A 53,700-nucleotide genomic window follows, 5' to 3' on the forward strand; every position below is an offset into this window, starting at 1 on the left:
TACGGCGGCGCGGACGGCGGGGGCCACGCCGACGACGGCGGGGCGGCACACGCCGTGACGGACGGCCAGGTCACGGCGGCCCGGGAGCGTGCTCCTCACCGGGTGCTGCGGAGGCACCCACGACAAAAGGCGCGACCATGTACCGACACACCAGCGAGCTGCAGTTCTCGGCGAAGCCGGAGCGGCCCGACGCCCTCTTCGCCGCGAAGCTCCAGGAGCTCGTCGGCGGTCAGTTCGGCGAGATGACCGTGATGATGCAGTACCTCTGGCAGGGCTGGAACTGCCGCATCCCCGGCAAGTACAAGGACATGATCCTCGACATCGGCACCGAGGAGATCGGCCACGTCGAGATGCTCGTGACGATGATGGCCCGCCTGCTCGAGGGCGCCCCGTCCGAGACCCAGGCCCAGGCCGCCGCCGCCAACCCGGCCCTCGCCGCCGTGCTCGGCGGGCAGAACGTGCAGCACGCCATCGTCACCGGCGGGGCCGCGATGCCCACCAACAGCCAGGGCGTGCCGTGGAACGGCGGCTACATCGTCGCCAGCGGCAACCTGCTCGCCGACTTCCGCAGCAACGTGTCGGCCGAGGCGCAGAGCCGGCTCCAGACCGCGCGGGTCTACCAGATGACCGACGACCCCGGTGTCAAGGACATGCTCCAGTTCAACCTCGCGCGCGACACCTTCCACCAGCAGCAGTGGCTGCTCGGCATCGAGCAGCTCATCGAGGACGGCTTCACCGACGGCATCGAGGACTCGTTGGCCGAGGAGGAGAAGGACGAGCCCGGGCGCACGTTCTACAGCTTCCACGAGGGCAGCACCGCCGCCGAGGGCCGCTGGGCCCAGGGCACCACGCTCATCGGCGACAAGGAGATCCAGTTCTCCCCCGGCGTCTCGCTCACCGACGACGTCCAGCAGGTGCCGGCGCCCGACCCGCTGCTCTTCGCGACCTACGACGGCAGCATGGGCCCCGGCAAGCCGGGCAACGCCGCCGGCGCCTACGGCCAGGGCGCGGAGAACCTGCTGAGCAAGGCCAAGGAGAAGCTCACCGGCGAGTGAGCGACGATCCCTGGAGACCGGACCGATGACCGAGCTGCTGCTGCGCCCGCTGGCCGACGCCTTCATGGAGGTCGGCGTGTTCGTCGCCCTCCTGGTGGTGCCCTTCGGCTGGGCGCGCCACCGGTGGGGCCACCGGCTGGACGACGCCCTGGAGCGTCACCGCCGGCTGGGCCCGCTGGTGGCCGCCCTGCTGACGGTCCCGCCGGGCTGCGGCGGCGCGATCATCGTGATGTCGGTCTACGCCAGGGGAGCCGTCAGCTACGGCGCCGCGATCTCCGCGCTCGTCGCCACCATGGGCGACGCGTCGTGGGTGCTGCTCGCGGCCGACCCGGTGCTGACGCTCCAGCTGAAGGTGCTGCTGGTCGCCACGGGCGCGGCGACGGGGTACGTCGTGGACGCTGCGGGCATCGCCCCGCGACGTCGCGTGGACACCGTCGCCCGCCCGGCGGCCCCGGCAGCGGCGACCGGGGCCCCGGTGCCCGTGCCGACACCCGTCGTGGCCGCGGCCGCGCCGGCCCGGCGGCGTACCGTCCTGATGGAGGCCGCCACCCTGCCCGCCCTGATGTGGCTGCTGCTGGGTGCGGGCGCGACGGTCAGCCTGCCGGCGACGTTCGAGCTGGTGGACCCGGCCGAGCTGGGGCACGCGCTGCTCGGAGGCGTCGACCCCTACCTGGCGATCGGGCTGGTCGGCTCGGTGCTGGCGGTCGGCTTCTTCCTGCGCAACGGCTGCAAGCTGGCCGACGACACCGTCGACGGCGAGCCGACGTCGATGCAGCAGGTGCTCGCCGAGGGCGCGGACGAGGTGTCGTTCGTGACCGTCTGGGTCGCCATCGCGTACGTCGCGTGGTCCCTGCTCACCACGCTGACGGGCTTCGACGGCTCGCAGCTGCCGGTGCTCGGCTTCGCCGGCGTCCTCGTCGGCGCGCTGGTCGGGCTGATCCCCGGCTGCGCCGTGCAGATCGTCTTCGCCGGGTTGTTCCTGGCCGGCGGCATGCCGCTGTCGACCCTCGTCGCCAACACCATCAGCCAGGACGGCGACGCGCTCATCCCGCTCCTGGCCCTGGAGCACCGCTCCGCGCTGCTCGCCACCGTGCTCACCACGATCCCGGCGGTCCTCGTCGGGTCGCTCCTGCTCGTGCTCACCTGAACCGACCGGAGGAACACCGATGTCCCACCTCACGCCCGTGCCAGCGACCCGGCCCCGCGCCAGCGTCGTGCCGCTCTCCACGACCCGGCTCCACCTGCTCCTCGCGGCGGTCGCCGCCGTGCTCGGCGCCGCCACCGGCACCCCGGCGGCCCTGGTCGCCGCCGCGGCCGTGCTCGCCGTGGTGGCGCTACGCGCGTGGGTCGTCCACGGAGGTGCTGGGGTCCTCGCCGACCCGCATGACACCCACCCGCTCGACCCGGCCGGCGACCCCGGCCAGGGACTGGCTCAGGCCGCGTAGCCGTCGCGCGGTGGGGGCGGTGGACCGCTCGGCGCCGCGGTCGAGCACGTCGCGGGAGCGGTCGATCACCGTCAGCGGCAGGCCGGCCAGCGCGTTGCCCGGTGGCCGACGCGCGACCGTGGGGTGCGGGCGCGTCGGTGCGGTGCGGCGTACCGCTTCCCACGCGACGCCGAGCGCGCGCAGCTGCGAGGGCGGCACGAGCTCCTGCAGCCGCGGGAGCAGCTCGTCCTCCTCGTCGCGGACGTCCTCGCGCAGCACCTCGATCAGCCGGTCGATGACCGGGCGGCGCTCCTCCTCGCTCAGCTCCTCGGAGTCGAGCTGGACCACCAGGTGGTTGACCTCCTGGTGCTCCTGCTCGACCTGGAGCGTCAGCCGCTCCCCCTCGTCGCCGGGGAGGATCCGGCGCAGCGCCGGCCAGAGCACCGACTCCTCGGCGAACGCATGCGGGAAGACCAGCCGGTTGATCTCGCGGAGCACCGCCCGCTGCTCCTGGCCCTCACTGCCCTCGAGCTGGTGGAGCAGCTCGTCGAGGCGGACGTGGTCGCGGCGCTGACGGTTCAGGATGCTCCACTCGCCCCCGAGCTCGGCCACGGTCTGGTGTGCGATCGACGTCATGCCCTGCGGAGTACCCGCCCCCACCCGGGCCAGTCGCGACCTGCCCGGCGATCGCCTGCCGAGGTGCCAACGGCGACGGACGCGGGGCGCGTGTAACGGACCGTTCACTGCTCTACCAGCACGTTGCAACGTGCTGGTAGAGCGGCGAACAGTCCGTTACATGCCGCGTCGGCCGTCAGCACGGGCGAGCACCCGGCTGGCGAGCCCGGTCAGGCGGGGGTCAGGCGGACGTCACCGAACGACGACGCGGACCCGCTTCGAGCCGAGGACGACCCGGTCGGCGGGGCCGACCACCTTGGTGCGCTCGACGTGCTTGCGACGCTTGTCGAGGGTCAGCTCGACCTCGACCTCGTCGTTGCGGATCATGTTGGCGACGACCTTCTCGGCCTTGGCGACGGAGGTGATGTTGCCGCCGCCGTACATCCAACCGCCGCCCTGCACCGCGAGCCGGCCCTTCATGCCGGCGGCCGAGGCCGGGACCTTCATGGTGAGCGGCACGTACGTCAGGCCCTCGGCGCCGGCGAGGACCGCGCGCAGCACGAGCGTCGAGCCGGCCTTGGCCTCGGCGCGCTCACCCTTGCCGAGGGGGATCCACTTGCCGCCGCGCTTCTGCTGGACGCCGCGCACGCGGTAGGTGGAGCTGTCGTCGCTGACGACCGACTCGCTGGTCACCGAGTCGACGGTGACGCCCGTGATCCGGGTGAGCGCGAAGACGAGGTCGGCGAGCTCGTAGCCGGACTCACCAGAGATGTCGTAGTCCGAGGCGTACCGGTCGTCGAAGGACAGCTCGAAGGCCGACCCGTCGACGTCGGTGCCGCGGATCGTCCAGCTCAGCGTCTCCGAGCCGGGCATCAGAGCGTCGACGACACGGTCGTGGTTGGCGACGATCTGGTAGTACGTCGTGCCCGCCGCCGCGCTGTCGACGGTGTTCTTCGTGGTGCCCGTGCGGGTGCGGCCCTGGTACGTCGTGGTGTTGCTGATCGTGGTCGCGCGCGGCAGGGCGCCGAGGAAGCCGGTGATACCGGTGAGGTGGTCGTCCGAGACGGTGCCGACCGGGGCGCCGAGGTTGGCGACCTTGAAGCCGGGGCCGACCGGGTCCTCCTGGATGTAGATGGCCGACGCGGGGTGCAGGCTCATCGTGGTCTCGCCCTCGAAGGACATCGGGTGGCCGAAGCCGACGACGCGGCCGTTGCACACCGAGGTCGCGGTGCCGACGCCGGCCTGGGTGACGTCGCCGTAGGACAGCGAGGCGGCCATGTTGCCGCCGGCGACCAGGGTCTCGGGCCCGGCGGCCGCGGCCTTGCCGACGCCGGCGGCCTGCGCGCCCCGGGGCAGGTAGGGGCGGTCCTCGGTGGCGGCGAGGCGCTCGGCGCGCACCCCGGACACGGCGACCGGCATCGGCAGCTGGCGGAAGCCCTGGGCGGCCTGCGCCCGGGTGACGCCGGTGGCGCGGGCGATCCGGTCGGCGGCGGCCTTGCCGACGCGGATCCGGGCGGGCGCCTCGGCGAGGTAGTCGTCCATGTCCTCGAACGGCGTGATCCCGGCGACCGGGGACGGACCGAACGACAGCCCGTAGGCGATCGCCCCGATGAGGCGGCCGTCGGCGGCGTACACCGGCGAGCCGGACATGCCCTGCCAGATGCCGGCCTTCTCGACGGCGGGCATGTCGACCTCGACCATGACCATGTCGAGGTCCGGGCCGATGCCGTCCTCCTGGATGCCGAGGACCTCGCCGGTGAACGCCTCGGGGGTGGTGCCGCGGACGACGGTCAGGCCCGTGACGGCGTCGCCCGTCTCGAGCTCGGCGACCGGGAAGGCGGGGGTGCAGTCGCCGGCCGGCTCGGCCGACGTGGCCGGGCCGACGGCGACGGTCGTCCCGAGCAGGAGGCCGGTGGTGGCGGTGGCCGCGGCGGTCAGGGTGACCAGGGCAGGGCCCCGGCGTCGTGTGGTGGTCATGTGGGGCTTCCTCCCGGACGTGGGAGCGTGGATCACGCTCGCTGCAACCTACGACGCCGCGCCGGGCGGTTTGGTTGCCCACACGCAGAAGTGCGTCGCGATCCGGTCACGATCTCCCCGGACCCGGTGACGGTCCGCTCCGTAGGGTGGCGCCGTGAGCACCTACCGGAGCCTGCAGCGGACCGAGGCCGAGGCCCGCGCGGCCCTCCTGACGATCGAGTCGTACGACGTCCGCCTGGACCTGGCCGCGGACGACTCGACCTTCGCGTCGACCACGACGATCCGCTTCGACTCGCTCGGCGGGCCGACGTTCGTCGACCTGAAGCCGGTGCGGGTGCACCGGGTGGTGCTCAACGGCTCCCCGCTCGACCCGGACGCCCTGGACCGCGGGCGGCTCCCGCTGGAGACCGCGTCCGGCCCCAACGAGCTGGTCGTCGAGGCGACCATGCGCTTCCGCAACGACGGCGAGGGGCTGCACCGCAGCGTCGACCCCGCCGACGGGCGGCACTACGTCTACGGCATGTCGTTCATGGACGCCGCCCCGAGCGTCTTCGCCTGCTTCGACCAGCCCGACCTCAAGGCGCCCTACACGGTCACGGTGCTCGCCCCGCACGACTGGACGGTCGTCGGCAACGCGCCCGCCACCAGCCCCGAGCCGGGCCTGTGGCACATCGGGCCGACGCAGCCGCTGTCGACGTACTTCGTCACCCTCGTCGCCGGCCCCTACCACCTCGTCCGCGACGAGCACGACGGCATCGCGCTGGGCCTGAGCGCCCGGCAGAGCCTCGCCGGGGCGCTCGAGGCCGACGCCGACGAGCTGCTGACGATGACGCGGCAGTGCTTCGACGAGTTCCACCGCCTCTTCGGGATCCGCTACCCGTTCGGCGACTACCACCAGGCGTTCGTGCCGGAGTTCAACGCCGGTGCGATGGAGAACCCCGGCTGCGTGACCTTCCGCGACCCGCTGGTCTTCTCCTCCCGCGTCACCCGCGGCGCGCGCATCCGCCGCGCCACGACCGTCGCGCACGAGATGGCGCACCAGTGGTTCGGCAACATCGTCACCCCGCGGTGGTGGGACGACCTGTGGCTCAACGAGTCGTTCGCGGAGTACATGGGCAACCGGGTCACCGCCGACGTCACCGAGTACGCCGACGCCTGGACCCACCACGCCTACGCGCGCCGCCAGTGGGGGCTGGTCGCGGACCAGCGCCCCAGCACCCACCCGGTCGCCGGCAACGGCGCGCTCGACGCGACCGCCGCGTTGCAGGACTTCGACGGCATCTCCTACGCCAAGGGCTCGAGCATCCTCAAGCAGCTCAACGCCACGCTCGGCGACGAGGTGTTCTTCGCCGGCGCGATCGACCACTTCACCCGCCACCGCTTCGGCAACGCCACGATGCACGACCTCTTCCAGAGCTGGGAGGGCGCCGGCGCGGGCGACCTGTCCGCCTTCACCAGCAACTGGCTGCGCACGGCCGGGCCGGACAGCATCGTGCTGGACCGGGCCGCGGGGGTCGTCCGCCGCACCCCGCCGGCCGAGCACCCCGCCGACCGCTCCCACACGTTCCGCGTCGCGACGGCCGCGCCGGGCGCCGGCTGGGAGGTCGCGTCGCTGACGGTGGACAGCCCGGAGACGCCGTACGACGTCGCCGAGGGCACTGCCGTCCTGCTCGACCCCTTCGAGGACACCTTCGCGCTCGTGCAGCCCGACGCGACCACGGTCGCCGCGCTGAAGACCCTGCTGCCGGCCACCGACGACGCCCTCCTCCGGGCCGGGGTGTGGAACAACGTCCGCAGCGCGTTCCACAACGCCGCCGTCTCCCCCGCCGACGTGGTCGACCTGCTCGAGGCGGGCCTCGGCGTCGAGGACAGCGACGACGCGGTGTCGGCCACGCTCCCCTGGGTCCTCGGCAAGGTCGTCCCGCTCGCCGCGGACGGGTCGCTCGAGCGGGTCCACCGCGCGGTGCTGCGCAAGGTCGCCACGACCGACCCCGGCTCGACGTTGCAGCTCTCGGCGTTCCAGGCGGCGATCGCCTCCTCGACCGAGCCCGACGCGCTGCGCCAGTGGCTCCGGGGGGCCGTGCCGGACGGGATCGAGGTCGACCTCGACCTGCGCTGGGCGATCCTGGTCCGGCTCGCCGTGCTGGGCGCGACCGACGCCGAGGAGCTGGAGGCCGCCCTCGACGCCGAGCCGACCGCGACGGCACGGGTGGAGCACACCCGCGCCCGGGCGTCGCTGCCGACGGCCGAGGCGAAGGAGTTCGCCTGGCAGCGCTTCACCGGCGAGGTCGACGTGCCGAACTACGAGCTCACCGCGGCCGGGCACGGGATGTGGCGCTCGGGCCAGGAGCACCTGACCGACGCCTACGTCGACCGGTACGTCGCCGACCTCCCCGCCACCGCCGGAGCCCGGAGCGGCTGGGTGCTGGCAGACGCTGCCGACGCGTTCTTCCCGGGCACGTCGCTGCGCGAGGAGACGCTCGCCTCGGTCCGCAGGCTGCTGGACCTCGCCGGGCTCGACGCCTCGATCCGCCGACGCGTCGTCGACCAGGTCGACGAGCTCGAGCGCCGGTTGGCCGTCCGCAAGGCCTACCCGGCGTGATCGACCGTCCGCGTCGCCCCGGGCCGACGGTCCGGGCGAAGGTGCGCGAGCTGACCGAGGCCGGCGAGCGCCGCCACGACGACCGGCTCGCCACCGAGGAGCCGCTGGAGATCCGGCTCGCCTGGCCCGGCTCGCCCGCGCGGCGGGTCTGGGTCACCATGCGCACGCCGGGCCACGACTTCGAGCTGGCGGCGGGCTGGCTGGTCCACGAGGGTCTCGTGCGCGGGACGGGTCATGTCGCGAGCGTGGCCTACTGCACCGACACCGACCTGTCCCCCGAGCAGGAGTTCAACGTCGTCACCGTCACCCTCGACGCCCCGCCGCTCTCCGACCCGGGTCACCGCCACGACACGCTCGGCTCCGGCTCCTCGGCGTGCGGGGTCTGCGGCAAGGACTCGGTCGCCTCGGCGCTCACCGTGAGCGCGGCGGCGCGCTGGACGGGCGACCTCCCGGAGCCCGACGTCGTACGTGGCCTGCCGGACGTGCTGCGCGAGCAGCAGCGCGTCTTCGACCGCACCGGCGGGGTGCACGCGGCCGGACTGTTCACCGCCTCGGGCGAGCCGCTCGTGGTGCGCGAGGACGTCGGCCGCCACAACGCGGTGGACAAGGTGACCGGTGCCCGCGTCCTGGCCGGGGACCCGCCGGCCGAGGCGGCGATGGTCGTCAGTGGGCGGGCCGGCTTCGAGCTCGTGCAGAAGGCGCTGGCCGCCGGCGTCGGTGCGCTCGCCGCGGTCGGCGCGCCCACGAGCCTGTCGGCGAAGCTGGCCGGCGAGGCCGGCCTGGTGCTCTACGGCTTCACCTCCGCGCGGCGTTGCGTGCGCTACACCTGAGCCAGCCCCGGCGTGGGTCCGAGGGACTGTCGGCGCCGGCTCCTACGGTCCTCGCATGCGCATCCTCCACACCTCCGACTGGCACCTGGGCCGGTCGTTCCACCGTGAGGGGATGCTCACCCACCAGGCCGCCTTCGCCGACCACCTGCTCGGGGTCGTCGAGTCCGAGAAGGTCGACCTCGTCGTCGTCGCCGGCGACGTCTACGACCGCGCGCTGCCGCACGTCGACGCCGTCCGGCTCGCCGACGACGTGCTGGTCCGGCTCGCCGCCTCGCGAGCCCGGGTCGTCATCTCCAGCGGCAACCACGACAGCGCCCAGCGGCTCGGGTTCAGCTCCCGGCTGATCGACGCGGCCGGTGTCTACATCCGCACCGACCCGGCCGGCGTCGGCACGCCGGTGCTGCTCGAGGACGAGCACGGGCCGGTCGCGGTCCACGCGCTCCCCTACCTCGACCCGCACGCGGTCGCCGCCCCCTGGGACCTCCGCTCCCGCTCCCACGAGGCCGCGCTGACCGAGGCGATGGTCCGGGTCCGCGCCGATCTCGCGACCCGACGGGGCACCCGCTCGGTCGTGCTCGCCCACGCCTTCGTCGCCGGCGCCCAGCCGAGCGACTCCGAGCGCGACATCTCGGTCGGCGGCGTCTCGATCGTCCCGACCACGCTCTTCGACGGCATCGACTACGTGGCGCTGGGCCACCTCCACGGCCGGCACACCCTCACGGACCGGGTGCGCTACAGCGGCTCGCCGCTGGCGTACTCCTTCTCCGAGGCCGACCACCACAAGGGCTCCTGGCTCGTCGACCTCGCCGCCGACGGCGCGGTGACGGCGGAGTACGTCGACGCGCCGGTCCCCCGCCCGCTAGCCCGCCTCACCGGCACCCTCGACGAGCTGCTCACCGACGCCCGCCACCAGCGCCACGAGGGCTCGTGGGTCCAGGCCACCCTGACCGACGAGGTGCGGCCGCTCCAGGCGATGGACCGCCTGCGCCGGCGCTTCCCGCACGCGCTCGTGCTCGGCTTCGCGACCCCGCCGCCGGGCATCGGCGTCGCCCCCGCGGCCCGCACCGCCGGCCGCACCGACCACGACATCGCCCACGAGTTCGTCCGCGACCTGCGCGGCGCGCCTCCCACCGACGCCGAGCGGATGCTGCTCGACGCCGCCATCGACGCGTGCTGCGACGACGCCGACCTCGACCGCGCCGTGCTGGGGGTGGCGGCCCCGTGAGGCTCCACTCCCTCGAGGCGACCGCCTTCGGGCCGTTCGCCGACACCGTGCGCGTCGACTTCGACCACCTGTCCGCAGCGGGGCTGTTCCTCCTGTCCGGCCCCACCGGCGCCGGCAAGACCAGCGTGCTCGACGCGGTGTGCTTCGCGCTGTACGGCGACGTCCCCGGCGACCGGTCCAGCGCCAAGCGACTCCGTTGCGACAGCGCCGCGCCCGGTGTCGCGCCCCAGGTCACCCTCGAGGCGACCCTCGGCGGCCGGCGGTTCCGGATCGTCCGGTCGCCCGCCTGGGAGCGCCCGAAGAAGCGCGGCACCGGCACCACCACCCAGCAGGCGTCGGTGACCCTGTCGGAGCTCGTCGCCGCTGACTGGGTGCCGCTCTCCTCGCGGCTCGACGAGACCGGTCACCTGGTCTCGGAGCTGCTGGGCATGAACCTCACCCAGTTCACCCAGGTCGCGATGCTCCCCCAGGGCCGCTTCCAGGCGTTCCTGCGCGCGAGGTCCGAGGAGCGGCACGAGCTGCTCCAGCGCCTCTTCCGCACCGGCCGGTTCGCCGACGTCGAGCGGTGGCTGCGCGACCACCGCCTGGACCTGCGTCGGCGCTCCGAGTCGGCGCACCAGGGCGTCGCCGACCTCGCCAGCCGGGTCAGCGAGGTCGTGGCGACACCGCTCCCCTGGGACGTGCGGGACCTGACCGAGCCGTCCGGTGACGGCACCCTGCTCGCCTGGGCCGGCGACCTCGCCGAGTCCGCCGCCGCCTCGGCGACCGCGGCCGAGGTCGAGGCCGCGGCCGCGGTCTCCGCCGAGGCCGACGCCCGGAAGGCGCTCGAGGCCGGCCGCGCGCTCGCCGAGCGGCAGGCCCGGCTCGCGGACGCCGCCCGCGAGCACCAGGCCCTCCTCGCCGAGGCTGACGCCGTCGAGTCCGACCGGGGCGTCCTGGAGGCGGCGCGGCGCGCGGCAGGCGTGGCACCGGTCCTGCGGCTCGTGCAGCAGGCCCGCACCGCCCGGGCCGCCGCCGCCCGAGCCGTCACGCGTGAGGATCGCGAGGCCCTGGTCGCCGAGGTCGACGTCGCCGTCACCGCCGCAGCCCGGGTCGAGGCGCTCCGCCCACGCGCCGCCCGCCTGGCGACGCTGCACACCGAGTCGGGCCGGCTGGCCACCCGCGCCACCGAGCTCGAACGGCTGACCACCGCCGCCCGCGCCCGCTGCGAGGCCGTCGAGGTGCAGTCCGCCCTCGACACCGTCGTCGAGCGGATCGCTGCGCACGCGACGGTCGCCCGCCTGCGGACCGAGCTGGCCGCGGCCCGGGAGGCGTGGCACGAGTCGCGTGAGGCGACGCTCGCCGCGCGCGAGCACGCCATCGACGTACGCCGCGCGCGGCTGGACAGCATGGCCGCCGAGCTCGCCGGTGCCCTGGCTGTCGGCGCCTGCTGCCCGGTGTGCGGCTCCGACGACCACCCGGCCAAGGCCGTCGCCGGCCCCGACGCCCCGGACGACCACGCCGAGAAGGCCGCCCAGCGCGCCGTCGACGACGCCGCCACCCTCGAGCACCTGCGCGACGGGAAGGTCCGCGACCTGGTCATCCGACTCGAGCACGCCGAGGACGCAGCCGGGCCGGGGGACGTCGACGACCTCGAGGGCGAGCGCGCCGGGCTCGCCACGTCGCTGGAGCGGCTGCTCGCCGCAGCCGGCGGTCGCCCGGCCCCCGACGCCGCCGGGGCCGCCCGAGCCGTCGAGGAGCTCGTGGCCGAGTCCGCTTCCGTCGAGGCCACCCGGCGCTCGCTCGCCGAGGAGGCCGAGGTGCGGGCCGACGAGCTCGAGCAGGCGATGGCCGACGCCGGCGAGTACACGACCGGCGACGCCGCCGCCGACCTCGACCGCCTGCTGCGCCGGCACCGCACCACCGAGCGGGAGTGCCGCGCGGCGCTCGACGCGCTGGACCGCCTCGCCGAGGCCGACCGCGCCGTCGCCGAGGCGGAGGCCGCGCTGGCCGACGCCGTGGCCGCCGCCGGCTTCGACACATCCGACGAGGCGTACGCCGCCCTCCGCGACGCCGCTGCCTGCGCGCGGCTGGAGCAGCGGCTCGCCCGCCACGAGCAGCGCCTCGCGGCGGTGACCGAGGTGCTCCGCGACCCGGGCTCCGAGGAGCTCGCGGCCGCCGCTCCCCCGGACGTCGACGCCCTCGCCGGCGCCCACCGCAGTGCCCTGGGTGCACTGAACGACGCCCGCACAGCCGAGGACCGCTGGACCACCCGCGCCGGCCGCCTCGCATCGCTGCACTCGTCGCTGTCCGAAGCCCTGGACGACTGGGCGCCGCTGCGGGCCGAGCTCGAGCTGGCCACCCGCCTGTGCGCGTTCGTCGAGGGCAAGTCCGCCGACAACCGGCTGCAGATGCGGCTCTCGGCGTACGTCCTGGCCTACCGCCTCTCCCAGGTCGTCGCTGCCGCGAACGAGCGCCTCGCCCGGATGAGCGACAGCCGCTACTCCCTCGAGCACACCGGCCGCCGCGGCGCCGGCGAGACCCGCGGCGGGCTCTCGCTGCTCGTCCGCGACGACTGGTCCGGCGAGACCCGCGACCCCGCGACCCTCTCCGGCGGCGAGACCTTCGTGGTGTCCCTCGCCCTGGCCCTCGGCCTGGCCGACGTCATCACCAACGAGGTCGGCGGCGCCGCCCTCGACACCCTCTTCGTCGACGAGGGCTTCGGCTCGCTCGACGCCGACACCCTCGACGACGTCATGGACACCCTCGACTCCCTCCGCGACGGCGGCCGCGTCGTCGGCGTCGTCAGCCACGTCGCCGAGATGCGCGACCGCATCCCCACTCAGCTGCTCGTCGCGAAGTCCCGCCGCGGGTCGACCGTCTCGCTCACGGGCTGAGTCAGCCGTTCGTCTCTCGGGCACGGGCACACGCTCGGGCCGCTCCGCCGCCTGGATGGGAACGACGAGGTGACGCGGCTCTGACGCGTTTGGCACAGCGAAGTACTCGAAGGCGTCGACACTGACGATCGCGTCGAACTCGTCGTCGTCACCACGTCAGCTTCGCACTCACGCGCCAGGAAGACCGACGTCGCACCCTTGCCGCAAGCGAGGTCCAACACCGTCGCGCCAGGACGGACATCAGGATGCAGGACTGCTGGTGCCCGGCGCACACGGCTCCGTCGTGGCGCTTGCGGGTGCAAGAGCCTGCCCGCACGTCGTCACGCGGTGCAAGTGCTCGGAGCTACACGCACGAACGCCGATGTGAGCCTGCGGTCGGCGAAGGCTCTGCCTCGCGCTCGCCGAGCATCTGGAGAACACCTGCTCCTCGCTTCGGCCCCCGTCCAGAGGGCCCTGCGGCCATCTGAGGCTCGTGCGGGTGGGCGCCCGTCCCGCCGCGACCGTCTCGACACGGGTGGCCGGCCTCGACCCGGCGCGGGCGCCTGGGGGCGAGGTCTCCACTTCATCGACGTGGGAGCCGTCGGCCCGCGTTCCGTCTCAGCGGCGTGGGTCATGCCAGAACGGCAGTCCTGCTCCGGCGTCGACCGCCTCCTGCGAGGTGGTCACATCCACCCTCGGATCGTTGGCGATCGCGAACAGGTCATCGGTCGAGACGGGCATGTCCAGCTCGCGGGGGTCGCCGGTGATGGGCGGTCCGGCGTAGAACAGCAGCGCGGTGGTGTCGCCCTTGTCGACCGACACGTAGACGACGCCTGGATCCGACTCGGGGGCCACGTCCTCCCACATGAGCATGCCCTGGTCGGTCTCCACGCAGCCCGCAAGGTACTCGCTGGTCTCGACACCACAGTCGCTCGGTGTCTTGTCCATGCCCCGGCCTACCGCCACCACGAGCATGTCGCCGTCGTACTTACCATCCGAGCCGTACCGCAGCTCCGTCCCGACCGCGTCCGAGCCCAGCTCCTCGGCCGCGTCGCTCTCCTCGGTCGCCGAGGAAGGTGTCCCGACGTGCTCAGCGGCCACGAAGGCAAGTGCCCGTGCCGTGGTCGGCACGTCACCACCCTTGGGCGACCCCGGTGGGCTCCCCCGCTCAGTCGTGGTCCCACATCCGGTCAACGCGAGCGTGAGCAGCGTGCTGGCCAGGCGGAGGGGAGGCGTCTGCATGTGCTCCTCCTCGGCGCCAACCTGGCGGTTCGTGGCCCCGCGATCGGCTCGCTCGGGCACCCCTGCACGAGCAGCAGGACAAGCGGAGTGTCCGCACCTGCCCCGTCCAACGCTGTACGGGCCAGTGAGTGATTGTGCCCCGGCTGGCGCTGCGGGCGCGCCAGGCCGGGCCGGGCCAGGCCGCGTTATGCGGTGAGGACAGCACAGACCGTGGTGCTGTGGCCTGGTTCGGCCCACCAGCGGTCGCTGATGGTCGCGATGAGGGCGAGGCCGCGTCCGCGCGGCCGGGTCGGGTCGGTTGCTGCTGGCTGGAGGTGTGCGCCGGAGCCTCCGTCGGAGACGCAGATCTCGACGGTCTTGTGGTCGAGGGTCCAGGAGACGGCGACGGTGTGGTCTTCCAGGGGTTGACCGTGCTCGACGCCGTTGGTGATCAGTTCGCTCACCACGAGCGCGGCGTCTTGCTGCAACCTCCGCGGCGCTCCGGCGCGTTCGAGGTCATCGGTGATGAGGTGGCGTGCGGTACCTGCGCTGGCCAGGTCGTACGGGAGCCGAAGCGCTTGCCGACGGGGGTCTGGTGTCCGGTTCGCGTCGGGCGGGTTCGGCACGCGCTTCCTTGGTGTCGGTGGCGTGCAGGGCATGGTGCAGGCCGTGGGGGCTCGGGTACGCGGACTCGGTACCCGCGTTGCGACTTGCTTACGGCCTTCTGAGCGTCAGGAAGTCGCGCGCTGTGCAGCGTCCAGGGTCTGCTGTCCTGCAACGAGGGCTAACACTTCTTCGCGGATGGGCGTACATTCGTGATTACTGAGGGTTTCTCGTGTCACGCCACTTCGGCGTCTCCGTCTTCGGCGAACGATGACGATGGACTGAGCCTCAGATGCCTTTCTTCGATATACGCATGATGCCCATGCTCGATGGGGCCGGTTGCCGACTTGTGGTCGTTGGTGAGATCGATGGCCTCACCGCGTCCGCTTTCGCCTCAGCGCTTGTGGATCTGTTCGAGGCAGGCACCCGTTTCGTGGAGGTCGATCTCAGCGAGGTCACGTTCCTGGGTTGTGCTGGTGTCACCGCCCTGGTCGAGGCGAAGGCCACTGCGTCGACCCGTGGCGTGTTGATGCGCGTGATCGACCCGAGCGAGCCCGCCGGACGGGTCCTGCGGCTGACCGGGGCAGAGGCCCACCTGAGAACGGCCGCGGGTCAGTCAGCCGACTCAGGGGTTTGATCTCCGATCGCCCGGGGTCCTTTGCCGACCCTGGGCTGCGGAGCGTCGCCGCAACCCCACCCGGTCGGCCGTCCTCGTGGGTCTCAGGGCCCGGGTCCTAGCCGCAATCACGCCCATCAGGGTGTGTGTTGCTGGCCCACCTGTTGGATACCGAGAGTATGTCCGGTACGCCGGGCATTCCCCCGACGTGCGTGACGACGGTATCGACATGGGGCCCGTTCGTGCGCACACCCGAAGGAGCATGACCATGGCAGCGACCCACAGCAGCGACCACACCTACACCACCTCCCGACGCATCAGCACCGAGACCAAGGCCTCGATCAAGACCACGGAACTCGTCGCCTACGTCGCAGCCGTCATCGGTGTCCTGATCGCCTCCGCGGTCGTGGACGCATCGGACTTCGGTGCGCAGGAAGCATGGTTCTACGTCACCTTGCTGACCATCGGATACATGGTCAGCCGTGGCCTGGCGAAGTCCGGCAGCCGCGACTTCTACGACGACGACAACCGCGATCGCAGCAACGGCGCGAACCAGCACTGATCGCAGCCTCACAAACGGACCGCCCTTCCGCTCACCCGAGCAGGAGGGCGGTCCCGTCGTTCGGCGCTCTCATGAGGAGCAGTCCGGACACCCGTGCTCGTCGCCCGGGGCCCGTCGGGGGAACCCCGGGCGACGACTCTTGCAAGAAGGATCCGCGTGTTGCTGTTGCACGGCCACACCGGCCAGCGACCGCGGCATGTCGCCGCCTGTCAGGGACAACTGGTCCGCTCGTGCCGGGACGGCCGGACGAGACGTGTCCTCGCCGTCCGTGGGACAACACACCGTGGCTGCCCGGGAGCGCAGCCGCTCAGTCGACGACCGATCGGACGATCTCGGCGATCCGCTTCTCGGTGGCGTTGTCGACCGTCTCGAAGTACCACGCCGCCGGCATCAGCTGCCCGTCCGCGCCGCCCGCTGCGCGAAACGGTGCCTTCTCGGTGATGGCGAGGTTGAGCCGTTCGTCGTTGCGCAGGGTGATGAGCGCGGGCGTGCTCGCGGACATCGCGTAGGCGGGCATGCCGTACCAGATGCGCGGCTTCAGAGTGGGAGCCACGGTCATGATGACGTCGTGCACCCGCTGCATGGTCGACCGCCGCGGTTCGTCCATCTTCGCGATCTGGTCGGTCACCTGCGTCAGGTTCTTCTCGTCCTTCGACGACATGTCATGTCCTTCCGTCGGCCGATGCTGAGGCATCGGTGGAATGAGTCGGCGCACCAGTGCGCCGCACCCCATCCGGACATGTCCTGAGCTGGTCAGGTCTCTCCGCGATGATTCACGTGGATGGCCACGTGGAAGCGCAGTCGGCGGCGTACCGCCAGTGGTGAGGCTAACGGACTCGCCCTCGACGGGTCACCTGGATCAGCGCGGCAGCGGGGCGTCGGTGACGGTCGTGCCGGGATCGGGCGGGTCCGTCAGCGCCGTTGCGAGGGCGGGATCCGTCGGAGCGCCGGCGCGGGCGTCGGCGAGGACGTCGGGCGGGACGTGCTGCTCGAGGTAGCGCCGTCCGGCCCGGGTCGCGGGGTGCATGGCGGCCGCGGCGGCGGCGACGATGGCGGCGATGGTGAGCCAGCCGGAGGCGCCCCACTCCATCGCGAGGAAGCCGTAGACGGCCGGCGCCCAGAACCGGCCGAGGGTGTTGCCGAGCTCGGAGACGCCCTGGTAGTCCCCGCGGCGCCGCGGATCCATCAGCTCGGCCTCGAAGGTCCACCCCGAGGCGGAGAGGTAGAGCTCGGCCCAGGTCAGCACGATGTGGCCGACGAAGAACAGGACGACGGTGATCCAACCGACGGTCTCGTGGGTGGCGAGCGTGACGAGGCACGTGAGGGCGAAGAAGAGTGCGGAGAGGCGCACCGCGCGCAGGGCGGTGTCGATGTCGTGGATGCCGCGCGCGGTCAGACGGGGCAGCACGATGCACATCACCGTGTTGGTGGCGAAGAGCATGGCCACCAGCTCGTGCGGGGCGTCGGTCTCGATGACCAGCCACAGCGGGATCACCGTGTGCAGCAGCACCTGGTTCGACCACAGCACGCCGGTCAGGAAGGTCACCGCGAGCCAGGTGCGGTTGCGGATGGCCGGCGGCCCCTCCGGCTGCCGGCGGGGCTCGCTCGAGCGGACGTCGTGGGTGGCGTTCGGGAGCCGGAGGATCGCGACCGCGTTGACCAGGAAGAGCACCGAGGTGAGGAGCGGGGCCCAACGCAGCACGTCGGCGCCGAACGCGATGGCACCACCGCTCAGGAACGCCCCGAGGCTGAACCCGACGTTGAGCGCGGAGTACATGTAGGCCCGGGACTCCACGCGCTCGGCCGGAGGGAGCACGTCGAGGACGTAGGCGCCGTGGGCCGCGCCGGCAAGGCTGCCCGCGATCTCCATCGCCACCGCGATCGCGACGAACTGCGGGAAGCTGTCGATGAAGGGCCAGGCGAGGAACAGCGCGCCCTGCACCACTGCGCTCAGGGACCACATCCGCTTGGGACCGAACCGGTCGACGAGCTTCCCGGCCGGCACCGCGACGAGGAAGCTGGCGATCGCCGCGACCGTGAGCCCCACGCCGACCTGGCCCAGCGACAACCCGAGGATGACGCCGAAGTAGACGGCCGATCCCGCCAGGAACGCCCCGTCGCCCGTGGCGAAGAGCAGCGACTGGACGGAGAGACGCCCCGCGAGGGTGGACGGGGGCGTGACGTAGGTGCGGAGCGCGGTGAGCATCGCCGCTGATTCTCTCCCGCGCCGGCCGCGGAGGTCGCGCGCTTTTCCCCCGACCGGACGAGCGTCACAGCGCCGGAACGGAGCGCCGCCACCAGACCGGCCGGAGCCGCCGCTAGCGTCCGGGGGTGGCCAGGTCTCGCCGTTCCAGCGCGCCTCGGCGCACCGCGTCACCGCGTCGCAAGGGCACGCGACCGTCGCAGCGACCGCTGCCGACCGCCGGGCCGGGCGAGCGGCTGTGGGTGCTCGACGTGCCCTACGGGACGCAGGTCGACGGCGCGACCTGGCACCCCGCGGTCAGGACCCACCTGTACGTCGGGCGCGCGCTGCCCGAGCACCTCGCGGCGTACTCCCCCGGCCCCCACACCCTCGGCCGGTTCATCGAGAACACCCTCAACCCCGACGACCCCACGCCGGCACCCGAGCCGACCGAGGCGCTCGAGCCGCGGCGGATCCAGTTCGAGGCGGCCGACGCGATCGCGGAGCGGGCGGCGGCGGGCGGGCGGCTGTTCCTGCTGGCCGACGAGCCCGGCGTGGGCAAGACCATCTCGGCGGTCCTCGGTGCGACGGCGGTCGGTGACCTTCGCGGCGCGCGACGGGTGCTCGTCGTGGCCGACCGGCCCGCTGCGATCACCATCGGACACTGGTGTCGCACGATCACCGCGCTCGGCGACGGCGGCCTGGAGTGGGTCGTCGTCACGTGGGACCGGCTGGAGAAGGTCACCGATCACGAGTGGGACGTGATCATCGCCGACGAGGCCCACGCCCTGCGGCGTACGACGACGAAGCGGTGGAAGCTCTGGGCGCGGATCTCGGGGCACGGGCGGCCGCACGACAAGGCACCGTTCGTCATCGCCACGACGGCGACCCCGGGGCACACGCCGCTCGAGCTGCCGTACCTCGCTCCCGCCTACGCCCAGGTGCTCGACGAGCCGATGCGGGAGTGGACCTCGGCCACGCAGCCCGGCACGACGTTCGCCGCCGCGCTCGAGCGGCACGGCGTCGCGGTGGAGCAGGGCCGGTACGGCGCGACCTGGACCACCGATCCCGCGCGACGGGCCGCCGACCTCAAGCTGGTGCGCGGCTGGCTCGCCGAGGAACGGCCGCCGGCGATGCTGCACCGCGCCGCGCCGTGGGGGCCGGTGCCGATCTCCGGCATGCCGGTGGCGCTGACGCCGGCGGAGCGGACGGCGTACGAGGCCGAGTGGGGTGAGTTCTGCCGCGAGATGGACATCGCCCGCCGTGGCCGCAACGTCGCCAAGGGACGGGCCGCCCTGCTGCGGTTCCGGCAGAAGGCCGGCCTGATCCGCGTCGACTCGACCGTCGCGTGGATCGCCCAGCAGGTCGAGGCCGAGCGGCAGGTGGCGTGCTCGGTCGAGTTCGTCGCGACCGCCGCCGACCCCATCGCCGACCGGCTCCGCGATGCCGGCATCGAGGTGGCCACGATCTACGGCCGCGACCGGTTCGACGCCGAGGCCGAGCGGCTGAGGTTCCAGACCGGCGAGGCGCAGGTCTGCGTCTTCACCACCGTCGCCTCGATCAGCCTCCACGCCGGTGAGACCCTCGCCGACGGCCGGCAGGCGAGCACCGAGCCCCGGGTCGGGCTCTTCCACCAGGCCCGCTTCTCCGGCATCGCCGGTCGGCAGGTCACCGGCCGCACCCACCGCGACCACCAGGTCTCGCCGTGGCACATCGCGTACGCCGAGGGCACGGTCGAGGAGCAGGTCGGCAAGGTGATGGTCGAGCGGATCGCCGCCGCGTCCGACACCGTCGGCAGCGACACCACCGGGCTCGCGGACCTCGCCCAGCTGCTCGGCGCCGACTGGCTGCCGCCCGCGAGCCTCACCGAGGACGGCGCCTGAGGGACGGGACGGGCCGGGCCGGTTCAGCCGGTCACCAGAACGTGCTGGCGGGCCCGTCCTCCGGCATCCGGTAGCTCTGGACCCGACCCTCGACCTGCCGGGCGCGCGACTCGTGGTCGCCCCGGAGCTGGTACGCACCGCGCGAGCGGTACCAGGACACGAGCGAGCCGACGATCAGGAAGGTCGCGACGGCGACCCAGAACCACATCGGGGCCTCCTCGGTCGGCGTGCGTCCGATGCTCCCACGGATCGGGGGCTTCCGACAGGGTTGAGGCTCCGGCGACGCGGCCGCAGACGAGCACGGCGTCGCCCGGTCAGGTGCCGGCGTCGGCCCGCGACCTGCTCGCGAAGTACCGCTCCAGCTCGCGGAAGCGCTCCGGCTCCAGCGCGACCTCCGGGTCCGCCACGATGTCGCGCTCGATCCGCTCCCGCGCCGCGGCGTACAACGGCGGGCTCAGGGCGCGCGGCAGGTTCCGGACGTACCACCCGCGGAAGGTGACCGCGCCCCACCGCTGCAGGCTCCGCGCGACGAGCCCCGGACGGCCGCGGCGCACCCAGAAGCCGACCGCCCCGCCGAGCACGAACGCCAGCCCGAGGGCGAGCGCCATGACGAAGAGCGTCCCGACGATCTCGTCGCTGGAGAAGTTGTCGACCACGGCGAGCAGGCCGCCGTAGTAGACCGGGGTGAGCACCTCCACCTGGTCGACGTACGGACCCACCTGGCCCGCGACCGCAGCCAGGTCGGAGATCGCCGCCAGGTTCGGCTTCGCGCCCCACGCGTCGCTGACGTGGCCCCACGCGTCGCGAGGGTTCCAGGGGAGCGCGTCGCGGGCCTCCAGCACCTCGCTGTACGTCGTCTCGATGCCCTCGAGCGTCTCCGCGCTCCGGTCGATCGCGTCCTCGAGCTCCGCCCGCGGAGGCGTCTGCTCGTTGACGTGGTCGAGCGCGACCTGGATCTCCGCACGGTGGTCCACGACGTACTGCGTCGCGCGGTAGCGCTCCTCCAGGCTCGGGACCGCCGCCACCGCGTCCTGCGCCTTGCCGCCCACCGTCTCGGCATCGCTCAGCGCCACGGCCACCGCCGCGCCCGCGCCGTACGCCTTGATCCCCAGCTCCAGGATCGAGCCGAGCAGCAGCCGGCCGGTCTCGAGCCGGCGTCGCAGCGACGGATGTGCAGCGGCAGGGCTCACAGGGTCTCCCGAGGTCGTCGCGGCACGCCGCAGAGGTCTGTCGCCCTCCCCTGTTGCCCGCGGCGGCGATGTCAACTACCCGTCGGCACGGCCAGCCCGTCGCGTCCCGCCCTCCAGCCGGCGCGATGGCTCGTCGCCCGCTGCCTACGCTCTCTGCATGACCCAGGTCGTGCGGCTCATGAGCGACTACAACGCCGACTGGCCGTTGTGGCACCGGGGCGAGACGAGCCGCGAGGACTGGCCGCAGGTCTCGGACGCGCTGGCGAGGGAGCTCGAGCACTGGAACGCGTCGTGGCACCACGACCACCGGCACGGGTGGTCCGACGAGCAGGCTCGTCGGCGGTACGTCGACGCGGCCGGGCCACTCGCGGAGCGGGTCCGAGCCGAGCTGGGTCCGGACTGGGTCGTCGAGGTCGGTCCGCTCGGCTGAGCGCGGCGCGTACCTCCTCGTCAGGCCCAGGGTCGGCCGGTCGGTTCATCAAGGTATGCAGGGAAGTCGACACTCCCCACGGTGAACTCGACGTGGGAACTGCCGGTTCGGCTGCATACCTGGATGAACCGACACCCGGTCGACGGCCCCACCCGAAGGATCCCGGGCTCTACTGCAGGCCGGTCCAGGCGGAGACGTCGAGCCCCCAGTCGTCGGTGAGGCGCCGGGCCTGCGGGCGGTACATCACCTGCAGCGACTCCTTCAGCCCCGGCGTCCAGTCCCACTCGGCCTGGGAGGAGGAGCCGGAGGCGCGCTCGACCTCGGCGAGCGGGACGGGGTCGACGCCGATGAGCCGCCACACCTGGTCGACCGCGGCCTGCGGGTCGCGGCGCACCTCCTCGTAGACCATGACGTGCATCCGCTCGCGCCCGACCGCCGCCGCCCACGCGTCGAGCTGGTCGGCGTAGAAGCCGCTCCAGGTCTGCACCGTGATCGGCACCGGGTAGGGCCACGACTTCCCGCGGGTCGCGGCCAGGCGCATCGCGGAGCGGAACCGCTCCACCGGGTCGCGCAGCAGCACCAGGATCGGCGCGTCCGGCACGAGCCGGGCGGCCGTGGCGGGGGCCGAGGCGTGGCGCAGCGACTGCGGCGTCCACTCGCCACGGTGGACGCCGTCGGCGGGGAAGAGGTCGAGGTACGCCGACGCCTCGGCCCGGCCGTCGCCGACCTTGTGCAGCAGCTGCTGCTCCTTCTTGCCGTTCGTGCCGAGCCCGACGGCGGGGTGCTGCGTCAGCAGGTCGGTGAACCACGTCGTCCCGCTGCGCTGCGCGCCGATCCCCAACCACGCCGGTGAGCTCATGGGCAGCACCCTAACGACGGCGGTACGCCGTCGCGGACGGGCCGGGGGCGGCCGTCGGAAATGCGGTGGCGGCGCGGTCGGCGGTCGGCACTAGGGTCGCGCCATGAGCGAGCCGGGTCTCGATCCCACCTTCACCGCCCTCCCCCACCACGACCTCGGCGAGGTCGCGCTGAGCCGGGCGCGCGAGCTCGGTGCGAGCCACGCGGAGTTCCGCTTCGAGCGCGTGCGCTACCAGCACCTGGGCGTCCGCGACGGCGCGCTCCAGGGTGCGAGCGACGCCGAGGACCTCGGGTTCGCGGTCCGGGTCGTGCACCGCGGCGCGTGGGGGTTCGCGTCCGGGGTCGTGCTCACGCCCGAGGAGGCGGTCCGCGTCGCCGACACGGCCGTCCAGGTCGCGCAGGTCGCCGCCGCCATGACGACCACCCCGGTCGAGCTGGCGCCGGAGCCGACGTACGACGACGTCACCTGGGTCTCCTCCTACGAGATCGACCCGTTCACCGTGCCGGTCGCGGAGAAGGCCGCGCTGCTCATCGGCTGGACCGAGCGGCTGCGCGCCGGCGCGGCCGTGGACCACGCGAGCGCCAGCCTGCAGCAGGTCGACGAGCACAAGTACTACGCCGACCTCGCCGGCACCCGGACCACCCAGCGCCGGATCCGGCTGCAGCCGTCGTTCGAGGCGATGGGCACGGGCGCGGACACGTTCGACTCGATGGCGAGCATCGCGCCGCCGGTCGGGCGCGGTTACGAGTACCTCGTCGGCGGCTCCACCGGCCCGCTGTGGGACTGGGACGCCGAGCTCACCGAGCTGCCCGAGCTGCTCGCGGAGAAGCTCGCGGCGCCGAGCGTCGAGGCCGGCACCTACGACCTGGTCATCCACCCCTCCAACCTGTGGCTGACCATCCACGAGTCCATCGGCCACGCCACCGAGCTGGACCGGGCGCTCGGCTACGAGGCCAACTACGCCGGCACGAGCTTCGCCACCTACGACCAGCTCGGCACGCTGCGGTACGGCAGCCCGGTCATGAACGTCACCGGCGACCGCACCGTCGAGCACGGCCTCGCGACCACCGGGTACGACGACGAGGGCGTCGCCACCCAGCAGTGGGACATCGTGCGCGACGGCGTCCTCGTCGGCTACCAGCTCGACCGGCCGATGGCCGCGATGAAGCCGGAGCTCGCCGGGCCCGACCACCCGCAGGGCCGCTCGAACGGCTGCGCGTACGCCGACTCCCCCGGCCACATCCCCATCCAGCGGATGGCCAACGTCTCGCTCCAGCCGGCGCCGGACGGCCCGAGCACCGAGGAGCTGATCAGCCGGGTCGAGCGCGGCCTCTACGTCGTCGGCGACAAGTCGTGGTCGATCGACATGCAGCGCTACAACTTCCAGTTCACCGGCCAGCGCTTCCACGAGATCCGCGACGGCGAGGTCGTCGGCCAGGTGCGCGACGCGGCGTACCAGTCCACGACCACGGATTTCTGGGGCTCGATGGAGGCCGTCGGCGGCCCGCAGACGTGGGTGCTCGGCGGCGCGTTCAACTGCGGCAAGGCCCAGCCCGGGCAGGTCGCCGCCGTCAGCCACGGCTGCCCCACCGCGCTCTTCCGCGGCGTCCGCATCCTCAACACGACCGACGAGGCAGGCCACTGATGTCCGGCACCACGATCACGGGGGCCACCCCGCAGGACCTGGTCGAGCAGGCGCTCGCCGCGACCACCGCCGACGACTGCGTGGTCGTCGTCCGCGACCGCACCAGCGCGAACCTGCGCTGGGCCGGCAACACGCTCACCACCAACGGCGTCATGCGCGGCGTCGACGTCACGGTCGTCTCGTTCGTCCGCCGTGCCGCCGGGACCTGCTCCGGCTCGGTCTCCGGCAGCGCCACCGACCGGGCCCAGATGTCGGGGCTGGTCGCCGCGGCCGACGCCGCCGCCCGCGCCGCTTCCCCCGCGGAGGACGCCGCCGAGCTGGTCCGCGACCGCACCTCGCCGGACTGGGCGGACGAGCCGGTCCGCACCGGCATCGAGGTGTACGACGCGTTCGCGCCCGCCCTCGGCGAGGCGTTCGGCCGCGCCGGCGCGGCCGGCCGGGTTCTCTACGGCTTCGTCAACCACGAGCTGACCACCACCTACCTCGGCTCGACGACCGGCCTGCGCCTGCGCCACGTGCAGCCGACCGGCCACTACGGCTGCACCGGCAAGACCGCCGACCTCACCTCGAGCGCCTGGGTCGGCGGTGCCACCCGCGACTTCGCCGACGTCGACGCGCTTGTGATGGACGCCGAGCTCGAGCGCCGACTCGGGTGGGGCAGCCGCCGGGTCGACCTCCCCGCCGGCCGCTACGACACCGTCCTGCCCCCGAGCGCGGTGGCCGACCTGATGATCGACGCCTACTGGTACGCCGGCGCGCGAGTCGCCCACGAGGGCCAGTCGGTCTACAGCCGGCGGGGCGGTGGCACCCGCGTCGGCGAACGGATCGCCCGCGAGGGCGTCCACCTGCTCAGCGACCCGTCGTACCCGGGACTTGAGTGCTCGCCCTTCGTCGTCGCCTCCTCCTCGGGCAACGAGTCCTCGGTCTTCGACAACGGCCTGCCGCTCGAGCGCACCGACTGGGTCCGCGACGGCGAGCTGGCCGCGCTGCTGCAGACCCGCCACTCCGCCGCGATGACCGGCCTCCCGGTGACCCCGGCGGTCGACAACCTCGTGCTCGACGTCGACGGCGGGTCGGGCAGCGCCGAGGACCTGGTGGCGGGGGTCGAGCGCGGGCTGCTGCTCACCTGCCTGTGGTACATCCGCGAGGTCGACCCGCAGACGCTCCTGCTCACCGGCCTCACCCGCGACGGCGTCTACCTCGTCGAGGGCGGCGAGATCACCGGCGCGGTCAACAACTTCCGCTGGAACGAGTCCCCGGTCGACCTGCTTCGCCGCTTCACCGCCGCCGGCGAGACCGTGCCCAGCTTCAGCCGAGAGTGGGGCGACGACTACTTCAGCCGCACCGCCACCCCCGCCCTCCGCGTGCCGGACTTCAACATGTCGAGCGTCTCCCAGGCCATGTGAGGGAACCCGCCGGCCGACCCGCTCGTCGCACCCACATGCGCGTCCCGCACCCCGCTCGCCCGGCCTCGGCCACAGCCCTGGCGCTCGGCGCCGCCGCCTCGCTGCTCGCCGGGTGCGCCGGGCCGCGGTCCGACGAGGGCCCGGGGTCGAGCGGCGGCGAGGCAGAGGCGTCGTGCGCCGCGGCCCTCGAGCTCCACGGCCGCACCTACCTCGGGCACGGCGACCTCCGGCGGGATCCCGAGGTCACGGGCCGTCGGCTCGACGTGCTGCTGCCCGGCTGTGCCAACAGCGGTGGCCAGGACGACCCCGTGCCGGAACGGACCGCGGAGGCGGAGGAGCTCGCGGAGGTGCCGGCCGAGGTCGCCGTGCTGCTCCACGACGGCCTGTACGTGCGGGAGGGCGCAGACCTGCCGCGGGCCGCCCGGGCCTGGTTCACCGCACCCAGCTGCGAGCACGGAGGCGAGGTCGACCTCGCCGGCACGTGGCTCGGCGTGACGGGACCGCGCGAGCCGCGGTCCGACGGCGACATCCGGCCGCCGTACCGGATCGACGTCGAGGTGACCGCCGGCCCCGCGGCGTACGCCGGCGCGAGCGTGACCATCCGCGTCACCGGCGACACCGACCCGGTCCTCACCGCGGACGACGTGCGCGACACCCTGTGGGAGGGCGGCCAGGTCCGCGCCCGGGTGGGCTGCGACGGCGAGAAGTTCGTGGCGTCGTCGGTGCGCTCAGCCGGCTAGGCGCACCTCGAGGCGAGCGTGGAGCCGCCCGAGCAGGAACGCGTCACCGGTCGTCCGGGCGGTCCTCGCCAGTGCTCGGACCTCCTGCTGGGCCCGGCTCCGGAGGAGGGCGTCGTCGAGCGCGCCCGCGAGCTCGCCGGCCCGGCGCAGCGCCCGACGGGCGTCCTTCCCGACCACGGCCTCTGCCAGCGCCGCGACGTCCTCGAGGCGCTGCGCGGCCGCGAGGAGTCGAGCGGGGTCGAAGGCGTCTTCGTCGTTCCGCATCTGCGCCGTCATCCTCCGCTCCGCCTTCTCCAGCCGGCGGCGAAGCTGCTTCTTCGTCGCCGGGCCGGCGGGCGGTGGTTCCCGCACCAGGCCGTCGAGCGAGCGCAGCAGCGCCAGGTAGCGGTCCGTGCGCAGCTGCTCGAGCAGCCGCTCCACGCTCGCCCGCTCCCTGTCCTCGAAGCTGGAGCGGACCATCCGGCGCACCGGTGCGACGCCCTCGCGCTCCTCGTCGAGCTCCGCCAGCACGCGGTCGCGCACCGTGCCGACACCCGCGGCCTCGCCCACGCCGTCGGCGAACCAGGCCAGCTCGGCACGCAGCGGGTCGGTCATCGTGCGTCCCCAGGTCGGGCGCTGCACCCAGAGCGCCGACCGGAGCCGGCGCGCGACGACCGCGAGCTCGCCCGCGACGGGTTGGCCCAGCCGGAGCCGACCGTCCAGGCGCTTGAGCTCGTCGACCTGGTCGGCCACGACGCCCAGGAGCGGGTCCTCCGCCGCCGTCCGTCGGGGCCACCGGTCCCCGAGCGTCACGGCGATCTTGCGCGCGAGCGGGACCACCTCGGCACCACGCAGCACGAACAACTCGTCCGCCGCCGCCAGCAGGGCCTCGCCGCCCTCGACGAGCTCCAGCTCCCACTCGCGCCAGGAGACCGGGGCGCCGTCGACCGGAGTGCCGGTCACCTCGTCGTCGGCGAGCTCGGCGAGCACGGAACCGTCCTCGCCGAGCAGCTGTCGGACCGTCCGACGGGTCGTGACGACCGCGATCGGCGCCACGGCCTCGCCACGCGTCCAGGCGAGGACGAGGTCGCGCCACCGCGTCGGCACGGACTCGCCCCGACCGAGACGGTGGTGCAGCTCCTCCCGACCACCCGGTGCCGGCAGCTTGAGATGCCACCCCTCGTCCGGTCCGCCCCTCCGCGCACGCAGGGTGACCCCGCCGGCGGTCAGGTCCAGCCCCGCTGTGTCGTGGTACGTCGCGTGCAGCTCGTGCACGACCGGCTCGCCCACGCGCGCCACGCCGGGCAGCCCCGCCAGCCCGTCGGGACCGGTCAGGTCCGCGACGGCCAGCCCGGCCGGCGGCGCGTAGGTGTGCTCGACCTCGAGGTGCGTGCGCGGCATGGCGGTCCGGTACCCACGACCCGGTCCAGACCAGGCGATCGGCGTGCAACCGGGGTGGATGGGGCGGCGTATCCCCGGTGTCACCCACACACCCACAGGAAGCAGCACCACCATGCGCACCCCCCTCGCCCTCGCCGCCGTCGCCACCGCGATCGTCGGCCTCGGCTCCCCCGCCACCGCCCTCACCGCAGACACGCCGACCTCCGAGACCAGTCGCGAACGCGGCGTCGTCATCGAGTGCGGCGGCACCTACCGCAGCGACGACCTCTACGTCAGCGTCTACGAGAACAACCTCTACGCCAACGTCTTCCAGGTCGTCGTCGGCGACGACGGTCTCGGCAACCTCCGCGAGTCCGCCAAGGGCTTCGTCGAGAAGAAGCAGGTCCGCGCGACGCTGGAGCTCGACGGCCGGAAGGTCCTCGTCAGCGGCACGGCCAAGCCCTACGGCAAGAAGGTCGCCGTCCACGAGGAGCACGACGACGCCGGCCAGCACATCGTGGTCGACGGCGTCCACCGCCAGCTCCGCACCGACCTGACGATGCGGTGGAAGGGGCGGACGGTCGACCTGACCTGCGCCGACGCCTTCCGCTACGACCTGCGGGTCACCAAGACCGACACCACCGGCGACTGACCGCCACCCGACAGCACGGCACGCGCAGCGGCGTATCCGTCAGCGACCCGGATGTCCCCCAGGAGCGGGGGCATCCGGGTCGTACGGCGTCCGGGTGAGCACGAACGTCGCCACCTCCAGGTGGCTCACCGAGCCGTCCGGGCGTCGCACCACGTGCAGCTCCTCGCCGTGGTGGTAGCCCCGCGTCCCCACGATCCGGCCGTCGGCCACCGCGAACCGCCACTTCTCCGCACCACCCGGCCCGGTCGCCACGACCTCACCACCGGGCCCACCCGCGAGAGCCAGCACGAAGGGCGTGTTGCCCCAGTGCCAGACGCCGAGCACGCCGTCGAGCTCGGGCGGCACCGCCGTCGTCGGCACCCACGGTGGCGGCAGCGTCGGCTCGCCCGCCTCGAGCTCCTCCAGCAGCACCCGGGCGAGGTCGCTGGGCGAGAACCCGGTCGTCGCCGGCGCCACCACCACCGCGCCGGTGCGCCGCTCGCGGTCGACGAAGCACGACGCGAGGAAGCCCGGCATCGACCCGCCGTGGCCGAGCAGCGTCCCCGAGCCGCCCCGCAGCAGCTGGAACCCCAGCCCGTGCGCGGAGGCCAGCGCGTCGCCCGCCGAGCCGGACTGCGGGACCGACGCGGTCGTGAGCCACGACGCGTCGAGCACGTCGGCGTGCCCGTCGACCAGGAACGCGGCGTACGTCGCCAGGTCGGCCACCGTCGACCACAGCTGGCCCGCGGGCGCCATGGCGCGGGTGTCCGTGGCCGGCTCCGGCACCAGCTCGCGGGTGTACGGGTGGACACTCCACCCGGAGGCGGCCGGCCCGGTCGGCAGGTAGGACGTGCGGTCCATCCCCAGCGGCTCGAGCACGAAGGCGGAGACGCACTCCGCCCACGGCCGGTCGTGCACCCGCGCGACGAGCTCGCCGAGCAGCGCGTAGCCGAGGTTGGAGTAGTGGAACCGCGACCCGGGCGAGGTGACCGCCGGCGCCGAGGCGTGCGCGGCCGCGAGCGACGCGAAGGACACGCCGTCGGTCCGTTCCCACCAGTCGCCGGCCGGCTCCGCGGCGATCCCCGAGGCGTGGGCCAGCAGCGAGCGCACCGACCGGTCGCCGTACGGCACCTCGCCGAGCACGACCGAGACCGGTGCGTCGAGGTCGACCCGCCCGTCCCGCACGAGCTGCAGCACCAGCACCGCGGTCAGCGTCTTGGTGATCGACCCGATCCGGTGCTGCACGTCGGTCGCGTCGTGGTCGGGCACCGGCGGCGTGCCGTAGGTCCCCGACCAGACCAGCGCACCGTCGCGCACCACCCCGGCCGTCACCGACGGCAGCCGACCGCCGGCCTGCGCCTGCGCGAGGTGGACGAGGAGCCGGCGGCCGGTGCTGTCAGCGACGTTCATGGGGCCATCCTGGCGGGGCTACTCCGCGAACGCCTCGAGGGGCGGGCAGGAGCACTGCAGGTTGCGGTCGCCATAGGCCTGGTCGATGCGGGCGACCGGCGGCCAGTACTTGTCCGGGTCGATCCCCGTGGGGAAGACGCCGAGCTCGCGCGGGTAGGCGCGGTCCCACTCCCCGACGAGCGCGCGCGAGGTGTGCGGCGCGCCGCGCAGCGGCGAGTCCTCCGGGGCCCAGTCCCCCGCGGCGACCCGGTCGATCTCGCCCTTGATCGCGATCATCGCCTCGCAGAACCGGTCGATCTCGGCCAGGTCCTCGGACTCGGTCGGCTCCACCATGAGCGTGCCCGCGACCGGGAACGACATCGTCGGCGCGTGGAAGCCGTAGTCCACGAGCCGCTTGGCGACGTCGTCGACGCTGACGCCGGTCTCCTTGGTGATGCCGCGGACGTCGAGGATGCACTCGTGCGCGACGAGGTCGCCGTGCCCGCGGTAGAGCACCGGGAAGTGCTCACCGAGCCGCGCCGCGACGTAGTTCGCCGACAGCACCGCGCTCGCCGTCGCCCGGGTCAGGCCGGCGCCGCCCATCATCCGCACGTAGGCCCACGAGATCGGCAGGATGCCCGCCGAGCCGTACGGCGCCGCGCTGATCGGGCCGATGCCTTCGCGCTTGGTCTCGTCGGGGTGCATGCCGTGCGAGGGCAGGTACGGCGCCAGGTGCTCGCGCACCGCGACCGGGCCGACGCCGGGGCCACCGCCGCCGTGCGGGATGCAGAAGGTCTTGTGCAGGTTCAGGTGCGAGACGTCGCCACCGAACTCACCCGGCTTGGCGTGGCCGAGCAGCGCGTTCAGGTTGGCGCCGTCGACGTACACCTGGCCGCCGTGCGCGTGCACCACCTCGCACAGCTCGGTGATCGTGTCCTCGTAGGCGCCGTGCGTCGACGGGTAGGTCACCATGATCGCGGCCAGGTCGTCGGCGTGCTTCTCGCACTGCGCGCGCAGGTCGTCCATGTCGACGCCGCCGTCGGCCGCGGCCTTGACGACGACGACCCGCATGCCCGCCATCACCGCGGACGCGGCGTTGGTGCCGTGCGCCGAGGACGGGATGAGGCAGACGTCGCGGCCGGTGTCGCCGTTGGCGTGGTGGTAGCCGCGGATCGCCAGCAGGCCGGCGAGCTCGCCCTGGGAGCCGGCGTTGGGCTGGATCGAGACGCGGTCGTAGCCGGTCACCTCCGCCAGCCAGCCCTCGAGCTGGTCGACGAGCAGGTGGTAGCCGGCGGCGTCCTCGGCCGGCGCGAACGGGTGCAGGTCGGCGAAGCCCGGCAGCGACACCGGCTCCATCTCGGTGGTCGCGTTGAGCTTCATCGTGCACGACCCGAGCGGGATCATCCCGCGGTCGAGCGCGTAGTCCCGCGCGGAGAGCCTCCGCAGGTAGCGCAGCATCTGCGTCTCGCTGTGGTGGGCGGAGAACACCTCGTGGGTGAGGTACGCCGTGGTGCGGCGCAGCGCGTCGGGCAGGGCGTCGGCGGTGGACCGGTCGACGTCGTCGATGTCGACCCCGTCCACGCCGAAGGCCGCGAGCACCCGGTCGACCGTCGAGCGGGTCGTGCACTCCGACGTGCTGATGCCGACGGTGTCGGCGTCGACCAGCCGCAGGTGGATCCCGCGTTCGCGGGCGGCTGCGACGACCTCCGCGGCCCGGCCGGCGGTCGCGACCTGGATCGTGTCGAAGAACTCCGCGTGACGCGGCTCGTGCCCGGCCGCACCCAGCGCGGCGGCCAGCACGGCGGCGTACCGGTGGGTGCGGGTGGCGATCGCGCGCAGCCCCTCGGGGCCGTGGTGCACGGCGTACATCGAGGCCACGACGGCGAGCAGCACCTGCGCGGTGCAGATGTTGGAGGTCGCCTTGTCGCGGCGGATGTGCTGCTCGCGGGTCTGGAGGGCCAGGCGGTACGCCGGCCGCCCCTCGGCGTCGATCGACACCCCGACCAGGCGGCCGGGCAGGTGCCGCTCGAGGCCGGCGGCGACCGCCATGTAGCCGGCGTGCGGGCCGCCGTAGAACAGCGGCACGCCGAACCGCTGGGACGAGCCGACCACGACGTCCGCGCCCATCGAGCCGGGCGACTCCAGCAGGGTCAGCGCCAGCAGGTCCGCGGCGACGACGGCCAGGCCGCCACGCTCGTGGACCGCCTCGATGACCGGCCGGGGGTCGAGCACGCGCCCGGACGCACCCGGGTACTGCACCAGCACGCCGCAGGCCTCGCCCTCGGGCAGGCCGTCGGTCAGGTCGGCGACGACGACCTCGATGCCCATCGCCTCGGCCCGGGTGCGCACGACCTCGATGGTCTGCGGCAGCGCGTCCGCGTCGACCACGAACGGCCCGCTGCCCTTCTTGTTGCCGCGACGCACCAGCGTCATCGCCTCGGCCGCAGCCGTGCCCTCGTCGAGCAGCGACGCGTTCGCGGTCGGGAGTCCGGTCAGGTCGCCCACGACGGTCTGGAAGTTGATGAGCGCCTCGAGGCGGCCCTGCGAGATCTCCGGCTGGTACGGCGTGTACGCGGTGTACCAGCTCGGGTCCTCCAGGACGTTGCGGCGGACCACCGGCGGGGTGATCGTCGCCGAGTAGCCCAGCCCGATCATCGCCTCGAGCGGGTTGTTCATCGCCGCGATCGCGCGCAGCTCGCGCCCGGTGGCGTCCTCGGACTGCGCCGGCGGCAGGTCGAGCGCCGCCTCGGTGCGGATGCCGCCGGGGACGGCGGCCGCCATCAGTGCCTCGAGCGAGTCGAAGCCGAGCCGCTCGAGCATCGCGGCCTCGTCGGCCGGCCGGAGACCGATGTGGCGGTCGACGAACGGCAGCGCCTCGTCGAGCTCGGAGAGTGTGGGGCGGTCGGACATAGGGCGAGGGCTCCTCGGACGCGGGGTCGGGTTCCCTCCCCCTCTGTCACGCCGTCGCCGGTGCTCCAGAGTCGCCTGCTCCGCACGGTCCGGGCGCCTGAGAGGTTCCGGGGAGGAATTGCCCCTTCGGCGCTCCACTCCGGCTGGTCGTGCTGGGTCCTGCCTGCCGGGCGGAGACTCTCCCGTGCGGGATCGTCAGCGTCCCCGAGGCTAGCAGCAGCCCCCGGCAGTCCCCCGAAATGACGACGGCCCGCTGCCCCCGGTGAGGGGCGGCGGGCCGGCTCGTCGTACGTCGTGTGGCCGGCGTCAGCCGATCTTGCGCGCGGCGCGGCGCGCGGCGAGCTCGTCGCTCGCGGTCGGCGCGGCCTCGTCGGCGGTGCGCTCGCTCGGCAGCTCGGCGAGGGTGCCCTCGATCTCGCGCCAGACACCGCCGATCGCGATGCCGAAGACGCCCTGGCCGCCCTGGAGCAGATCGATGACCTCGTCGTTGCTGGTGCACTCGTAGACCGAGGCGCCGTCGCTCATCAGCGTCACGCGGGTCAGGTCGTCGGTGCCGCGCTCGCGCAGGTGCTGGACCGCGGTGCGGATCTGCTGCAGCGAGATGCCGGCGTCGAGCAGGCGCTTGATGACCTTGAGCAGCAGGATGTCGCGGAAGGAGTAGAGCCGCTGCGAACCGGAGCCGCTGGCGCCGCGCACAGTGGGCTCGACCAGGCCGGTGCGGGCCCAGTAGTCCAGCTGGCGGTAGGTGATGCCGGCGGCGTTGCACGCGGTGGGGCCGCGGTAGCCGGTGTCACTGGGCAGGGGCGAGACGTCGTCGGTGAAGAGAAGACCCTGCTCCTCGGCCACCTCGGCCGCGACCGCGGCCTCGGGGTGCTCGCCCTGCTGCTCCTGCTCGTTCACACGGTCCTCCGTGGGTCTACTCCGTTGTGCGTAACTACCGGGGAAGGTGCCGTGATCGCGGAGCGCAACCACAACGGTGGAGTTACAACAGAGACAGTTCAAGGTAGGCCCCACCAACGGAGCCGTCAAAGATCCTGGCGGCGTGTCGGAACCCTCAACCTGAGGTTGAGGGTCAGCGTCTCAGCGGGACTCGAAGTCCTCGGGCGTGACCTGGTCGAGGAACTCGCGGAACTTCTCGACCTCGTCCTCCTGCTCGGCAGGCACGGCGAGCCCGGCCTCGTCGAGGACCTCCTCGGCGCACACGATGCGCGTGCCGGTGCGCAGCGCGAGCGCGATCGAGTCGGAGGGACGAGCGCTGACCTCGGCACCGGTGCCGAAGACCAGCGTCGCGAAGAAGACGCCGTCCTTGACGTCGGTGATCCGGACCTCGGTGAGCTCGTTGCCGGTCGCCTCGAGGACGTCCTTCATCAAGTCGTGCGTCAGGGGGCGCGGCGGGACCACGCCCTGCTGGGCGAACGCGATCGCGGTGGCCTCGACCGCACCGATCCAGATCGGGAGGTACCGCTCCCCCGTCACCTCGCGCAGCAGCACGATCGGCTGGTTCGACGGCATCTCCACCCGGACACCCATGACATCGACTTCGCGCACACCTTCACCCTACTCCCGCCCGGTGAGCCCGGACGGTCGCGCCGGGACGGACCGCGGTGTGCGTCGACGGCAGCGTCGCCCGGCGGTCAGGAGGAGCGGAGGCCGGCCTTGACCAAGGTGGCGTGGAGGCGGACGGAGAGGGCGGCGATCTCGGAGACGGCCTCCTCGGCGCGGGCCCGGGCGGCGGCGTCGCGACCGCGCTTGTGCGGGGCGACGACCTGCTCGACCAGGCCGACCTCGCGGTCGGCGGCGGTCTTGAACGCTCGGAGATGGCGCGGCTCGAAGCCGAAGTCGGCCAGCTCTCGAGCGGTCTGCGCGATCACCAGGGCGTCGGTGTCGTAGTGGCCGGTGCCGGGCTTGGCGCTGATCAGGCCGTACTGCTCGAGCTGGTCGAGCAGCTCCTCGGAGATCTCGGCGACCTTGACCAGCTCGCGGCGCGAGAGCCGCATGCCGTCGTGGCGTCGGAACGACTCCGGGCTGGGCAGGCCGTCGGCGGAGAGCGCGACCTTCGGCACGGTGGGCACGACCGGCTCGATCGCCGGCGGCTCGAGGCCGCGGTCGATGGCGTCGAGGTGCTCGCCGATGACCTTGAGCGGCAGGTAGTGGTCCCGCTGCATGCGCAGGACGTACCGCAACCGGTCGACGTCGTCCGGCGAGAACTTCCGGTAGCCGGCCGGCGTCCGCTCGGGCTTGATCAGCCCCTTGTCCTCGAGGAAGCGGATCTTGGGGATGGTGACGCCTGGGAAGTCCGGTCGGAGGTGGTCGAGGACCTCCCCGATGTTCATCCGGGCGCGCGGCGCCCCGGCGGCGCCTGCGGCGGCCGAGCCGATCGAGCTCATGTGCGGGCGGCTCAGCCGGCCTGGTGCCCGGCGAAGAACACCAGGCGGTACTTGCCGATCTGCACCTCGTCGCCGTCCTTGAGCTGCACCTTGTCGATGCGGTCGCGGTTGACGTACGTGCCGTTCAACGAGCCCACGTCGCTGACCGTGAACGTGTCGCCGTCGCGGTCGAACTGCGCGTGGCGACGGGAGACCGTCACGTCGTCGAGGAAGATCTCGCTCTCGGGGTGCCGCCCCGCGGTCACCACGTCGGCGTCGAGGAGGAACCGGCTGCCCGACCCGGGGCCGCGCTGCACCACCAGCAGCGCGTGGCCGGCCGGCAGGGCGTCGACCGCGGCGGCGTCGACGGGGTTGAGCTGCCGGTCGGAGGTCTCGGTCTTCTCGCCGAGCCCGATCTGGATCGTGGCGGTCGAGTCACCCTGGCCCACCGGCGGCGTCGCCGGAGCCGTGGTCTCGTCCGCGGTCACCAGCTTGGTGCCGCACTGCGAGCAGAAGCGGGCGTCGTCGGGGTTCTGCCTGCCACACGCGGTGCAGAACGGCATCGGGCATCCTCCGGGGTCCGGCATTCGGGCGGTGCGAGTAGTGGTGCAACCCTCACCTCGGGGCTGAGGTTGACGGTTGTCCGAACCTATCAGCCGGGGACGGTCGATCAAGCCGTACCGGAAAGGCCGCGGTCGGCGGGAGCGGGCCGGTGGCGGGGTCGGCATCCCAAGTGAACTTGGGATGCCGACGCTTCTCGGCCATCGCAACGGCCGACAAGCGGTGAGAAGGGCCGAGAAGTGGGGCGCGGGACGCCGACTCAGGGGTCTTGCGGGGCTCTTGAGGAAACGTCGGGGATGAGCCGGGGGGTGCCTTGATCTGGGCTCGGCAGAGTTCAGGTCATCAAGCAACAACGGCGTCGGAGAGACCGGCGGCCCCCTCCCGAAAGGCTCCCCCCGATGACGAACACCACCGCCGCCCGCAAGAACCGCAAGAACCGCAAGACCGCCGCCAAGCTGGTCGCCTCGGTCGCCCTCGTCGCCGGCGCCGCCTCCGTCGCGGGCCTCGGCACGTTCGGTGCGTTCACCTCCACCACCTCGGCCTCCGAGTCCGTCGCGGCCGGCACCATCGTCCTGGGCCAGGGCACCTCCACCCAGGGCCCCGCGATCGCCGCCACCGGCCTGGTCCCCGGCGACACCGTCGAGCGCGACATCGTCCTGACCCGCGGCGCCAACGACGAGAAGTTCGGCACCGTCTCCCTCACCACCACCGCGACCGCGACCAACCTGCTCTCCACCGACACCACCAACGGCCTGCAGATCAGCATCGACCAGTGCGCCACCGCCTGGACCAAGGCCGACCCCACCAAGACCAACGGCAAGCTCCAGTGCGCCGGCCCCACCACCCAGGTCCTCGCCCCCCGCCCGGTCATCGGCGCCAACCTCGCCCTCGAGAAGGCCACCACCACGCTCAACGACGCCAAGGTCTCCAACCTCCGCGTCACCCTGAAGTTCCCCGAGGCCGCCGACAACAAGTTCCAGGGCCTCGCCAACACCGTCAACCTCACCTTCGACGCCACCCAGCGCACCGCCGAGAACCGCTGACCCAGCGAGGACCGGAGAAGAACGCCGGCGCACAGCACGAGACCCCGGTCGCCGAACGGCGACCGGGGTCTCGTGCGTGTGCGTGGATCAGGAGTCGAGCGAGGCCTCGTACGCCGCGGCGTCCATGAGGGCGTCGACGTCGCCGCTGTCGGCGGGCACGACCTCGAAGAGCCAGCCCCCGCCGTACGGATCGCTGTTCACCAGCTCGGGCGTCGCGTCGAGGGAGTCGTTGCGCGCGACGACCTCGCCGGTGACCGGGGCGTAGACGTCGCTGACCGACTTCGTGGACTCCAGCTCACCGCAGGTGGAACCGGCCTCGATGGTCGCGCCGACCTCGGGCAGGGAGACGTAGACGATGTCGCCGAGCGCGTCCTGGGCGTAGTGCGTGATGCCCACGCGCACGGAGCCCTCGGTCTCGCCGGGGGTGCGCAGCCACTCGTGCTCGCTGGTGTACTTCAGGTCCTCGGGGTACAACGCGGTCTCCAGTCGGTGGCTCGGTGGACAGGTGGGTGGACAGGTCGGTGGCTCGACCCTACTGGCCGGCCGGGTCGAGGTCGGGCGAGGCGTACTCGGGCTGCCGCGGCTCGCGCACGCTCTCGATGTCGAGCGAGGACAGCTCCTGGATGTCGACCTCGGCGTTGGCCTCCTGCAGCTCCGACACCACGCCGCGGGCGATGGAGATCGCGCCGCTGAGCGTGTCGGGTGCGCCGATGGCGTCGAGGACGTACGGCGGGCCGAGCAGCTCGCCGTCCACGACGAGGCCGCCCTCGGCCTCGGCGAACGACGACTGCGCCACCAACCGCACCTTGCCGTTGAGCTGCATCGCCTCCGCGTTCGAGGTGCGCAGCTCCTGGATCAGGTCGATGAAGTCCTGGACCCCGACGGCCGTGTCGGTCTCGGTGATGGTGACCCGGATGCCGGGGCCGGTCACGGGCACCGTGCCAGCGAGGATCGCCAGGGTGTCGGCCTGGGTCTGCGCCTCCTCCAGCGCCGTGCCGACGCGCCGGGTGTCGGTGCGCAGGTCCTCGCGGGCCTCCTCGAGGCGCTCGATCTCCGACTCGGCCCGCTGAGTGGTGCCGGCGAGGCCGTTGAGGACGTCGATGAGGTCCTGCTCGCGCAGGCCGGCGTAGGTGGTGTCGACCTCGGTCGACCGCACCTGGACGATGCCCGCGAACCCGACGAGCGCGAGCAGCACGCCGACGACGACCTGGCTGCGCGAGGGCTTGAGCACCGCGTGCAGCAGCCGGGTCCGTCCACTCGACGGCGTCGGGTCAGGCATGGAACAGGTGGCGGCGGATGGCCGCGACGTTGGAGAAGATCCGGATGCCGAGGACGACGATGACGCCGGTCGAGAGCTGGCCGCCCACGCCGAGCTTGTCGCCCAGGTAGACGATCGCGGCGGCGATGACGACGTTGGAGACGAACGAGACGACGAAGACCTTGTCGTCGAAGATCCCGTCGAGGTAGGCCCGCAGGCCGCCGAAGACCGCGTCGAGCGCGGCGACCACGGCGATCGGCAGGTAGGGCTCGAGGCCGAGCGGCACGTCGGGCTGGAAGACCAGTCCCAGCACGATGCCGACCAGCAGGCCGAGCGCGGCGATCACGGCGTCTCCTCCGGGGGTCCCTTGTCGTCGTCCCCGAGCGGCCGCACGGAGCGCAGCTCGCGCAGCCGGGCGGCCGGCAGCTCGAGGTTGTCGTCGTTGTCCATGTCGAAGGCTATGCCGTAGTCGTCCCTCAGCTGCAGCATCCAGCTCCCCTCGGTGGAGTCGAGGAAGCGGGACTGGAGCGTACGGGTGTCACCGATCGCCTCCACGCGGTACGGCGGGGACAGGTTGACTTTGTTCACCCGCACCACCAGGCCGGAGCTCCGGATGGCCGACAGCGCGGTGAGCCGCTGGCCGTTGACCGCGATCGCCTCGGCGCCGACCCGCCACAGCCCGTTGACGGCGATCCGCAGGTCGAGGTCCTTGACCTCGCTGTCGATGATCTCCGGCGGCCCGTCGTCGAGGGTGATGACGACGCCGGGGCCGCGCACGGCGACGTACCCCGTCCGCGTCTGCACCCGTCGCAGCCGCGTCACCTCCGCCTCGTGGCTCGCGCGGGCGCGGGTGAGGCTGTCCTCGAGCTCGGCGTTCTCCTCGCGCAGGTCGACGATCCGGTCCTGGAGGCCGGCCACCCGCTCCCGCTCGTCGGTGACGCGGCGGACCAGGGTGGCACGGCTGGCGGCGTCGACGTCCTCGTTGCGCGAGGTCTGCACGAAGGCCGTCGTGGCCAGCACGCCGAAGACGACCGCGACGACCGCGGCGACCCGGTGCCGCGCGTGTGCCGGCCGAGCGGCCTGCTCGCTCGCGTCCGGGGCGGCTGTCCGGGCCGCGAGCGCCCGGCGCTCGGCCGCGTGGAGGTAGTCCTCGTCGAGCGACTGCTGGGTGATGAGCGTCAGCAACGGGAGCCGCACCCGCTCCGGCGTCAGCCGGTCCGGCTCGGGCGTCCCCTCGCGCTCGTCAGGCATCGAGCGCCGTCCGGCGCCGCGGCTCGGTGGTGGCGAGCAGCGTCCGCACCTGCCAGGCGTAGAGCAGCCCGGCCCACCAGTAGAGGCCGATCCCCCACAGCGCGAAGGCCCAGCCGAGGACCTGCGCCAGCGCGGCGAGCGTGCCGTCGCCGTCGCCGAGGAAGAGCAGCGGGAACGCGTAGAGCAGGTTGAACGTCGCGGCCTTGCCGAGGAAGTGGACCGGCAGCGCGGTGTAGCCGCGGGTGCGCAGGAACGGCACGAGCACCCACAGCAGCAGGTCACGCAGCGGCAGCGAGATCGCCAGCCACCACGGGATGACGTCGCGCATCGCGAGGCCGACGACCGCGGCGAGGATGTAGAGCCGGTCCGCGATCGGGTCGAGCGCCTGGCCCAGGACGGTCACCTGGTCCCACTTGCGCGCGAGGTAGCCGTCGAGCCAGTCGGTGACCCCGGAGACCATGAGCACGACCAGCGCCCACACGTCGGCCTCGGGGCCGAGGACCAGCCACAGGAAGAGCGGGACCCCGGCCAGCCGGAGCATGCTCAGCACGTTCGGCAGCGTCCACACGCGGTTCGTGCGGGGACGGTCGGCTGCCACGCGCCACACCCTAACCGCCGCGGGAGCGGCCCCGAAGCAGCAGGTCAGGCGCGGTGTGGCGGCCGTCAGACACCGGTCGTCGGGTTCGGCACGGGCTCCTCGTGGTGGGCGGCGTCGCGGATCTCGCCGACCAGCTCCTCGAGCACGTCCTCGAGCGTCGCCAGCCCCAGGGTGGTGCCCGCGGTGTCGACCACCCGGGCCATGTGGGCGCCGCGCCGCTGGAGCGTCTCCAGCGCGTCGTGCAGCGCCTCGTCGGCGGTGACCGGCGCGAAGGGCCGGACCCACTTGTCGTCCACCGGTCGCTCGCGGCGCTCCTCGTCGGGCTCGAGGACGTCCTTAATGTGCAGGTAGCCGACCAGGTCGCCGTCGGCTCCCGCCACCGGGAACCGGCTGAAGCCGGTCGCCGCGCACAACGCCTCGACCTCCGCGGCGGTCGAGCCACGGCGTACGACGGTCAGGGTGTCGGTCGGCATGAGCACCGAGGCGACCGTCTTCTCGGTGAAGCCGAGCGCGCCGGCCAGCCGGTCGTACTCGTCTGCCTCGAGCAGGCCCTCGCCGCGGGACTCCTCGACCAGGGCCGCGACCTCCTCGCGCGTGAACGTGGACGTCAGCTCGTCCTTGGGCTCCACCCGCATCAGCCGGAGGATGCCGTTGGCCGCGGCGTTGAGCACCACGATGAGCGGCTTGAGCACCGTGACGACACCGAGCATCGGCGGTCCGAGGACCATCGCGGAGCGCTCCGGGCCGGCGATCGCGATGTTCTTCGGGACCATCTCGCCCAGCACGACGTGCAGGTAGGTCACCAGCGTCAGCGCGATGAGGAACGCGATCGGGTGCAGGAAGGCGTCGGGCACGCCGAGGGCGTGGATGCCCGGCTCGATCAGGTGCGCGATCGCGGGCTCGCCGACGGCGCCGAGGCCGAGCGAGCAAATCGTGATGCCGAGCTGGGCGCCCGCCATCATCAGCGAGACCTGCTCCATGGCGCGCAGCGTCGTGCGCGCCATGCGAGAGCCGGCCAGGGCGTGCGGCTCGACCTGGCTGCGGCGCGCGGAGACCAGGGCGAACTCCGCGCCGACGAAGAAGGCGTTGGCAGCCAGGAGAACGACGACGAGGACGATGCCGGCGGTGTCGCTCATGCCTGCTCACCGCCGTCCGCGGCCGGGTCGGACGTCGACGAGGCCGGCTCGCCCTCGTGCAGGCGCAGCGAGAGCCGGTCGATGCGCAGACCGTCCATGTGCTCGACGGTCAGCACGGCCAGCCGCTCGCGGGGCTGCTCGGGGTCGCTGGTGTCGGGGACGGGCACCTCGGCGATGTCGCCCGAGGCGGGCACCCGGCCGAGCACGCGCAGCACCAGTCCGGCGACGGTGTCGTAGTCCTCGTTCTCCGGCAGCTCGACCCCGGTGAGGTCCTCGACCTCGTCGGGGCGCAGCAGCCCGGAGATCAACCAGCTGCCGTCGCGGCGCTGGCGGGCGCGGGAGCTCATCCGGTCGTGCTCGTCGGCGATGTCGCCGACGATCTCCTCGACGACGTCCTCGAGGGTCACGATGCCCGCGTGGCCGCCGTACTCGTCCAGGACGACGGCCATCTGGAAGCTCTCGTTGCGCAGCTGGGCCAGCAGCGGGTCGAGCCGCAGCGTGTCGGGCACGACGATCGGCTTGGCCATCAGGTGCTTGACCTTCGTGGTGCTGCGCTCGTGCAGCGGCAGGGCCACGGCGTTCTTGACGTGGACCGTGCCGACCACGGCGTCCTCGTCGTCGAGCACGGGGAAGCGGGAGTGGCCGGTCGAGCGGGCCAGCTCGATCACGGCCGAGGCGCGGTCGTTGGCCTCCAGGCTGTGGGTGCGCACGCGCGGGGTCATGATCTCCCCCGCGGTGCGCGTGCCGAACTCCACCGAGCGCTCCATCAGCTCCGCGGTGTCGGCGTCGAGGGTGCCCTCGTCGGCCGAGCGCGCGATGAGCGAGGCGAGCTCCTGGGAGCTGCGCGCCGAGCGCAGCTCCTCCTGGGGCTCCATGCCGAGGCGGCGGACCAGCGCGTTGGCGGAGTTGTTGAGCACCCGGATCGGGCCGCGGTTGACCGCGGTGAACAGCCGCATCGGGCGCTGGGTGGCGCGGGCGACCTGCAGCGGCAGCGCGATCGCGAGGTTCTTGGGCACCAGCTCGCCGAAGAGCATCGTCAGCACGGTGCCGATGACCAGGCCGAGGGCCACGGCGACCGGCGAGACGGCGCCGTCGGGCACGCCGAGCGCGCCGAGCGGCTCCTTGATCAGGTCCGCGATCGCCGGCTCGGCGAGGAAGCCGATGCCGAGGTTGGTGACCGTGATGCCCACCTGGGCGCCGGAGAGCTGGGTCGACAGCGAGCGGAGCGCGGTCTGCACGCCGCGGGCGCCGGCGTCGCCGGCCTCCGCGGCCTGGGCGACCTTGTTCCGGTCGACGGTGACGAGCGCGAACTCGGCGGCGACGAAGATGCCGCAGGCGACCACGAGCAGGAGCGCGATCGCGAGCAGGACGAGGGGGGTCACGGGAGCTCTCCGTCGGAGGAGAGCGGGCTACTTTGAGAGCCGTCCATCGGGGGTTCTCTGGGTCCTTGTCGTCTCAGGGCCGGGGAGCCGACCACGATACAGGCGCCGCGCGGGCGCGGCACAGTCCTGACGGCCGTCTTCCCGTCGTCCTTCCGCCGCCCCCCACCGGCTCCTCGACCGTTCGCCGACCGGGCATGACCCGGCCGGGCCATGACGCGCCGGAGGGTCAACGGAGGCGCGACGGCGGCTCGACGCGCCACACTGGTCGCCGGCGGCGGGGGGCTGCCGGTCCGACCCGTCGCGCGACGGGACCGTCCGAACCCCTGGGAGCATCACCGTGACCCACGCAGCCACCCGAGCCCGCACGGCGTACAAGCCGGCGCGGTTCCCCGGGGCGCCGCTGCTCGGGACCCAGGCCCGCCACCTCGTCGGCCGCTTCTCGTACGGCGTCACGCCGGCGCTCGCGGCGCAGGTGCGGGCCGCGGGCGGTGCCCACCGCTGGTTCGAGCGGCAGCTGGAGCCGGGCCGGGTCGCGGACCGCCGCGCCGCCGGCCTGCGCGCGTGGTGGCCCAGCTTCGACCGCGGGCCCGCGGAGCTCTGGCAGCGCCAGGACCGCGAGATCGAGGGCGGCTGGGAGGTCATGGAGGACTACGCCCGCTGGGCGCTCGTCCGCCGGATCACCTCCGACCGGCAGGTGCTCGAGGTGATGACCGAGCTGTGGGAGAACCACTTCAACGTCCCGGCCGTCGGCGACGCCCAGTTCACCTACCGCGTCTCCTACGGCGACACCATCCGCAGCCACGCGCTCGGTCGCTTCGACGACCTGCTGCACGCGGCGGTCACGCACCCGGCGATGGGGATCTTCCTCGACAACGCCGTCTCGACCGCGCGGCACCCGAACGAGAACCTCGGCCGCGAGCTGCTCGAGCTGCACACCGTCGGTCGCGGGCAGTACTCCGAGGACGACGTGAAGGCGTCGGCGCGGATCCTCACCGGCTTCCGCGTCGACCTGTGGGACAGCTGGGAGGCGTCGTACTCCCCGCGTGACCACTGGACCGGGCCGGTGGAGGTCATGGGGTTCCGCGACCCGAACGCCGAGCGGGACGGCCGCCCCGTCGTGCGCCGCTACCTCTCCTACCTCGCCCACCACCCGGCGACCGCGCAGCGCGTCGCGCGCCGGCTCGCGGTGAAGTTCGTCCGCGACGACCCGCCGCAGGCCCTGGTGGACCGGCTCGCGAAGGTCTACCTCGACGCGGACACCGAGATCCGACCCGTGCTTCGCGCGCTGGTCGCGAGCCCCGAGTTCAAGGCGTCGGTCGGCAGCAAGGTGCGCGACCCGGGCGAGGACCTGGTCGCGACGTACCGGGTGCTCCGCGCCGAGCTCGCGCGTCCGCCCGCCGGTCGCGCGGGTGACGAGCACGCCGTCAAGGCGATGCTGTGGCAGGTCGGCAACCTCGGCACGAGCCCGTTCTCCTGGCCGCGCCCCGACGGGCAGCCGATCGACAGCGAGTCCTGGTCCTCGCCGTCGCGCGTGCTGGCCTCGATGGACCTGCACTGGGCGATGGCCGGCGGCTGGTGGCCCTCGAAGGGCATCACCTACCGCACCCCGAGGCAGTGGCTGCCGCGCAAGAGGATCCGCTTCGACCTGTTCGTCGACCACCTCAGCCAGCAGCTGCTGCACCGACGTTCCACCGCCACCCTGCTCCGCGCGTGCTGCGAGATGTGCGACGTCGCGCCCGGCGACGTGGTGAGCGCCGACCACCCGATCATCAAGTGGGACTTCCACCGCCTGCTCGGCACCGTCCTCGACTCCCCCGCCCACTTCACCCGGTGACCGCCATGACCTCTGCTGCCCTGCCCGGCTCCCCCGCCGCCTCCGGTGCCTGCTGCGAGGAGTTCGCCCGCGTCTCCCGCCGCGGCCTGCTCGGTGGCGCGCTGGCCCTCGCCGGAACCGCCACCGCGATCGGCTCCGCCGTCGTCACCGCCTCGCCCGCCCGCGCCGCGAGCGCCGACTCGGTGCTGGTCGTGCTGTCCCTGCGCGGCGCCGCCGACGGGCTCTCGTTGGTCGTCCCCCACGGCGACCCCGTCTACTACGAGGCCCGGCCGCGGATCGCCGTGCCGGCCGCCAGCCTGGTCGCCAAGGACGACATGTTCGGGCTGCACCCGAACCTCGCGCCGCTCCTGCCGCTGTGGCGCTCGGGCCGCCTCGCCGCGGTGCACGCCACCGGGCTGCACGCGCCGAACCGCTCGCACTTCGCCGCCATGGAGGAGGTCGAGGACGCCAACCCCGGGTCCGCCGCCCGCCAGGGCTGGCTCAACCGGCTGATCGGCACCGACGCGAACCGCTCGCCACTGCAGGCGGTCAACCTCGGCGGGGGCGTGCTCCCCGCGAGCCTGTACGGCGTCGAGCCGGTCATGTCGACCGGGTCCGTCGACGCGGTCTCCATCCCCGGCGACGACAAGTGGGACACCAAGGGCGGCCGCGTCCGCTCGCTGCACACCCTCTGGGACGGCGAGTCCGGGCCGCTCGGCCGCGCCGTCGGCTCGGCGTTCTCGGCGGTGAAGTCCTTCGGACCCGCACGCGAGACACCCGACCGTGCCGCGTCGTACCCCCGCAGCGACCTGGGCCGCGCGCTCGCCGAGGTCGCCCGCGTGGTGCGCGGGGACGTCGGCGTCGAGGTCGTCACCGTCGACCAGGGCGACTGGGACATGCACTCCGACCTCGGCACGCTCGAGTGGGGCCGGATGAAGCGCAACGCCGAGGACCTCGCCGCCTCGATCGCCGCGTTCTTCGCCGACCTCGGCGGGCTCGCCTCCAAGGTCACGCTGGTGACGATCAGCGAGTTCGGCCGCCGGGTCGTCGAGAACGACAGCACCGGCCTCGACCACGGCTACGGCAACGTCATGCTGCTGGCGGGCGCGGGGGTCAAGGGCGGCCGGTACTACGGCACCTGGCCGGGCCTCGCAGGCACCCTCGACGCCGACCTGCTGGTGACCACCGACTACCGCAGCGTGCTCGCCGAGGTGGTCTCCACCCGGTTTGGCGCGTCCACCGCGAAGGTGTTCCCCGGCTTCCGGCCCGAATCGGTCGGGGTCATGACCTCCCTCTAGGCGCCGGGTCGGTCGAGCCGAGCAGCGCGCGCGTGAGCGCCGCCGAGTCGGACTGCAGCGCGGCGCTGGCGGCGACGAGGTCCTCGTCGCCGGGCTCGCGCTCGTCGACCGCCGCCAGGAGCACCGCCCGGCGTACCAGCTCCTTGGCGTACGACGCCGTGGTGCCGGCGGAGTCGCGCGCGGCGCGCGCCACGGCTTCGGGGCTGAAGCCCACCTGGGTGCCGTAGAGCTCGATCAGCGCCCGGCGTGCCGGTTCGTCCGGCAGGGGGACCTCGACGGCCAGGTCCACCCGACCGGGACGCTGGGCCAGCGCCCTCTCCAGTGCCTCGGCGCGGTTGGTGGTGAGCAGGAAGACGACGTCAGCATCGGCGTCGAGCCCGTCCATGGCGTCCAGCAGGGTGAAGAGCATCGGGGACGGGCCGCCGCCGTAGTGGTGGTCGCGGTCCTCGGCGATGAGGTCGCAGTCCTCGATCACGACGATCGCGGGCTGATGGGCGCGGGCGATCTGGGCCGCCGCGGCGACGTGCACCATCTGGGTGCCGCTCAGCAGCACCACGGTGGTGTCCGACGTCGCCCCCACCAGGTGGCGCACGGTGTGGGTCTTGCCCGTGCCGGGCGGGCCGTAGAGCAGCACGCCCCGCTTCAGGTGCTGGCCCTTCGCCAGCAGGCGGTCGCGGTGCTCGGCCAGGCCGACGACGTGGGCACGCACCTGCTCCAGCGTGCCTTCGGGCAGGACGACGTGCTCGGCCGGCACCAGCGGCCGGTGGTGGAACGTCACGCCCGACAGCGACCGCTCGTAGGGACTGCCGCTGAAGCTGACCACCTGGCGCCACAGGACGCTGTGGCGCATCGCCTGCTCCCGGAGCTCCGACAGCAGCGAGGTGACCGCGTCAGGCTCCGCGCCCAGGACCTCCAGGCGAGGCTCCGAGCCGTGCTGCGGGTTGCCGGTCCGCTGGAGGACGACCACCGGCGAGCCGTCGTGGTGGAACAGGTGCATGCCGAACGCGACCGTGGCCCGCTCCGTGTCGGGCCCGGTGGCCACGTTGAGCCGGTCGACCTGGCCGGTGCGGAAGCGGCCCCACTCCGCGTGGGCCATCAGGTCACCCAGCGAGCTGTGGTGGCGCTGGTCGCCGCCCCCGACCCCCACCAGCCGTGCCGCGGGGTCGCGCGCGGCGACCGCCGCCAGCGCGATGTCGGTGTCGGCCCACCGGTGGGCCGGCACCGGCTCCACCACCACCGGGAGCGTGTCTGCCGTGACCCCGAGGTGCGCGTCGAGGACCGGCATCAGGTCGTCGCCGCGCCGGGCGGCGGGCTCCTCGCGGACGAGCTGCCCCAGCACCCGCGTCAGGGCTGCTCGCAGCTCGGCGTCGTCCTGCTCGCGGGCCTGGTCGTAGGCCTGGTCGCGTTCCTCGTGCTCAGCGCTGGTCACGACCGCGAACCTAGCGGCGCACGACGTCCGCGCGCGCTCGATCTGCGGGAGGCCGACGGTCCCGCCGGCGAGGTCGGCCCGGTCGCCGCCCCTGGACGAGAACACGTTCTACCCGTCACAGTGGCGCCCATGCGCGTCATCCAGTGGGCCACCGGCGGCGTCGGCCGGGCCGCGATCGAGACCCTGCTGCTCCACCCCGACCTCGAGCTCGTCGGGTGCTGGGTGCACTCCGCGGACAAGCACGGCCGCGACGTCGGCGAGCTCCTCGGGCGCGAGCCCCTCGGCCAACGCGCGACCTCCAGCAAGGAGGAGGTCCTCGCGATGGACGCCGACTGCGTCCTCTACGCGCCGCTCGTCCCCGACCGCGACGACGTCGCCGCGCTGCTGCGGTCGGGCAAGAACGTCGTCACGCCGGTCGGCTGGTTCTACCCCTCCGAGCGCGACCGCGCACCGCTCGCCGCCGCGTGCGAGGAGGGCGGCACGACCCTGCACGGCACGGGCATCAACCCCGGCGGGATCACCGAGCTGCACCCGCTGATGTTCTCGGCGCTCTCGTCGGCGGTGACGTTCGTGCGGGGCGAGGAGTTCTCCGACATCCGCACCTACGACGCCCCCGACGTCGTGCGGCACATCATGATGTTCGGCGGACTGCCCGAGGAGGCGATGGGCGGGCCGATGCTGAAGCTGCTCTCCGGCGGCTTCCGCCAGTCGGTGCGGATGTGCCTGGACGCGCTCGGCTTCAGCGCGGACGCCGAGCTCCGCACCTCCCAGGAGATCGCGGTCGCGACAGCGCCGATCGACTCCCCCATCGGCACCATCGAGCCCGGCCGCGTCGCGGGTCAGCGGTTCGTGTGGGAGGCGGTCGTCGGCGACCGGGTCGTCGTGCGGGTCGCCGTCAACTGGCTCATGGGCGAGGAACACCTCGACCCGCCGTGGTCGTTCGGCCCCGAGGGCGAGCGGTTCGAGGTCGAGGTGCAGGGCGACCCGCCGGCGTACGTCACGATCAAGGGCTGGCAGCCCGACTCGGTCGCCGCCGGGCTGGTCCGCAACCCCGGCGTCGTCGCCACCGCGGCCCACTGCGTCAACTCGATCCCGTACGTCGTCGCCGCTCCGCCCGGCATCCGGACCTACCTCGACCTCCCGCTCGTCGCCGGCCGCGCCCACCCCGACCTCGCCTAGCCCGCCGCAGACGCCGCCTCGGCCGATCTCTCCACAGGCGCGGGACCGGCGGCGGCGTAGTCCGTGACGTTCCGCAGGGCGATCGGGCCGATCCGCCTGCCGGACGTCACGGACTACCCAGGCACGCAGTCGTCACGCAGCCGGTGCTCAGCCGTCGGCGGCCGAGTCACCGGCCGAGTCACCGGCGTCGCCGAGTGGCTCGTCCCGGAGGCGGCCCCCGCGCCGCTCGGCGCGGGCGTCGGCCGCCTCGTCGCCGTGGAACAGCCCCGAAGAGCGGTCGTCCCGGTCGGTGTCAGGCGCGCCGGCGGCCGGTGCGACGCGGTCGACGAGCTCGACGCGCTGGCGCGGGAGGCCGGCGTCCTCGTGCTCGCGGACCCAGGCGACCAGCTGCTCACGGACGAAGCACCGCAGGTCGAACAGGCGTGGCGCGTCGGCGGCGGTCACCAGCACCCGCACGCGCACCCAGCCCCCGACGGCGTCGGTCACCTGGAGCACCTTCACGCGCCCGTCCCACAGGTCGGTGCGGTCGAGCACCCGGTCCAGCTCCTCGCGCATGCCGGCGACGTCGACGCGCCAGTCGACGTCGAGCTCGACCGCGCCCAGCAGCTCTGAGCTGTGGCGGGTCCAGTTCTGGAACGGCGTGCTCGTGAAGTACGTGCACGGCAGCACCAGCCGCCGATCGTCCCAGGCGCGGACGACGACGTAGCTGAGCGTGATCTCCTCGATCCAGCCCCACTCCTCGTCGACGATGACCACGTCGTCGATGCGCACCGCGTCGCTGAAGGCCAGCTGCAGCCCGGCGAAGACGTTGCTCAGGGTGCTCTGCGCCGCGACGGCGGCGACCACGCTCAACAGACCGGCCGAGGCCAGCACGCTCGCGCCGACGGCCTCGACCCCGGGGAAGCTGAGCAGCACCGCTCCGGTGACGATGACGACGCCGGCGGCGATGGTGAGCCGGCGGATGATGAGGACCTGGGTGCGCAGCCGACGCGCGTGGCGGTTGTCCGGGACGTCGGTGCGGTTGCGCCGCAGGCTGACGTCCTCGACGAAGAGGACGGCGGCGGTGAGCAGCCAGCCCACGGCCGCGATCGTGAGCACCTCCTCGACCTGGTGCAGCCAGCCCCAGTCGGCGTCCTGCGAGCGCTCGACCCGGTTCAGCACGGGTCGCAGTGCCAGGACGACGACCAGCACGCGGAACGGGATCCGCACGACGCGGTGCAGGTGCGCGGCGGGCTGCCAGCGGCGCCCGAGCAGCGTCGCGGCGAGCCGCGACAGCACGATGACCGCCAGCGCGACCGCCAGCGCGATGCCGCCGGCGACCATGTCGTCGCTCCAGCGGTCCACGGCTCAGAGGAGCATGAGCACGGCGACGAGGACCGCCGTGATCACCAGCGACACCAGGATCGACCCGGCGCAGCCGAGGCGGTTGCTGAAGAAGAAGAACACCGGCTCAGCTCTCCAGGGCGTTCTTCGACGGCTCGGCGTCCTGGTCCTCCGCGTCGGGGTTGCCGCCCTCGGCGGCCCCGTCCGTGGCGGGCTCGTCGACACCGGTGGGGCCGTCGAGCCCCGGTGCGGTGAGGGGCGGCTCCGCGTCCTGGTCGTGGCCGTAGGACGGGTCGGTGCTGGGCTCGTTGCTGGAGTCGGTCATGGCCGGGCGGTACCCCAGGCGACCCACGAGCACCGGTCGCCCCTCCGGGTGAGGTTCTCGGCCCGAGGCGCCGGGCACTTCACGTCGGCACAGCGCGGCCGACACCGGACCGCTCGTCGAGAAGAAGGAACACCCGTGAAGCGAGCTCTCATGCTGTACGTCGTCCGGCTGATGTGGGCAGGTCCCCAGCGCAGCGGCAACTGACGCACCGACCTCCTCAGCACGACCCGCACGCACGACGAGGCCGTCCCCGCTCGGGGGACGGCCTCGTCCGCGTCGGGAGGAACCTTGCGGGACTAGTGCTTCTTGCCGGTGCCGGACCGGCGGGCCTTGACCTGGTCCACCGCCGACTTGATCTTCGCCTGGTTGTGGGGCTTGCGGGCCTCGTCGTACACCTTCTTGGCGACACCCAGCAGGGCGGCCGACCTCATGATCTTCATGGCCCTCAGGTACCCCGTCCGCCGCCGAACGAGTCACTCACCCGGTCGTGGCCGAGCACCCGCGCAGCGAGCGCCCCGCCGGCCGCGCGGGCGGCCAGCGCGTCGGCCAGCGAGTCGTCCGGCCCGGCGACGACGGTGAGGTTGCCGGCCCTGCGGGCCCGCAGGGTGGCCGGCTCGGCCGCGACCAGCGTGCGCGCGAAGACCGTGCGCAGGCCGGCGACCGCATCGCGGGTGGCGCCGAACGGCGCCCGGTCGCTGAGGTTCAGCAGGAACCACCCGCCCGGGGCCAGCACCCGCCCGACGTCGGCGAAGAACGCGGTGGTCACCAGCTCCGCGGGCACCTGCCCGTCGTCGTACGCGTCGAGGACCACGAGGTCGGCGCAGTCGTCGCGGAGCGCGGCCATGCCGGTGCGGCCGTCGACCGGCCGGACGCGGATGCCGCTGCGGCGCGGCAGCGGCAGCAGCTCGCGCACGCTCGCGGTGAGCGCCTCGTCGGGCTCGAGGACGACCTGCCAGGAGCCCGGCCGGGTGGCGGCGACGTACCGCGGGAGCGTGAGGCCGGCGCCGCCGACGTGGACGACGCGGGTGGGCTCACCGGCGGGTCGGTGCAGGTCGACGACGTCGCCGAGGCGGCGGACGTAGTCGAAGGCCAGGTGGGTGGGGTCCGCGAGGTCGACGTGGGACTGGTCGCGGCCGTCCCGGCGGACCAGCCAGGTGTCGGGCCGGTCGGCGGGGACGACCTCGTGGTGCGGGGCGCTCACGCGCCGCGTGGGGAGTACATGATCACCGCCACGCCGACCAGGCAGATGAGGGCGCCGGCGACGTCGTACCGGTCCGGTCGGAAGCCGTCGGCGACCATCCCCCAGGCAAGCGAGCCGGCGACGAACACCCCGCCGTACGCCGCGAGGATCCGGCCGAAGTTCGCGTCCGGCTGGAGCGTCGCGACGAAGCCGTAGGCGCCGAGCGCGACGATGCCGGCGCCGATCCAGAGCCAGCCGCGGTGCTCGCGGACGCCCTGCCAGACCAGCCACGCGCCACCGATCTCGGCGACGGCGGCGAGCGCGAAGAGCAGCAGCGAGCGGGTGACGGTCACGCGCGTCGCTCCCGGAGGAGGACAGTCATCTCGGGGAGCTCGAAGACCTCGGCCACCGCGAGGCCGGACTGCCGGCCGAGGGCGGGGTCGGCGCCGGCGTCGAGCAGCCGCACCACGGTGTCGGTCTGCTTGCGGAAGACCGCCGCCCCGAGCGCCGTCTGGCCGCGGTCGTTGACGCGGGCGTGGTCGGCCCCGCGCTCGAGCAGGCCGGCGACGAGGTGGGCGTGGGCGTGGTAGGCGGCGAGGACCAGGAGCGTGTCGCCCGCGCTGTTGGTGAGGTCCACCGGCAGCCCGGCGTCGACGTGGTCGAGCAGCACCGGGTCGCCCTCCCGGGCCAGGTCGAACATCGACTGCAGGAACGCCAGCTCCTCGTCGGTGAGCGCGTCGGTCATGGGGTCACCGTAACGACGGGGCATCGCTCGCCGGGCCCGGGACGCGTGGCACGATCGCGGTCATGACCGCCTACTGGATCAGCACGTACGTCGAGGTCACCGACACCGCGAAGCTCGAGGCGTACGCCGTGCTCGCCGGCCCGGCGCTCATCGGGGCAGGCGGCAGGTTCCTCGCGCGGGGGCTGCCCGAGCAGGTCTACGAGGCCGGCCAGGAGACCCGCACGGTGCTCATCGAGTTCCCGTCGGTCGAGGCCGCGATCGCCGCGCACGACTCCGCGGCCTACCAGGAGGCGCTCGCCGCCCTCGACGGCGGTGCCGTGCGCGACCTGCGGATCGTCCCGGGCGCCTGACCCGATCCGGGCGGGTCAGCAGCCGGAGTACGCCCGACGGGTGAGCGCCGGACCGGACGTGACCTGCTTCCCACGGGCCAGCGACCAGCCGCGCTGCCAGTCGGAGTCGACCTGGGCGCCGTTCATCTCGCGGTCGGAGCCCACCAGGCTGAGGCGCGGGACCAGCGCCCTGCCGAGGTGGGCCGACCGGCCCTTCACGGTGCCGACCGGCTTGCCGTCGACGAACCACGTGGTGTGCTTCGGACCGACCTCGACCGCCATGTTGAAGGGCGACTCGGCCAGCCGGAGGCCGCCCAGGCTGCGCTGCCAGACGGCCTTCGCGGCCTGCGAACGCACGCCGATGCGGACCCCCGGCTGCCCCATGACGACGTCGGCGACGACCACCGCGTCCGCCGGGCAGGCGGTCGCGCGGGTGCCGACGGGGACCAGGTCGAGGCGGAAGCGGAACGGCCGCGGGCCGGCCTCCCAGGCGTGGCCCTGGAGCCGGAACTCCCACCGGCCCGTAGCCCGGGCGTTGCCCCGCATGGTCGCGGCGGTCGTGCCCCGGTCACCGTCGCCGGCGTGGCGCAGCTTGCTCTGCAGCACGAGTCCGCCGTTGAACGGGGTCGCGCGGCCGGTGCCGTCGGAGGTGTCCAGCCAGGTGCCGCGCGGGCGGGTGCCCTTGGACGGCGGCGAGGTGAGGTCCTGGCCGCGCTCCCAGGCGAAGTCGAAGAGCGTCGTCCCCCAGCGGTAGCGCTCGCCGGCGGTCGGCCGCACGGCGCTCCGCTGCGTGGTCGTCGGGGACGTCGGCACCGGTCGCGGCGCTGCTGCGCGGGCCGGCGTCGAGGTGGGCGCCTGCTCCTTGCCGAGGCCGAGCACGGAGAAGTACGCCGGGAACGAGGCGTACCAGCCGATCTTGCTGCCGCCGCGGGTCCAACGCTCCTGCCGCGCGCGCAGCACGCGGTGACCGAGCACCGGCGCCGCCACGCGGAACGTCGCGTGCCCGGCGCTGTCGGTGACGCCCCGGTCGATGGTGCGCCAGCGGTCGCCGTCGGCCCGCTCCTGGAGCAGGACCGTCCGGCCGGGGATCGGCGGCGGGGTGCCGAGCGCGGAGCGGACCGCCGGGGTGGTGTCGGCGACCACCGTGAACGGCAGGAGCGGCGCGACCGCGTGGAACGGCGAGTCGGCGTCGGCGCCCCGGAGGGTGAGGGTGATCTCCTGCGGGCGCGCGTTGAACAGCCGGCCCCGGGTGACCGCCCCTCCCCCGGCGACGCGGTAGCTGATGCCGAACATCGAGGGCGCCGTGAACCTGAAGTCGAAGCTGCCGTCCGCCGACGTGCGGAACGTCGAGTCCGGCACGTCGAGCCACCGGTCGCCCGGGCGGTTCATGTGCGACTGCAGGTGGACCGTGCGGCGCCCCGGCCTGCCGACGTTGCCGCGGAAGCGGACCGCCTGGCCGGCCACGTAGATCGACGGCGTGACCGTGAGCGAGGCCGCCCGGGCGGTCGGCGTCGACACGACGGTGCTCGGACGGGCCGCAGCGGGCTGGTCGGGCTGGGCAGGCTGGTCGGCGACGGCCGTGGCGGCGACGGTGGTGGGCAGCAGGAGGCCGGCCGCGAGGGCGGCGAGGCCGCGTCGGGCCCGGGTCCAGGGAGCGGTCACCGACCGAGTGTGCGGCCCGTCGCGGCCGGATCCCGAACCCGTCGTCCGAACGGGTGGTGGGCCTCCCCCGGGTGGGTCAACCCGCCCCGGCCGCGGGTCGGACCACGGTCGGCAGCGTGCCCCGTCGGCGCGCACGGACAGGCATCAGGGGGCGTGGAAGTCGTCCTGGCACCCGCAGGGCTGGGACCAGCCCTCCAGGTCCGGCACCCACTCCCGGCAGTGCAGCCTCTGCCGCAGCAGGCGGCCCAGCACCGCCTCGACCGATTGCGGCGCGACCCGGTCGTCGTGACCGCACTGCGGACAGCTGGCCCATTCGTCCCCCGACTCCATCGACGAAGGATGCCGCCGACCCGCGCCTCGGTGACCGGAGGTCCAGACCGGTCTGTCCGGCCCGGCCCGGACCGCAGGTGTCGCCGGACGCGGGGGCCGACCACGGGCGCCCGGTGCCGGATCGCCGAATTCGACGATGACGCCGGGACGCCGACGTACTTGCCTGCCAAGGGACGCGTCGCACCCACCGAAGGAGACCTCCATGCGTCCTGCACTCTCCCGCCTGCTCGCGGCAGGCGGCGCCGCTTCGCTCGCCCTGTCCCTCCTCGGCCCTCCGGTCGGC

General features: G+C 73.4%; 51 protein-coding genes and 1 riboswitch. Of the genes, 19 read left to right on the plus strand and 32 right to left on the minus strand.

Annotated elements, in window-relative coordinates; all coding sequences use genetic code 11:
* Positions 1-137 precede the first annotated feature (137 nt).
* Positions 138-1,055 carry a manganese catalase family protein gene (locus G6553_RS14340; RefSeq protein ID WP_166194253.1) on the plus strand — a complete coding sequence of 306 codons (918 nt, stop codon included), beginning with the start codon at positions 138-140 and terminating at the stop codon, positions 1,053-1,055.
* A 25-nt stretch (positions 1,056-1,080) separates the two neighbouring features.
* Entirely contained in the window at positions 1,081-2,202 is a 1,122-nt protein-coding gene (locus G6553_RS14345) for a putative manganese transporter (RefSeq protein ID WP_166194256.1), read from the plus strand.
* 187 nt (positions 2,203-2,389) lie between these two features.
* On the opposite strand, the gene G6553_RS14350 is transcribed toward G6553_RS14345, so the two are convergent.
* Positions 2,390-3,115, minus strand: coding sequence for a hemerythrin domain-containing protein (locus G6553_RS14350; RefSeq protein WP_166194259.1), 726 nt, complete (start codon positions 3,113-3,115; stop codon positions 2,390-2,392).
* Between the two features lie 231 nt (positions 3,116-3,346).
* Positions 3,347-5,071, minus strand: a complete 1,725-nt coding sequence (locus G6553_RS14355; RefSeq protein WP_166194262.1) for a SpoIVB peptidase S55 domain-containing protein — start codon at positions 5,069-5,071, stop codon at positions 3,347-3,349.
* A gap of 154 nt (positions 5,072-5,225) precedes the next feature.
* Here G6553_RS14355 and pepN point away from each other — a divergent pair, with 154 nt between their 5' ends.
* Genes pepN through G6553_RS14375 form a run of 4 tightly spaced genes read left to right on the plus strand, consistent with a single transcriptional unit; the run spans position 5,226 to position 12,604 of the window.
* The gene (pepN, locus tag G6553_RS14360; RefSeq protein WP_166194265.1) at positions 5,226-7,673 is read left to right on the plus strand and encodes an aminopeptidase N; all 2,448 of its coding nucleotides are present in this window, start codon (positions 5,226-5,228) and stop codon (positions 7,671-7,673) included.
* A complete protein-coding gene (locus G6553_RS14365) occupies positions 7,670-8,503 on the plus strand; it encodes a formate dehydrogenase accessory sulfurtransferase FdhD (protein WP_347565720.1) in 834 nt (277 codons plus the stop codon). The genes pepN and G6553_RS14365 overlap by 4 nt, the downstream gene beginning before the upstream one ends.
* A gap of 55 nt (positions 8,504-8,558) precedes the next feature.
* Positions 8,559-9,728: an exonuclease SbcCD subunit D gene (locus G6553_RS14370; protein ID WP_166194268.1), complete on the plus strand. Its 1,170-nt coding sequence runs from the start codon at positions 8,559-8,561 to the stop codon at positions 9,726-9,728.
* Complete coding sequence (locus G6553_RS14375) at positions 9,725-12,604, plus strand: SMC family ATPase (protein ID WP_166194270.1); 2,880 nt, start codon at positions 9,725-9,727, stop codon at positions 12,602-12,604. Before G6553_RS14370 ends, G6553_RS14375 begins: the two co-directional genes overlap by 4 nt.
* A 597-nt stretch (positions 12,605-13,201) precedes the next feature.
* Here the strand turns inward: G6553_RS14375 and G6553_RS14380 are convergent.
* Positions 13,202-13,714 carry a hypothetical protein gene (locus tag G6553_RS14380; RefSeq protein ID WP_166194273.1) on the minus strand — a complete coding sequence of 171 codons (513 nt, stop codon included), beginning with the start codon at positions 13,712-13,714 and terminating at the stop codon, positions 13,202-13,204.
* Between the two features lie 296 nt (positions 13,715-14,010).
* Complete coding sequence (locus tag G6553_RS14385) at positions 14,011-14,430, minus strand: ATP-binding protein (RefSeq protein WP_166194276.1); 420 nt, start codon at positions 14,428-14,430, stop codon at positions 14,011-14,013.
* 290 nt (positions 14,431-14,720) lie between these two features.
* On the opposite strand from G6553_RS14385, the gene G6553_RS14390 reads away from it, so the two are divergent.
* Both G6553_RS14390 and G6553_RS14395 read left to right on the plus strand, forming a co-directional pair.
* Positions 14,721-15,044: an STAS domain-containing protein gene (locus G6553_RS14390; RefSeq protein ID WP_166194279.1), complete on the plus strand. Its 324-nt coding sequence runs from the start codon at positions 14,721-14,723 to the stop codon at positions 15,042-15,044.
* A 247-nt stretch (positions 15,045-15,291) separates the two neighbouring features.
* Complete coding sequence (locus G6553_RS14395; protein ID WP_207619798.1) at positions 15,292-15,585, plus strand: hypothetical protein; 294 nt, start codon at positions 15,292-15,294, stop codon at positions 15,583-15,585.
* A gap of 307 nt (positions 15,586-15,892) precedes the next feature.
* Here G6553_RS14395 and G6553_RS14400 read toward each other — a convergent pair whose 3' ends face one another.
* Both G6553_RS14400 and G6553_RS14405 read right to left on the minus strand, forming a co-directional pair.
* Positions 15,893-16,246 (minus strand): DUF1801 domain-containing protein, encoded by a 354-nt coding sequence (locus tag G6553_RS14400; protein WP_166194285.1) that lies wholly within the window; start codon positions 16,244-16,246, stop codon positions 15,893-15,895.
* Positions 16,247-16,444: 198 nt separating this feature from the next.
* Positions 16,445-17,791, minus strand: a complete 1,347-nt coding sequence (locus G6553_RS14405; RefSeq protein ID WP_166194288.1) for an MFS transporter — start codon at positions 17,789-17,791, stop codon at positions 16,445-16,447.
* 125 nt (positions 17,792-17,916) lie between these two features.
* On the opposite strand from G6553_RS14405, the gene G6553_RS14410 reads away from it, so the two are divergent.
* Complete coding sequence (locus G6553_RS14410) at positions 17,917-19,650, plus strand: helicase (protein WP_166194289.1); 1,734 nt, start codon at positions 17,917-17,919, stop codon at positions 19,648-19,650.
* 31 nt (positions 19,651-19,681) lie between these two features.
* Here the strand turns inward: G6553_RS14410 and G6553_RS14415 are convergent, their stop codons facing one another.
* Positions 19,682-19,858 carry a hypothetical protein gene (locus G6553_RS14415; RefSeq protein WP_166194292.1) on the minus strand — a complete coding sequence of 59 codons (177 nt, stop codon included), beginning with the start codon at positions 19,856-19,858 and terminating at the stop codon, positions 19,682-19,684.
* A gap of 106 nt (positions 19,859-19,964) precedes the next feature.
* Positions 19,965-20,840, minus strand: a complete 876-nt coding sequence (locus tag G6553_RS14420; protein WP_166194295.1) for a hypothetical protein — start codon at positions 20,838-20,840, stop codon at positions 19,965-19,967.
* Positions 20,841-20,997: 157 nt separating this feature from the next.
* Here G6553_RS14420 and G6553_RS14425 point away from each other — a divergent pair, with 157 nt between their 5' ends.
* Entirely contained in the window at positions 20,998-21,270 is a 273-nt protein-coding gene (locus G6553_RS14425; protein WP_166194298.1) for a hypothetical protein, read from the plus strand.
* Positions 21,271-21,439: 169 nt separating this feature from the next.
* On the opposite strand, the gene G6553_RS14430 is transcribed toward G6553_RS14425, so the two are convergent.
* Positions 21,440-22,129, minus strand: coding sequence for a sulfotransferase (locus G6553_RS14430; RefSeq protein WP_166194301.1), 690 nt, complete (start codon positions 22,127-22,129; stop codon positions 21,440-21,442).
* A gap of 103 nt (positions 22,130-22,232) precedes the next feature.
* Here G6553_RS14430 and G6553_RS14435 point away from each other — a divergent pair, with 103 nt between their 5' ends.
* From G6553_RS14435 to G6553_RS14445, 3 genes are read left to right on the plus strand one after another with little or no spacing between them, the layout of a single operon-like run.
* Entirely contained in the window at positions 22,233-23,774 is a 1,542-nt protein-coding gene (locus G6553_RS14435) for a TldD/PmbA family protein (RefSeq protein WP_166194304.1), read from the plus strand.
* On the plus strand, positions 23,774-25,180 hold the full coding sequence (locus G6553_RS14440; protein WP_166194307.1) for a metallopeptidase TldD-related protein: 1,407 nt from the start codon (positions 23,774-23,776) through the stop codon (positions 25,178-25,180). Before G6553_RS14435 ends, G6553_RS14440 begins: the two co-directional genes overlap by 1 nt.
* Before the next feature lie 35 nt (positions 25,181-25,215).
* Positions 25,216-25,920, plus strand: coding sequence for a hypothetical protein (locus G6553_RS14445; protein ID WP_166194310.1), 705 nt, complete (start codon positions 25,216-25,218; stop codon positions 25,918-25,920).
* On the opposite strand, the gene G6553_RS14450 is transcribed toward G6553_RS14445, so the two are convergent.
* Entirely contained in the window at positions 25,909-27,300 is a 1,392-nt protein-coding gene (locus G6553_RS14450; RefSeq protein ID WP_166194313.1) for a CYTH and CHAD domain-containing protein, read from the minus strand. The genes G6553_RS14445 and G6553_RS14450 overlap by 12 nt on opposite strands.
* A 112-nt stretch (positions 27,301-27,412) precedes the next feature.
* On the opposite strand from G6553_RS14450, the gene G6553_RS14455 reads away from it, so the two are divergent.
* Entirely contained in the window at positions 27,413-27,931 is a 519-nt protein-coding gene (locus G6553_RS14455; protein WP_166194315.1) for a hypothetical protein, read from the plus strand.
* A gap of 39 nt (positions 27,932-27,970) precedes the next feature.
* Here G6553_RS14455 and G6553_RS14460 read toward each other — a convergent pair whose 3' ends face one another.
* The 6 genes from G6553_RS14460 to G6553_RS14485 all read right to left on the minus strand — a co-directional run bounded on the left by G6553_RS14460 (position 27,971) and on the right by G6553_RS14485 (position 35,138).
* Positions 27,971-29,320, minus strand: a complete 1,350-nt coding sequence (locus tag G6553_RS14460; protein WP_166194317.1) for a serine hydrolase domain-containing protein — start codon at positions 29,318-29,320, stop codon at positions 27,971-27,973.
* A gap of 18 nt (positions 29,321-29,338) precedes the next feature.
* Positions 29,339-32,209: an aminomethyl-transferring glycine dehydrogenase gene (gcvP, locus tag G6553_RS14465; RefSeq protein ID WP_166194319.1), complete on the minus strand. Its 2,871-nt coding sequence runs from the start codon at positions 32,207-32,209 to the stop codon at positions 29,339-29,341.
* A 75-nt stretch (positions 32,210-32,284) separates the two neighbouring features.
* Positions 32,285-32,404, minus strand: a riboswitch (glycine riboswitch).
* Positions 32,405-32,515: 111 nt separating this feature from the next.
* Positions 32,516-33,109 (minus strand): MerR family transcriptional regulator, encoded by a 594-nt coding sequence (locus G6553_RS14470; RefSeq protein WP_166194321.1) that lies wholly within the window; start codon positions 33,107-33,109, stop codon positions 32,516-32,518.
* 180 nt (positions 33,110-33,289) lie between these two features.
* Complete coding sequence (locus G6553_RS14475) at positions 33,290-33,757, minus strand: bifunctional nuclease family protein (RefSeq protein ID WP_166194323.1); 468 nt, start codon at positions 33,755-33,757, stop codon at positions 33,290-33,292.
* An 86-nt stretch (positions 33,758-33,843) separates the two neighbouring features.
* Complete coding sequence (locus G6553_RS14480) at positions 33,844-34,596, minus strand: MerR family transcriptional regulator (protein ID WP_166194325.1); 753 nt, start codon at positions 34,594-34,596, stop codon at positions 33,844-33,846.
* A gap of 11 nt (positions 34,597-34,607) precedes the next feature.
* Positions 34,608-35,138, minus strand: coding sequence for an FHA domain-containing protein (locus G6553_RS14485; protein WP_166194327.1), 531 nt, complete (start codon positions 35,136-35,138; stop codon positions 34,608-34,610).
* A 396-nt stretch (positions 35,139-35,534) separates the two neighbouring features.
* On the opposite strand from G6553_RS14485, the gene G6553_RS14490 reads away from it, so the two are divergent.
* The gene (locus G6553_RS14490) at positions 35,535-36,179 is read left to right on the plus strand and encodes a TasA family protein (protein ID WP_166194329.1); all 645 of its coding nucleotides are present in this window, start codon (positions 35,535-35,537) and stop codon (positions 36,177-36,179) included.
* 87 nt (positions 36,180-36,266) lie between these two features.
* Here G6553_RS14490 and gcvH read toward each other — a convergent pair whose 3' ends face one another.
* From gcvH to G6553_RS14525, 7 genes are all read right to left on the minus strand, one after another.
* Positions 36,267-36,653, minus strand: a complete 387-nt coding sequence (gene gcvH, locus G6553_RS14495) for a glycine cleavage system protein GcvH (RefSeq protein WP_166194331.1) — start codon at positions 36,651-36,653, stop codon at positions 36,267-36,269.
* Positions 36,654-36,711: 58 nt separating this feature from the next.
* Positions 36,712-37,458 (minus strand): DUF881 domain-containing protein, encoded by a 747-nt coding sequence (locus tag G6553_RS14500; RefSeq protein WP_166194333.1) that lies wholly within the window; start codon positions 37,456-37,458, stop codon positions 36,712-36,714.
* On the minus strand, positions 37,451-37,783 hold the full coding sequence (locus tag G6553_RS14505) for a DUF1290 domain-containing protein (RefSeq protein ID WP_166194335.1): 333 nt from the start codon (positions 37,781-37,783) through the stop codon (positions 37,451-37,453). Before G6553_RS14505 ends, G6553_RS14500 begins: the two co-directional genes overlap by 8 nt.
* Positions 37,780-38,688: a DUF881 domain-containing protein gene (locus tag G6553_RS14510; RefSeq protein WP_166194337.1), complete on the minus strand. Its 909-nt coding sequence runs from the start codon at positions 38,686-38,688 to the stop codon at positions 37,780-37,782. The genes G6553_RS14505 and G6553_RS14510 overlap by 4 nt, the downstream gene beginning before the upstream one ends.
* The gene (locus G6553_RS14515) at positions 38,681-39,286 is read right to left on the minus strand and encodes a CDP-alcohol phosphatidyltransferase family protein (RefSeq protein WP_347565722.1); all 606 of its coding nucleotides are present in this window, start codon (positions 39,284-39,286) and stop codon (positions 38,681-38,683) included. Before G6553_RS14515 ends, G6553_RS14510 begins: the two co-directional genes overlap by 8 nt.
* Before the next feature lie 65 nt (positions 39,287-39,351).
* Complete coding sequence (locus tag G6553_RS14520; RefSeq protein ID WP_166194339.1) at positions 39,352-40,422, minus strand: hemolysin family protein; 1,071 nt, start codon at positions 40,420-40,422, stop codon at positions 39,352-39,354.
* Positions 40,419-41,804 carry a hemolysin family protein gene (locus tag G6553_RS14525; protein WP_166194341.1) on the minus strand — a complete coding sequence of 462 codons (1,386 nt, stop codon included), beginning with the start codon at positions 41,802-41,804 and terminating at the stop codon, positions 40,419-40,421. Before G6553_RS14525 ends, G6553_RS14520 begins: the two co-directional genes overlap by 4 nt.
* Positions 41,805-42,141: 337 nt before the next feature.
* On the opposite strand from G6553_RS14525, the gene G6553_RS14530 reads away from it, so the two are divergent.
* A complete protein-coding gene (locus G6553_RS14530) occupies positions 42,142-43,638 on the plus strand; it encodes a DUF1800 domain-containing protein (protein ID WP_166194343.1) in 1,497 nt (498 codons plus the stop codon).
* A 5-nt stretch (positions 43,639-43,643) separates the two neighbouring features.
* A complete protein-coding gene (locus tag G6553_RS21820; RefSeq protein WP_166194345.1) occupies positions 43,644-44,915 on the plus strand; it encodes a DUF1501 domain-containing protein in 1,272 nt (423 codons plus the stop codon).
* Here G6553_RS21820 and G6553_RS22215 read toward each other — a convergent pair.
* Positions 44,899-46,449, minus strand: coding sequence for an ATP-binding protein (locus G6553_RS22215; RefSeq protein WP_166194347.1), 1,551 nt, complete (start codon positions 46,447-46,449; stop codon positions 44,899-44,901). The two genes, G6553_RS21820 and G6553_RS22215, sit on opposite strands and share 17 nt — an antisense overlap.
* Before the next feature lie 24 nt (positions 46,450-46,473).
* Between G6553_RS22215 and G6553_RS14545 the strand changes: the two genes are divergently transcribed.
* Positions 46,474-47,523, plus strand: a complete 1,050-nt coding sequence (locus tag G6553_RS14545; protein WP_166194349.1) for a dihydrodipicolinate reductase — start codon at positions 46,474-46,476, stop codon at positions 47,521-47,523.
* Between the two features lie 147 nt (positions 47,524-47,670).
* Here the strand turns inward: G6553_RS14545 and G6553_RS14550 are convergent, their stop codons facing one another.
* The 6 genes from G6553_RS14550 to G6553_RS14575 all read right to left on the minus strand — a co-directional run bounded on the left by G6553_RS14550 (position 47,671) and on the right by G6553_RS14575 (position 51,096).
* Positions 47,671-48,867: a mechanosensitive ion channel domain-containing protein gene (locus G6553_RS14550; protein ID WP_207619799.1), complete on the minus strand. Its 1,197-nt coding sequence runs from the start codon at positions 48,865-48,867 to the stop codon at positions 47,671-47,673.
* A 106-nt stretch (positions 48,868-48,973) separates the two neighbouring features.
* Positions 48,974-49,171 (minus strand): hypothetical protein, encoded by a 198-nt coding sequence (locus G6553_RS14555; RefSeq protein ID WP_166194351.1) that lies wholly within the window; start codon positions 49,169-49,171, stop codon positions 48,974-48,976.
* Between the two features lie 296 nt (positions 49,172-49,467).
* Positions 49,468-49,611, minus strand: coding sequence for a hypothetical protein (locus G6553_RS14560; protein ID WP_166194353.1), 144 nt, complete (start codon positions 49,609-49,611; stop codon positions 49,468-49,470).
* Positions 49,612-49,616: 5 nt separating this feature from the next.
* On the minus strand, positions 49,617-50,372 hold the full coding sequence (locus tag G6553_RS14565; RefSeq protein WP_166194355.1) for a fused MFS/spermidine synthase: 756 nt from the start codon (positions 50,370-50,372) through the stop codon (positions 49,617-49,619).
* Positions 50,369-50,704, minus strand: a complete 336-nt coding sequence (locus G6553_RS14570; RefSeq protein WP_166194357.1) for a YnfA family protein — start codon at positions 50,702-50,704, stop codon at positions 50,369-50,371. Before G6553_RS14570 ends, G6553_RS14565 begins: the two co-directional genes overlap by 4 nt.
* A complete protein-coding gene (locus G6553_RS14575; protein ID WP_166194359.1) occupies positions 50,701-51,096 on the minus strand; it encodes an ankyrin repeat domain-containing protein in 396 nt (131 codons plus the stop codon). Before G6553_RS14575 ends, G6553_RS14570 begins: the two co-directional genes overlap by 4 nt.
* Before the next feature lie 62 nt (positions 51,097-51,158).
* Between G6553_RS14575 and G6553_RS14580 the strand changes: the two genes are divergently transcribed.
* Positions 51,159-51,446, plus strand: coding sequence for a DUF1330 domain-containing protein (locus tag G6553_RS14580; protein WP_166194361.1), 288 nt, complete (start codon positions 51,159-51,161; stop codon positions 51,444-51,446).
* A 15-nt stretch (positions 51,447-51,461) separates the two neighbouring features.
* Here the strand turns inward: G6553_RS14580 and G6553_RS14585 are convergent, their stop codons facing one another.
* Both G6553_RS14585 and G6553_RS14590 read right to left on the minus strand, forming a co-directional pair.
* The gene (locus G6553_RS14585) at positions 51,462-53,087 is read right to left on the minus strand and encodes a hypothetical protein (protein ID WP_166194363.1); all 1,626 of its coding nucleotides are present in this window, start codon (positions 53,085-53,087) and stop codon (positions 51,462-51,464) included.
* Between the two features lie 144 nt (positions 53,088-53,231).
* On the minus strand, positions 53,232-53,417 hold the full coding sequence (locus tag G6553_RS14590; RefSeq protein ID WP_166194365.1) for a hypothetical protein: 186 nt from the start codon (positions 53,415-53,417) through the stop codon (positions 53,232-53,234).
* Positions 53,418-53,700 lie beyond the last annotated feature (283 nt).

The organism is Nocardioides sp. IC4_145 (assembly GCF_011250565.1).
Lineage (GTDB): Bacteria > Actinomycetota > Actinomycetes > Propionibacteriales > Nocardioidaceae > Nocardioides.

What these genes read in the sequence shown, in the direction of transcription:
- G6553_RS14340 (WP_166194253.1), top strand. Translation starts at nt 138, where the DNA reads ATGTACCGACACACCAGCGAGCTGCAGTTCTCGGCGAAGCCGGAGCGG.
- G6553_RS14345 (WP_166194256.1), top strand. Translation starts at nt 1,081, where the DNA reads ATGACCGAGCTGCTGCTGCGCCCGCTGGCCGACGCCTTCATGGAGGTC.
- G6553_RS14350 (WP_166194259.1), bottom strand. Translation starts at nt 3,115, where the DNA reads ATGACGTCGATCGCACACCAGACCGTGGCCGAGCTCGGGGGCGAGTGG.
- G6553_RS14355 (WP_166194262.1), bottom strand. Translation starts at nt 5,071, where the DNA reads ATGACCACCACACGACGCCGGGGCCCTGCCCTGGTCACCCTGACCGCC.
- G6553_RS14370 (WP_166194268.1), top strand. Translation starts at nt 8,559, where the DNA reads ATGCGCATCCTCCACACCTCCGACTGGCACCTGGGCCGGTCGTTCCAC.
- G6553_RS14390 (WP_166194279.1), top strand. Translation starts at nt 14,721, where the DNA reads ATGATGCCCATGCTCGATGGGGCCGGTTGCCGACTTGTGGTCGTTGGT.
- G6553_RS14395 (WP_207619798.1), top strand. Translation starts at nt 15,292, where the DNA reads ATGGCAGCGACCCACAGCAGCGACCACACCTACACCACCTCCCGACGC.
- G6553_RS14400 (WP_166194285.1), bottom strand. Translation starts at nt 16,246, where the DNA reads ATGTCGTCGAAGGACGAGAAGAACCTGACGCAGGTGACCGACCAGATC.
- G6553_RS14405 (WP_166194288.1), bottom strand. Translation starts at nt 17,791, where the DNA reads ATGCTCACCGCGCTCCGCACCTACGTCACGCCCCCGTCCACCCTCGCG.
- G6553_RS14415 (WP_166194292.1), bottom strand. Translation starts at nt 19,858, where the DNA reads ATGTGGTTCTGGGTCGCCGTCGCGACCTTCCTGATCGTCGGCTCGCTC.
- G6553_RS14425 (WP_166194298.1), top strand. Translation starts at nt 20,998, where the DNA reads ATGACCCAGGTCGTGCGGCTCATGAGCGACTACAACGCCGACTGGCCG.
- G6553_RS14430 (WP_166194301.1), bottom strand. Translation starts at nt 22,129, where the DNA reads ATGAGCTCACCGGCGTGGTTGGGGATCGGCGCGCAGCGCAGCGGGACG.
- G6553_RS14435 (WP_166194304.1), top strand. Translation starts at nt 22,233, where the DNA reads ATGAGCGAGCCGGGTCTCGATCCCACCTTCACCGCCCTCCCCCACCAC.
- G6553_RS14440 (WP_166194307.1), top strand. Translation starts at nt 23,774, where the DNA reads ATGTCCGGCACCACGATCACGGGGGCCACCCCGCAGGACCTGGTCGAG.
- G6553_RS14445 (WP_166194310.1), top strand. Translation starts at nt 25,216, where the DNA reads ATGCGCGTCCCGCACCCCGCTCGCCCGGCCTCGGCCACAGCCCTGGCG.
- G6553_RS14450 (WP_166194313.1), bottom strand. Translation starts at nt 27,300, where the DNA reads ATGCCGCGCACGCACCTCGAGGTCGAGCACACCTACGCGCCGCCGGCC.
- G6553_RS14455 (WP_166194315.1), top strand. Translation starts at nt 27,413, where the DNA reads ATGCGCACCCCCCTCGCCCTCGCCGCCGTCGCCACCGCGATCGTCGGC.
- G6553_RS14460 (WP_166194317.1), bottom strand. Translation starts at nt 29,320, where the DNA reads ATGAACGTCGCTGACAGCACCGGCCGCCGGCTCCTCGTCCACCTCGCG.
- gcvP (WP_166194319.1), bottom strand. Translation starts at nt 32,209, where the DNA reads ATGTCCGACCGCCCCACACTCTCCGAGCTCGACGAGGCGCTGCCGTTC.
- G6553_RS14480 (WP_166194325.1), bottom strand. Translation starts at nt 34,596, where the DNA reads ATGAGCTCGATCGGCTCGGCCGCCGCAGGCGCCGCCGGGGCGCCGCGC.
- G6553_RS14485 (WP_166194327.1), bottom strand. Translation starts at nt 35,138, where the DNA reads ATGCCGTTCTGCACCGCGTGTGGCAGGCAGAACCCCGACGACGCCCGC.
- G6553_RS14490 (WP_166194329.1), top strand. Translation starts at nt 35,535, where the DNA reads ATGACGAACACCACCGCCGCCCGCAAGAACCGCAAGAACCGCAAGACC.
- G6553_RS14500 (WP_166194333.1), bottom strand. Translation starts at nt 37,458, where the DNA reads ATGCCTGACCCGACGCCGTCGAGTGGACGGACCCGGCTGCTGCACGCG.
- G6553_RS14510 (WP_166194337.1), bottom strand. Translation starts at nt 38,688, where the DNA reads ATGCCTGACGAGCGCGAGGGGACGCCCGAGCCGGACCGGCTGACGCCG.
- G6553_RS14520 (WP_166194339.1), bottom strand. Translation starts at nt 40,422, where the DNA reads ATGAGCGACACCGCCGGCATCGTCCTCGTCGTCGTTCTCCTGGCTGCC.
- G6553_RS21820 (WP_166194345.1), top strand. Translation starts at nt 43,644, where the DNA reads ATGACCTCTGCTGCCCTGCCCGGCTCCCCCGCCGCCTCCGGTGCCTGC.
- G6553_RS14545 (WP_166194349.1), top strand. Translation starts at nt 46,474, where the DNA reads ATGCGCGTCATCCAGTGGGCCACCGGCGGCGTCGGCCGGGCCGCGATC.
- G6553_RS14555 (WP_166194351.1), bottom strand. Translation starts at nt 49,171, where the DNA reads ATGACCGACTCCAGCAACGAGCCCAGCACCGACCCGTCCTACGGCCAC.
- G6553_RS14560 (WP_166194353.1), bottom strand. Translation starts at nt 49,611, where the DNA reads ATGAAGATCATGAGGTCGGCCGCCCTGCTGGGTGTCGCCAAGAAGGTG.
- G6553_RS14575 (WP_166194359.1), bottom strand. Translation starts at nt 51,096, where the DNA reads ATGACCGACGCGCTCACCGACGAGGAGCTGGCGTTCCTGCAGTCGATG.
- G6553_RS14580 (WP_166194361.1), top strand. Translation starts at nt 51,159, where the DNA reads ATGACCGCCTACTGGATCAGCACGTACGTCGAGGTCACCGACACCGCG.
- G6553_RS14590 (WP_166194365.1), bottom strand. Translation starts at nt 53,417, where the DNA reads ATGGAGTCGGGGGACGAATGGGCCAGCTGTCCGCAGTGCGGTCACGAC.